The organism is Arthrobacter sp. JSM 101049, assembly GCF_041679245.1.
GTDB lineage: Bacteria > Actinomycetota > Actinomycetes > Actinomycetales > Micrococcaceae > Arthrobacter_H.
The window spans coordinates 503,864-558,818 of record NZ_JBGFFC010000003.1 but is presented as its reverse complement, the minus strand read 5'-3'; the positions used below and the strand labels follow the sequence as shown (position 1 = coordinate 558,818).

Sequence of the window (54,955 nt, the reverse complement as noted above, 5' to 3'; positions counted from 1 at the left end):
GAGAGACCCTCGCGGACTGTCCGGGCCCGTTGCTCGCCGATGCCCTCCACGGCCATCAGGTCATCGATGTTCGCGGCCATCAGATGCTGCAACCCGCCGAAACTGGCCACCAGCCGGTCGGCCACGGCCCGCGGAACGGCCTTGATCCCGGCCAGCAGCCGGAACCCCTTGGGGTGGACGACCGCCTCGAGCGAATCGATGCCCGGGGTGAATCCGAGGACCGTGGAGATCCTGCCCAGGTCGATCATGTCCGTGGAGCTGAAGGAGCGCAGCTGCGCCAGGGCCGCCTCGATCTGCTCGGGGGCGGTCCCGGCCAGCGAATAGTCCTTGAGCAGCACCTCGCTCCCCGGGCCCAGGCCCGCGCTCAACTCGTCGAACTGCAGGGCCAGCAGGCGTCCGTCGACCCCGAGTTCGAGCACGTACTGGTCGATTTCCTCCGAGATGCGCCGCACCATCTCCTGGCGCTGCAGCACGACGGCGACGTCACGCACCGTGACGACCGCCTCGATTTCGAGCGCGGAGAGCGTGCCGGTGACCTGGTCCAGCCGGTTGCGGTACCTCTCGAGGGTCGCCAGGGCCTGGTTGGCGCGGGCGAGTACCGGTTCCGACCCCTCCAGCACGTGGCGGATGCCCTGCACGTAGATCGCGATGATCTGCATGGACTGCGACACCGAGATCACGGGGAACCCGGTTTGGATGGCCACGCGTTCGGCCGTTCGGTGCCGCGTCCCGGATTCCTGCGTGTCGATCGCATGGTCGGGGACCAGCTGCACCGCGGCCTTGAGGATGTTGGAGGCATCGCGGTCGCAGACGATGGCCCCGTCCATCTTGGCCAGCTCGCGCAGCCGCGTGGGGGAGAAGGTGATGTCGATGTCGAAGCCCCCGGAGGAAATCGATTCGACGGTCCGGTCGCTTCCGAGCACGATCAGGGCCCCGGTGCGGCCGCGCAGGATCCGTTCCAGGCCGTCGCGCAGCTGGGTTCCCGGGGCAATGCGGGCCAGGGTCGTGCGCAGCGCTTCTTCGGGGGTCTTGGCCATTGGGGTTCCTTCCGCGGGGTCACCCCCATCGTATGCGCGCCGGCCCGCCCCCACCGGCCGGCTGTGTCGACGCGGGTGGCCCGCACGGCTACCCGAAGGCTGCCTGCAAGGCCTCCTGCAGTGTGCCGACCTCCCGCACCTTGAAGCCGCCGGGGATGGCACCGGGGCCGTTGGGAGAAGCCGGGACCACGGCATAGCGGAAGCCGAGCCGCTCCGCCTCGGTGATGCGCCGGCCGATGTCCGGGACGGGCCGGACCTCCCCGGCCAGGCCCACTTCGCCGAAGGCGATGAATTGGGCCGGCAGGGGGCGATCGAGTTTTGCCCCGGCAATGGCCAACGCGGTGGCCAGGTCGGTGGCCGGTTCACCGAGCCGGACCCCGCCCACCGTTGCCACGTAGGAGTCCAGGTTGGACAGGTCCATCCCGGCCCGGCTCTGCAGCACGGCCAGGATCATGGCGGTGCGGGCCGAGTCGAGTCCGCTGGTGGCGCGGCGGGGCTGGGCATTGTTCGTCTTGGCCAGGAGCGACTGCACCTCGGCCACCAGGGGGCGGCGCCCCTCGAGCGTCACGGTGACGCAGGTGCCCGAGACCGGTTCCTTGGTCCGGGTCACGAACAGCCCGCTGGGATCCGCCAGGCCCTCGATGCCCGATTCGGTCAGGTCGAAGCAGCCGACCTCGTCCGTCGGGCCATACCGGTTCTTCACGGCCCGCAGCAGACGCAGGCGTGAATGGCGCTCGCCGTCGAATTGGCACACGACGTCGACCAGGTGCTCCAGCAGGCGGGGGCCGGCGATGGAGCCCTCCTTGGTCACGTGCCCGACCAGGATCGTGGTCATGTCCCGCTTCTTCGCCGCGTTGATCAGCGATGCCGCGACCTCGCGGACCTGCGTCACGCCGCCGGCCGCCCCCTCGACATCGGCCGAGGACAGGGTCTGGACGGAATCGATGACCAGCAGCTCGGGGTCCAGCTGTTCGATCTGGCCCAGGGCGATGCCCAGGTCTGTCTCGGCCGTCAGGTACAGGGTGTCGGAAAGGGCATCGATGCGCTCGGCTCGCATCTTCACCTGGGCCGCGGATTCCTCGCCGGTGATGTAGAGGACCCGGCGCTGGTTGCGCGAGGTGCGGGCGGCGACGTCGAGCAGCAGTGTGGACTTGCCCACACCGGGCTCCCCGGCCAGGAGGATCACTGCGCCGGGCACCAATCCGCCGCCCAGCACGCGGTCCAGTTCGCCGATGTGGGTCGGCTTGTACAAGGCCGCGGACGAGTCGACGTCGGCGATCTTCTGGGCCGGGCGGGCCACCGTGGCCGCCGCCGTCGTGCGGGCCGTGACCTGGCCGATCTCCTCAACGCTTCCCCAGGCCTGGCATTCACCGCAACGCCCCACCCATTTCACGGTGGTCCAGCCGCACTCAGCGCAACGGTAGGCGGGGGTGTTGCGGTTGCGGGTCGCGCTCTTGGTGGCCATGGGTCACGATGCTATCGCCTGCAGCCGACAGGAAACCGCGCTCAGAGCCGGGGCAGGAAGGAGACCGCGTCCGCGTGCTCCAGACCGGTTCCCTCCAACAGGTCGACCACCAGCGGGCGGAGCAACAGCACCAGCCCCTCGCCCTGCAGGCCCGTGGCGCCAAAGGAGGCCGGGGTGAGGCGCCCCGCCGCGGCAATCAGGTCCTCGCGCGCCGCTCGTTCGGCGCGGTCGCGTTGGGATTGTTGGGGCTCCATGACCGACCGGGCCAGGGCGTCGACGGCATCGGCGAGCTCGTCGAGGTAGACCGAGAGCTGCTCGGCCGCTTCTTCGCGCAGGGCCGCGTGGGTGATGACCGAGGCCATCCGCCGGGTGAAGACGCGCGCGTTGCGCACGGCCAGGTCCACCTGGCCCGCCACCCTTCGCAGCCGCTCCAGTTCACCGCGGTGCCTGCGGAAGTGGGGGGAGAAGGTCGCGATTTCATGGGCCCCGGTGAGGGAGGCGGGGATCTTGTCCATCAACCCCTGGGTTCCCCGCGCCCGGATGAGTGCGTGCCAGGCGCGGGTGGAGTCCGATTCCCGCAGGGCCACGGAGCTCTCACGCAGCACCGTCGACAGCTCGCGGATCAGCTGGCGCAGTTCCCCGGCCGGTGCGCGTCGCGGATCACGTGGGGCCAGGGCGGTGATGAGCAGGGCGCAGAGCCCGCCGACGATCGCATCTGCGCTGCGGGTGAAGGGGCCGCCGTCGGGGGCGGGCAAGAGGACCACCAGCAGGGACTGGACGCCGAATTGGGTGGTGAAGATGGATCCGCTGTCCAGGAACCTGGCCAGAACCAGTGAAATGAAGACGACGGCGGCCGCCTGCCAGATGCCGGTTCCCAGCAGGGTGAGCAGCAGGTCGCCCACGGCGATGCCGAGGGTGCACCCGATGGCGACCTCCAGGACCCGGCGCATCCTGGTCGCTCCGCCGAAGCCGAGGGCCACTACGGCAGAGGTCGCCGCGAACAGGGGGCCCTGGTGGCCCAGGAGCTGCTCCGCGATCCAGTAGGCGCCGACCGCGCAAATGGTGATCTGGACGATCTGCACGATCGACACGCGCACCCTCGCGGTGCCCGAGACCGTTCGGTGGCGCGTCAGGGACAGCACCTTGCCGAACGGATTCGCCTTTCCCATTCGTACAGTCTGGCATGAAAGGAGGTACGCGCCCGTATCCGGTGTGGCGTACCCCACATCCTCATCGGGTATGACGGAAAACCCTTGTCAAACGTCTGTTTCCCCGCAATGGCGGGCAACGTCCCGTCGGCGTTCACCTCGCGTTAACCCTCCCCGGCACCGTTCTTTACCTGCATTGCCTAGCGTCAGGGGTACGGCGGCAGGCCAGCGATGGCACCCCGGTTGGCCGGCAATGGCCGACCGGTCGGGGCCGCCGGTCCAACGGGACATGAAGGTCCCACCGCCACAGAGTAGAAGAAGGAACAAACCACGTGAAGGTTACCCACATCGGCCGATCAGCGGCCGTCCTCTCCGTTGCCGCCCTGGCCCTCACTGCCTGTGGTTCCGACAACCCGACCGGCGACGCAGCCGGGGCGACCTCCGGATCCTCCGCGGCGGGCACGCTGACCGGCATCGGGGCCTCCTCGCAGAAGGCGGCCATGGACGCGTGGAAGGCGGGCTTCGAGGCGGCCAACGCCGACGCCAAGGTCCAGTACTCGCCCGACGGCTCCGGGGCGGGGCGCAAGGCCTTCCTGGCCGGCGGCGCGCAATTCGCCGGGTCCGACGCCTACCTGTCGGACGAGGAGATCGAATCCTCGAAGCAGGTGTGCGGCCCGGACGGGGCCTTCGATATCCCCGCCTATATCTCCCCGATCGCGGTGGCCTACAACCTCGAGGGCGTCGACGGTCTCAAGCTGGATGCCGAGACCATCGCGAAAGTCTTCAAGCTGGAGATCACCACGTGGAACGACCCGGCGATCGCCGCGCAGAACGAGGGCGTGGACCTGCCCGACACCAGGATCACCGTGGTGCACCGCAACGACGAGTCCGGCACCACCGAGAACTTCACCCAGTACCTGGCGGCCGCCGCCAAGGACACCTGGACCTACGAGGAATCCGGGGACTGGCCCGCGGACCTGCAGTCGGAAAACGCCAAGGGAACCTCCGGCGTCGTCTCCACGACCACGTCGACCCCCGGCGCCATCACCTACGCCGACGCCTCCGCTGTCGGCGACCTCGGGACCGTCTCGGTCAAGGTCGGGGATGAGTACACCACGCTCTCGGCCGAAGCCGCGGCCAAGGCAGTGGAAACCGCCGAGCCGGTCCCCGGCCGCTCCGACCATGACATGGCCCTCGAACTCCAGCGCGACACCACTGAATCGGGTGCCTACCCGATCATCCTGGTCAGCTACCACCTCTACTGCAGCACCTACAAGGACCAGGAAACCGTGGACCTGGTCAAGGCCTGGGGCAACTACGTCGTCGGTGCAGAAGGCCAGCAGGCCGCCGCCGATTCCGCCGGAAGCGCCCCCCTGTCCGAGACCATGAGGAAGCAGGCCAAGCAGGCCATCGACTCGATCACGGTCGCCTCCTAGCAACCCACCGGGGCCGGCAGCCCACCAGGATTGCCGGCCCCTGAATCCCCACCGCCCGGACACCAGGAATTCCCCTCCGACAGGGTCGCCGGGCCACCCCAGACCGAAGGGTCACCATGACAACCAACACGCTGACACGGGCCGGCGGCTCGGGCCGGACAGGAGACAAGGTCTTCTCCGGGGCCTCGAGGAGCGCCGGAATCCTCATCCTGCTCACCCTCTTCGCCGTCGCCCTGTTCCTCCTCATCCAGGCGATTCCCGCCTTCACCGCGGACCCGGCCGAGGTCTCCGGCGGCGAGGGCTTTGTCTCCTACATCTGGCCAATCGTCGTCGGCACCGTCATCGCCGCGGCGATCGCCATCTTGCTCGCCACCCCCGTGGGACTGGGCGTCGCCCTGTTCATCTCGCACTATGCGCCCCGTCGGTTGGCCGCTCCCCTGGGCTACGTGATCGACCTGCTCGCAGCCATCCCCTCGGTCATCTACGGGATCTGGGGCTACCTCGTCCTCGCCCCGGTGCTGGTGCCCGGCTACGAATGGCTCCACGCGAACTTCGGCTTCCTCCCCGTCTTCGGCGGTCCGGTGTCCCAGACCGGCAAGACCATGCTCACTGCGGGCATCGTGCTCGCCGTGATGGTGCTGCCGATCATCACCTCCCTGTCCCGCGAGATCTTCCTGCAGACCCCCGGGCTCCACGAGGAGGCCGCGCTGGCCCTGGGGGCCACCCGCTGGGAAATGATCTGCATGAGCGTGCTGCCCTTCGCCCGGGCCGGAATCATCTCGGCGGTGATGCTCGGCCTCGGACGCGCCCTGGGCGAGACGATGGCGGTGGCACTGGTCCTGTCGACCGGTTCCCTCATCCCGTCGCTGATCTCCTCCGGCAACCAGACGATCGCCGCCGAGATCGCGCTGAACTTCCCCGAGGCCTTCGGCCTCCGGATGTCCGAACTCATCGCGGCCGGCCTGGTGCTCTTCGTGATCACCCTGGCCGTGAACATGGTGGCCCGATGGATCATCAGCCGCCACCAGGAATTCTCGGGAGCCAACTGATGACCACCACGACCACCACCCGGACCACCGGCCTCCTGCCGACCCCGCCGCCCACCCGGCGCAACCGGCTCTCCAAGGGACGCCTGCCCCGGTGGGCGATTCCCGCCGTCGGACTGGCGGCGCTCGTCCTCGGGGCCGCCGCCTCCACCCTCGGCGGGTTCTCCATCGCCTCGTTCCTGGTCTACGCCGCGCTGCTCTTCGTCGCCGGGGCGACCGCGACCACCACTGTCGTGGAGGGCCGGCGGCAGGGCACCAACTCGTTCTTCAAGTACCTGGTCGTCGGGGCCTTCCTGCTGGCCCTCATCCCGCTGGTGTCGGTGCTCTACACGGTGCTCGAACGCGGGCTGCCCGGGATGACCTCGCACTTCCTGTTCCACTCGATGAACGGGATGACCGGTGCGGTGGACAACGAGACCGTTGCCGCCGGGGCCCCGGTCCTGGGCGGGGCCTACCACGCCGTGGTCGGGACCCTGCTCATCACGCTCTGCTCGACGATCATCTCGGTGCCGATCGGGATGCTCGCGGCGATCTACCTGGTCGAATACGGCCAGGGCAAGGCGCTTAGCCGCGGCATCACGTTCTTCGTCGACGTGATGACCGGCATCCCCTCGATCGTCGCCGGCCTCTTCGCCGCGGCGCTGTTCGGGCTGCTGTTCGGACCATCCACCCGCATGGGCATCGTCGCCGCCGTCGCCCTGTCGGTGCTGATGATCCCCACGGTCGTCCGGTCCACCGAGGAAATGCTCAAGATCGTCCCCAACGAGCTGCGCGAGGCCTCCTACGCCCTCGGCGTGCGCAAGTGGCGCACGATCACCAAGGTCGTCATCCCCACGGCGATCTCCGGCATCGCCTCCGGCGTCACGCTGGCCATCGCCCGCGTCATCGGCGAAACGGCGCCCATCCTGGTCACCGCCGGGCTGGCCAACAGCATCAACTTCAACGTCTTCAGCAACTGGATGGCCACGCTGCCGACGTTCATCTACTACCAGATCCTCAATCCCACGTCGCCGACGAACATCGACCCCAGCGCCCAGCGCGCCTGGGCAGCGGCCCTGCTGCTGATCATCATGGTCATGCTCCTGAACCTCGGCGCCCGCCTGATTGCGCGCATCTTCGCCCCCAAGACCGGCCGCTAGGCCCCCCGAACCCCTAAGGAACACATCGTGTCTAAACGCATCGACGTCTCCGACCTGAACGTCTACTACTCCAAGTTCCGTGCCGTGGAGGACGTGAACATCCAGATCGAGGCCAAGTCCGTCACCGCCTTCATCGGCCCCTCCGGCTGCGGCAAGTCGACCTTCCTGCGCACCCTGAACCGGATGCACGAGGTCATCCCCGGCGCCACCGTCGAGGGCAAGGTCCTTCTCGACGGCGACAACCTGTACGACGCCGGGGTCGACCCGGTGACCGTGCGCAGCCAGATCGGCATGGTCTTCCAGCGCCCCAACCCGTTCCCCACGATGTCGATCCGCGACAACGTGCTCGCGGGGGTGAAGCTGAACTCCCGCCGGATCTCCCGGGCCGACGCCGATGACCTGGTGGAGTCCTCGCTGCGCGGGGCGAACCTGTGGAACGAGGTCAAGGACCGCCTCGACAAGCCCGGCTCCGGCCTCTCCGGCGGGCAGCAGCAGCGCCTCTGCATCGCCCGCACCATCGCGGTTAAGCCCGACGTGATCCTCATGGACGAGCCCTGCTCGGCCCTGGACCCGATCTCCACGCTGGCGATCGAGGACCTCATCAACGAGATGAAGAACGACTACACGGTCGTGATCGTCACGCACAACATGCAGCAGGCCGCCCGCGTCTCCGACAAGACGGCGTTCTTCAACATCGCGGGCACCGGGAAGCCGGGCAAGCTCATCGAGTACGACGAGACCGCCACGATCTTCAACAACCCGTCCGTCAAGGCCACCGAGGACTACGTCTCCGGCCGGTTCGGATAACCAGACGGTTCCCGCCGCGGGTCAGCGCACGGCGGGAACGGACCCGGAGGGGGAATCTCCGGGGGATCCCCAGCGGATCACAGCGGATGCGGGGCGCCGGATGGTGCCCCGCATCCGTGTTCCCGCACCGGGGACGACGGCGGTGCCCCCGGAGGTGCCACGGACCAGGACCTGCCCGTCATTCCAGGAGCGGATGCACGGCCAGGAACAGGACCCCGGCCGCCACGATGCAGACCAGGGGCGTGGCCAGCCAGTACACGGCCACGCCGGCCACGCGCCCCCACACCACCGACTCATAGCGCTGGTTGGCCCCCGAGCCGACGATCGAACTGGTCACCGCCTGCGTCGTGGACAGCGGCATCTGCAGGGCGATGGCCCCCACATACAGCATGCCCGCCGAGACCGCCTGGGCCGCCATGCCGCGCAACGGGTCGATCGGCACCAGCCGGTAGGCGATCGTGTGGCTGATCCGCCAGCCGCCGCACAGCACGCCGGCGCCGAGACACCCGGCCGCGACGGCCTGCGCCCAGAAGGGGATCCCGTGCGCCGTCGTGGCCTGCCCGGCCACCAGCGCCAGGGTGAGCATTGCGGCGGTGCGCTGCCCGTCCTGCAGCCCGTGTCCCAACGCGACCGCGCCGGCGGTGATGGACTGGCCCAGCCGCCCCACCGTGTTCACGTCGGCGGATGTGGCATGGCGCAGCCGCCACGTGAGCGGGATGACCGCCAGGTAGGACAGCACGAACGCGACGACCGGGGTCAGCACCAGGGGGATGGCGACCCCGCCCAGCAGCATCCGGGCCACTCCGTGGACCCCGTCGCCGCCCAGCAGGGCAAAGGCCCCGCTGGCCCCGGCGAACCCGGAGATCACGGCGTGGGTCGAGGACATGGGCACCGCCCGGTACCAGCAGAACAGGCCCCACCCGCCGGCGGCCAGGACCGCGGTGAACAGGATCGCCAGGCCCGCCGCCCCGTCGGGGACCCGCAGTTCGACGGCGGAAACCAGGAAACTGCCGAAGGCTGTGCTCAACAAGGTGCCCACCACCGCGAAGAAGGCGGCCAGCAGAACGGCGATCGAGGGGCTCAGGGCCCGGGTGCGCACGGCGGCGGCCACCGAGTTGGAGGCATCCCGGAAGCCGTTGAGGAACGCGAAGGCGCAGATGGCGGCGAAGACGCACCACAGGAACACGATCACCGGGCCGGCCCGCTCAGGATTCCTTGACCAGGACGCGTCCCAGGTGGTCGGCGACCGCGCGCAGCGCCTCCACTGCGGCGCGCAGCTGCTCGGCGACGGCCTGGTGGCGCAGTATCGAGGAAGCCTTGGACAGTTCGGCGATCTCGCCGAGCCAGGCACGATGCGTGCGCCGCGCGCGCCGGCCCAACCGGATCATCTGGATCCAGACGTCCTCCAGGTCGTCGGGCCGCTGGAGCTTGCCCAACGCCTCGGTGGTCATCTCGGACTGCCGCCCGAGCATCTCCAGCTGCTCGGCGGCACGACGCGAGATGCCGGCCACCGACGTCGTGACCATGAGGTCCCCCGCGCCGGCGAGTTCGCCGACAGCGTCGTTGAGCAGCCGGGAGAAGGTGTACAGGTCCTCGCGGGGCAACGGGTTCACGTAGCTGGTGCGCAGGTGGGCCAGCAGCGCATGGTGCAGGTCGGTGGCCTGTTGCTCGAACCGCTCGAGCTCGCGGATGAGCCCGTCCTGGTCATCGGCGGGGGCGCCGAGCAGCTCGGAAAGGGTCTCGACGCATTGCCGCACCGTGGTGCCCAGCTGCTGGAGCAGCTCGAGGCCGCGCGTCTCCGCAGGAAACAGTCTGAATTTCACGAAGCAAAACCACCGGCGTCTGGGGGAAGGGGAGCTGACTTCGTCCCAGTGTACGCACGCCGGGTAAACGCCTTGCCGCGGGTGGTTGATGGTGCCGAACCGGGAGCGCCTCTCGGCGGAAGGCCGCTCGAAGCGGCTGCAAGTTGGAGCCCGGGGCTACCGCGGTCCGACACCGTCTCCAGTGTTCTCCGCGCTCCGCGGCGCTGTCAACAGCACGGCCCCGACAGTGGGCGATGCCACAGCCTCAGGCCAGCTCGCCGCGGCGCCAGGCCCGGGCGGAAGCCTCCAGGTCCTCGGCGGTGCGCACCAGCAGCCCCGCATTGCGCGTCATCCGGCTGGCGCGGTCGCCGTTGGAGACGTCGGAGGCATCGGCGTGCTCGGCCTGGCCCAGCGCGATGACGCGGCAGAACGCGGCGGTCCGCTCCAGGGCCACGTCGAATTCGCCGTCGAAGGCGCCGGTGAGGATCGAATCGGTCATCGCCAGCACCTCGGCGGCCCCCGGGGGTTCGGCGACGCCGGCCACCACGCGAGGGACGTCGGCGGTCTGCCGTCCGGCAGCGAAGTAGGCCGAGAAGCGTTCGGGTTCGCGCTGGGTCGCGGTGCGCAACGCATACAGGCGCCACAGGGCACCAGGCAGCGACCGTGGTGGGCTTTCGGCCCACAGCTCGGCGAGCACCTCCAGCCCCTCCTTGTCGGCCAGCTTGATGAGCCGGCGGGTGACCTCGGGATCGGAGTTGGCACGGCCGTGGTTGACCAGCGCCTCGGCAGCGAGGTGGGCGGCCTCGGAGACCCGCGCCGGATCGGCGCCGCCGGCGAACGGTTCGAAGTCCGCCGGGGTGAAGGGCTTGGGCCGGTGGTGCGGGCGCTTGCCGGCACCGGATGCTGGTGTCTGGCCGTCGTTCATGCCCCGAGGATACTCCCGCATCCTCCGGGCCGGCCACGCTGTAACCGGCCCGGACCGGGCATCGCGTTGCGTTAGGATGTGTAACGGCCGCTTCGGCCGCACGGGCCTTTAGCTCAGATGGTAGAGCATCGGACTTTTAATCCGCTGGTCACGGGTTCGATCCCCGTAGGGCCCACCCGCACCCGCCCCGTGCCGCAGTAACGGCACGGGGCGTTCCCGCACCCGGACCCCTCCCGCGCGGGCCATCCCCGAATGTTCCAGCCGGTGGAAATTTCAATACGGCAACAATGCCGCAACCCTCGTCACGGCCGGACGGCGACTGCGCGGATCCCCGCGATCCGCGCCACGACAGGGCACAACGGGGATGACGTTCTACGTCCGGCGCCGCCGTCGTGCCGGGGAACGGTGTCGAATCGTCCCCAGGTACCGGAACCACTGTTCCGGCAGGGGGCAGGACGCCCTACGCTGGATGGGTGCGCGCAATCGTGAGGGGCCTTGGAGCCGGTCTGCTGGCCGTCAGCCTGACGGCTGCCTCCGTCGCGCCCGCGCTCGCCGACGGGCCGGAGCTTACGGACTACCTCAACCCGGGCCAGCCGCATTTCCGGGTCCAGCTGGACGCCGCTGCGGCGCAGGCCCGGGAGGCTGGGGCGCTGCGGGCGGCGACCTTCAACGTCTCGCTCAGCCGCGGCTACGCCGGGGAGCTGGCCCAGGACCTCTCGCTGCCCGGCGACGAGCACGCCGCCGCCGCCGCGGAGGTCATCCAGCGCACCAACCCGGACGTGGTCCTGCTCAGCGATTTCGACTACGACGAGGACCACGCGGCCGCCAAGTCGTTCCGCGCCAACTACCTCGAACAGGGCCAGGGCGGGCAGCGGCCGGTCGACTACCCGTACCTGTATACGGCCCCGACCAACAACGGCATCGCCACCGGTGCCGACCTGGACGGCAATGGAACCGTCGGGGACGCCGCGGACAGCTTCGGCTTCGGCGACTTCCCCGGCCAGCACGGCATGGTGCTGTACTCCAAGTACCCGATCGGGCAGCAGGACGTGCGCACGTTCCAGCGGATGCTCTGGAAATCGATGCCCGACAACCGCATGCCCCACCAGCGGTATTCGCCACTGGTGCGCAACGTCCTGCGGCTGAACAGCTCCACCACCTGGGACGTCCCGGTCCAGGTGGACGGCTCCACGGTGCACGTGATAGCCGCTGACGCCGGCGCCCCCGTGGACGAGGGCGGCTCACCCCAGCAGGGGCGCAACGCGGACCAGATCCGCCTGGTCTCCGACTACGTCGGCGGCGGTGCCGACGCGGCCTACATCACCGACGACGCCGGGCACTCCGGCGGCCTGGCCGCCGATGCCCCGTTCGTGGTCCTCGGCGACCTCGACGCCGACCCCAGCCATGGGGATGCGGCCACCGGCGCCGTGCGCGAACTGCTCGAGAACCCGGCCCTGGTCGATCCGCGGCCGGCCTCCGACGGGGCCGCCGAAACCGGCATCACGCGCCCGGGCCAGCCGGACGACGACGAGGCCGCGGCCCCGCGGCTGCGGACCTCCACCAGCGACGCCGGCGCCCTGCGGACCGACTACGTGCTGCCGGCGGCGGCCCTGCCGGTGGACGGGGCCGGGGTGTTCTGGCCCGCGGCCCGCCAGGACGGACGCGAGCTGGTGTTCGGCGATCCCGCCCCCAGCGGCAACCACCGCCTCGTCTGGGTCGACATCGACCTGCCCGACGCGCAGTAGCCGGCGACGCCCGATCGCGGGCACCCCCGCCCCCGTGCCCGCGCCGAACGTGGCCGGTCCCACACCCCGGGTCCACCGAACGGTTGATCACCCCGGCCGCCTTTTCCGGAATCGTTGATGGCAGGCAATCAGCCTGACCCGTCAACGAAAGGCCCCGCAGTGCTCCGCCTGCTCTACACCTCCTTCACCTTCGCGATCGTCGGCGTCTTCTCCGGCCTGTTCTACCGGGAGCTGACCAAGGCCAACGACTTCACCGACCGCTCGGCCAGCCAGCTGCCGCTGGTCCACACGCACTTCCTGGTGCTCGGCTTCATGGTGCTGCTGCTCGTGATGGTCCTCGAGCGCGTCCTGCACCTCGGCGCGGCCGCACCGAAGCTGAGCGGCTGGTTCTACTGGGTCTGGACCGTCGGTGTGGCCCTGACCGGCGGCATGATGCTCGTCAAGGGCTCGCTGACCGTCCTAGGCGCCGACGCCTCCTCCGCAGCACTTGCCGGGATCGCCGGCCTGGGGCACATCCTGCTTACCGCCGGGATCGTCCTGCTGTTCCTGGCCCTGCGCAAGGCCGTTGTTGCCGGGACCGCCGTGCAGCCCGCACCGGCCGCGGCCTGAGTGGTTCCCGCGCCGGGCCGACGCCGCGTAGGCTCGAACGCATGAAGGAAAAGATCACGTCGGCAGTCCTGGGCCCGGACGGCAAGCCCGTCGCGGGCGTCCAAGGCGCCATCATCAAGGCGATCGGCGTCCAGCGGCCCCTGGTGCTGTCCTACCTGCGCCTCCTGCGCCGCAAGCATCCCGCGGCCACCGGCGCCGAGCTGGCCCGGCTGGTCGAACGCGACTACCTGGTCGCCGTCACCGGGGGCGGGGCCGCCGTGGGTGCCTCCGCCGTCGTCCCGGGGATCGGCACCGCGGCATCGCTGGGCCTCTCCGCGGCGGCCACGGTCGGCTTCCTGGAGGCCAGCGCACTCTATGCCCAGTCGCTGGCCGAACTACACGGCATCACCACCGAGGACCCGGAGAAGGCCCGCGTGCTGGTGATGGCCATCCTGATGGGCGACGAGGGCAGTTCGATGATCTCCGCGCTGACCCATCAGGCCGCCGGCCGCGGCGCCGGTCCCATCACGGGCTGGGGTGCCGTCTTCGGTTCCGGCAAGCCCTCGGGCGCCTGGGGTGCCATCGGCGCGCAGGTGCAGAAGCGCTTCCTGCGCAAGATCCTCGCCACCCAGGGGGCCTCGATCCTCGGCCGCGCGATCCCGTTCGGCGTGGGCGCCGCGGTCGGCGGCGTCGGCAACCGCTTCCTGGGCAAGAGGGTCATCGAGGCCGCCGGTCTGGCGTTCGGCCCTGTCCCGGCCACCATCCCGGGCGAGCTGGCGGCCTCCCTGCAGGGCCGGCCGGCCGCCGGCACCCCCGCATCCGAGGGGGAGGGGCACGACGGCGCATCCCGGGACCGTGCCCAGACGGAAGTCGAGCGCGGGATCGAGCAGGAACGGGCCCGCCGTGCGGGTGGCTCAGCCCAGTAGCGCCTGTGCGACGGCGAAGATCGCCACCCCGGCCAGGGATCCGACGACCGTGCCGTTGATGCGGATGAACTGCAGGTCCCGGCCCACCTGCAACTCGATCTTCCGGCTGGTCTCCGGCCCGTCCCAGCGGGCGACGGTATCGCCGATCAGCGCGGTGACCTGGTCCCGGTAGGTGTGCACCAGGTAGCCTGCGGCCCCGGCGATCCACGCGTCCAGCTTGGCCGCCAATGCCGTATCGGTGCGCAGCCGGGACCCGAGGTCCATCACGGCCCGCACGAAGCTGGCCCGCAGTTCCGAGGCGGGGTTCTCCACCGCGTCGAGCAGGGCCGTCTTGATCGACTCCCAGCCGGCGGCCATCGCCTCGTGCAGCTGGGGATCGTCCAGCACCGCGTGCTTGAGCCGCTCAACCCGGTCGATGGTCTCCGGGCTGTGCTGCATGTCGTGGGCGAAATCGGCGAGCCACCCGTCGATGCTGCGGCGTACCCGGTGGTCCGGGTCGGCCCGCACGGCAGCCAGGAACCCCGCCAGCTCGCGGTGCAGCCGTTCGCCCACCAGCGAATCCACGACCGCCGGTAGCCACGCGGGTGAACGATCGGCGACCAGCCGGACGACGGTCTCCCGGTTCGTCGCCACCCACTCGGCGGCCCGGTCGGCCACCAGGTCCACCAGGGGGCGCTGGTGCCCGTCGCGCAGGACCAGTTCGAGCATCCGGCCCAGTGTGGAGGACCACTCGGGGGCCAACATGTGCTTGCGGGCCAGCGACTCCAGCAGCTGCAGCACATCCTCGTCGTCGACCACCTCGAGGACGGCACGGATGGCGGTGGCACCCTCGAGGGCGATCCGCTCGGCATTCGCCGGGCGGGAGAGCCAGGCACCCACCGGAGCGGCCATGGCCATCGACCCCAGCTTCGCCCCGACGACCTCGTCGGAGAGGAAGTTCTCCTGGACGAACCCGCCCAGGCTTTCGCCGATCTGGTCCTTCTTGCGCGGGATGATCGCGGTATGCGGGATGGGCAATCCCATCGGATGCCGGAACAGCGCCGTCACGGCGAACCAATCGGCCAGGGCACCGACCATGCCGCCCTCGGCGGCCGCACGCACGTACTGCAGCCAACCATAGGTCTCCTGCAGGGCAAAGGACACGGCGAAGACGACGGCCATGCCGATGAGCAGCCCCGTCGCGATCGACTTCATGCGGCGCAGCGCGGTGGCCCGCTCGGCATCTGACATCAGGGCCATGGTGCTCCAATCGGTGGGACCTCGGGGGCTGTTCCACGATAGTGCACCCCTGGCGCCCGGGCGCGTGCCGGGCATCGCGTAGCGTGGGCATCATGCAGAACGTCTATGCCCATCGTGGATCCAGCGGCGTCTACGCTGAGAACACGCGGGCCGCCTACCTCCAGGCGATCGCCGACGGCGCCGACGGCATCGAATGCGATGTCCACCTCAGCCGGGACCGGCAGGTCGTCTGCCACCACGACCAGACCGTCGACCGGACCTCGAATGCCTCGGGACGCATTTCCTCGTACACCCTCGCGGAACTGCGCGGGCTGGACTTCTCCGGATGGGCCGGGCGCCAGGTCCCCACGGCCTACGGCGGCCCACGAGAGCAGTTCGCCGCCCTGTCCGAACTCGTCCAGATCGCCACCGCGGCCGGCCGCCCCCTGGGGCTGGCCATCGAGATCAAGCACCCCAGCGAGTTCGGCCGCGGGCTGGAGGACGCGGTGCTGCACACGCTCGAAGGCCTCGGCTGGGACGCGCAGACGTCCGCCATCGGCGACGTGGCCGTCAGCTTCATGTGCTTTGACGCCGGATCCATCCGGTACCTGGCGGACCGGGTCCCCGCCGCGTCCCTGTGCCAGCTCATCACCGGCGAGAACCCGGCGAAGATCCGCGGTCTCCAGGACGCTGGGGACCGGCTGGGGGCCGCCGTCGCCGCCGTCGTCCACAATTCCGCCCGCGACGGCGTCCCGCTCCTCGATTCCGGCGCCGTGGGCCTGGCCGGGCCCGGCGTGGCCTGGGCGCGGGCACACGAGCAGGTGGTCCGCCACTGGCTGGACGCGGGACTCCGCCTGCGCGTCTGGACCGTCGACGACGACGCCGACATCGACTTCCTGGCGGGCCTCGGGGTCCAGGAAATGACCAGCAACCACCCGGCCCATACCCGGGCCGTCCTGGCACGTCGGGGGGACCGGCCATGACCGCGGAGCGCCGGCCGGTCCACGCCGCCGGCATCGACCGGCTCACCGACGCCGCGGGGATCGGCGAACTGGTGCTTCCCGCACCCTCCTGCGGCCCCGACCAGGTCCTCCTCCGAGTGGACGCCGTGGCCGTGAACCACGTCGACACCTTCGTGCGCTCGGGCGTCTATGCGACGGACCTGGACTTCCCCGTCGCCGTGGGCCGCGACGCAGTGGGCACAGTCGAGGCCACCGGGACCGGCGTCCGGGGCGTCGGCGTGGGGCAGCGGGCCTGGACGAACAGCCTGGGCTTCGACGGCCGTCCCGGGGCCACCGCGGAACTGGTGGCCGTGGACGCCGAACGCCTCTATCCACTGCCCGACGGCGTGGACCCCCTCATCGCGGCAGCCGCGCTGCACCCGTGTGCGACGGCCGCGCTCGCCGTCGGCCGGCACGGACAGCTCGAGGCCGGGCAGACGGTGTATGTCGCCGGCGGGGCAGGCCAGGTCGGCTCGGCTGCGATCGTCGTGGCCAAGGCCCGCGGTGCCCGGGTGCTGGCCTCCGCCTCTGCCGCCGACGCCGACTACTGCCGTGGCCTGGGGGCCGACGTCGTACTGGACTACCACGACGCGGACCTGGCCGGGAGGCTGCGCGAAGCCGCGCCCCGGGGCCTCAACGTGCAGGTCGATACCTCGGGGCACAACGACCTCGAGATGGCTGTCGACCTGGCGGCCCGCCGCGGACGGATCGTGGTCATGGCAGGACCGGCTTCCACCCCCGTGCTGCCGGCCGGCCAGCTGTACATGCGCGATGCCAGCGTGCATGGATTCGCGATCAGCAACGCCACGGTCGGCGAACTGGCCGAGGCCGCCCAGACGGTCAACACCCTGCTTGCCGACCGCGCTTGGGAACCGCGGAACCTCGTCAGGGGTGCCTTCCGGGACGCCGGGTGGGCCCATGCCCAGCTGGAAGCCGGACAGGTCCACGGGACACGGATCGTGCTGTTGCCGCAACACGGCGATGCGACCGCTGGCCGCTGACTAGACTCGATTCATGCGCTTCAGCCAGTCCCCGGCCGTGAAGACCGGCCTCTCGATCGCGGTGGCGACCGGGCTGTACGGCATCTCCTTCGGCGCCCTCGCCGTCACGTCCGGCCTGTCCTTCTGGCAGGCGGTCGCCCTGAGCGCGTTGATGTTCACCGGCGGGTCGCAATTCGCCTTCATCGGGGTCATCGCCGGTGGGGGTGCCGGATCCGCCGCCTTCGGTGCGGCCACGCTGCTGGGCGTGCGGAACATGGTCTACGGGATGCAGATGAATGCCCTGGCCCGTCCCCGGGGCTGGCGCAAGGCGGCCGCGGCCCACGTGACCATCGATGAATCCACGGCCACCGCCGTCGTGCAGGAGGACCTTGTCGAGCTGCGGCGCGGCTTCTGGACCGCAGGCCTCGGGGTCTTCATCCTGTGGAACGTGTTCACGGTCGTGGGGGCCCTCATGGGCGACGCGCTCGGCGACCCGAAGGCGTGGGGCCTGGACGGCGCGGCGGTGGCCGCGTTCCTGGCACTGCTCTGGCCCCGCCTGAAGGCGCGCGAACCGGTGGCCATGGCCGTGGTCTGCGCGCTGGCGACGGTGCTGGTGGTGCCGCTGGTCCCGCCCGGGGTGCCGATCCTCGTCGCGGCGCTCGTCGCGGCCCTATGGGGCTGGATCGGACACCGGCCGGCGGAGGCCGCGGCATGAGTCTGTGGTGGTGGGTGCTGGCTGGCTGCGTGGTGGCCTACCTGACGAAGTTGTCCGGCTACCTGGTCCCCGCTCGCATCCTGGACAAACCGCGCATGGGACGCGTCGCCGGTGCCCTGACCGTCGGATTGCTGGGTTCCCTGGCCGCCGTCAACACGTTTGCCAGCGGCCAGCAGCTGGTCCTCGACGCGCGCGTGGGGGCGCTCGTGGCCGCCGGCATTGCGTTGCTGCTCCGGGCCCCGTTCCTGGTGGTGGTGATCGTTGGTGCGGTGGCCGCGGCGCTGCTGCGGTGGGCGGGGATGCCCTAAACGGCCACCCGCAACGGTTCAGTCCGGTTGGTTGCGGCGCTGCCGGGCCAGGTTGCGCAGCACGATGAACACGGTGATGAACCCCGCCTCGAGCAGGCAGAGCACGATGACCGGGATCCAGGCGGACTGGCCGATGAAAATGATGGCTCCCATCAGCAGCAGCAGCGTGGCCATGGCCAGGACGAACCACGCGAAGCCCAGGACCGTTCGCGCGCTGCGCATGCCGGTGCGGAAGCCGAAGCCCTCGGGGACCGCTCCGGCACCATGGAACTCGGCGGAGCCGTTGGCGTAGTGTCCCTCGGCAGGGGCGCTGTCCGGGTCGGGAAGGTCCGCGCCCGGGGGCGAGGATCCCGGACGCCGGGCATCGTCGTCGTTCTCATCGCCTTCGTCCGGTGACCGGGGATGGTCGAGCCAGGACGGCATGGCAATCACCTCCTGTGACGGAACCGCACCGGACCCACCCTGTGGGCCATGGCACCATCCTGCCTCACATCGGGCCTCCGGATCAGTCCTGGTGCACGAAACCGGTGCACGATCCCGGTGCACGAAACGGATGCGGGAACCGACCCGGGAAACCACCCCGTCCGCGGGGATGGCGCCTACCGGTCGGAGCGGGACAGTTCCTCGGTGGCGCGCGCGATTTCGGATTCCTCATCGGTCGGGACGACCAGGACCGGGATGGCCGAATCCGGCGCGGAGATGACCCGGGGTTCCTTGCTGCGCTCGACGTTGGACATCTCGTCGAGCGTGACGCCCAACGCGCCGAGGCCGTCGACCACGCGCTTGCGGAACGGCCAGGAGTTCTCCCCGATGCCGGCGGTGAACACGATGGCCTGCGCCCCGCCGACAGCGACGTGGTACCCGCCGATGTATTTTTGCAGCCGGTAGGAGGCGACCCCCAAAGCCAGCTCGGCGCCGTCGTGCCCCTCCGCCGCGGCCTCGACCACCGTGCGCATGTCGTTGTCGCCGGAGAGTCCCTTGAGCCCGGAGTCCTTGTTGAGGATGCGGTCCATCTCCTCGGCGGTGTATTCGCCGCGGATGACCAGCTGGGTGACGATCGAGGCGTCGAGGTCCCCGGAGCGGGTGCCCATGACCAGGCCCTCGAGCGGGGTGTAGCCCATGGAGGTGTCGACGCTGACGCCGTCGCGGATCGCCGTGACCGACGCGCCGTTGCCCAGATGGGCGATCACCGCGCGGAAGCGGCGGCGCTCGATGCCGAGCAGTTCGGCGGCCCGCCCGGCGACGTGGTCGTGGCTGGTGCCGTGGAACCCGTAGCGGCGCACGCCGTGCCGCTTGTAGAGGTCGTCGGGGACGGCGTAGCGCCAGGCGTATTCGGGCATGGTGCGGTGGAACGCGGTGTCGAACACGGCCACCTGGGGGAGCTTGGGCCATTTGTCCAGCAGGGCGCGGATGCCCAGGGCGGCGGCAGGGTTGTGCAGGGGCGCCAGCGGGGCGAGGCGTTCGATCTCGCGGACGATCTCGTGGGTGATGAGCACCGGGGCGGTGAAGCGCTCGCCGCCGTGGACGACGCGGTGGCCGACCGCCTCGATCTCGCGGTCGCCCAGGACACGGTGCAGGTGCTCCTCCACGGTTTCCAGAGCGGCGGCGTGGTCGGGGACCTCGGTCTCGCCGATCCGTTCGACCAGGCCGGAGAGCAGGACCTCGTCGGTGGTGGTTTCGCGGACCTGGTACTTCAGCGAGGACGACCCCGAGTTGATGACGAGCACGAGCATGCGGACGACTCCTTGTCTTCCTGGGTTAGTCTTCCTGGGCCTGGATGGCGGTGATGGCCACGGTGTTGACGATGTCGTCCACCGTGCAGCCGCGGGAAAGGTCGTTGACCGGCTTGTTCAGCCCCTGCAGCACCGGCCCGACGGCGACCGCGCCGGCGGATTGCTGGACGGCCTTGTAGGTGTTGTTGCCGGTGTTCAGGTCCGGGAAGATGAACACCGTCGCCTGTCCGGCCACCGAGGATCCGGGCAGCTTGGAGGCGCCGATGGACGCGTCGACGGCGGCGTCGTACTGGATGGGCCCGTCCACGGCCAGGTCGGGGTCGCGCCTGCGCACCAGTTCGGTGGCGGCGCGGACGTCGTCGACGGCACCGCCGGATCCGGAGGTGCCGGTCGAGTAGGAGAGCATCGCCACGCGCGGTTCGACGCCGAACTGCCGGGCGGTCTGTGCGGAGGCGACGGCGATGTCGGCGAGCTGGGCCGAGTCCGGTTCCGGGTTGACCGCGCAGTCGCCGTAGACCAGCACGCGGTCCTCCAGGAGCATCAGGAAGACCGAGGAGACGACGGCGACCCCGGGCCGGGTCTTGATGAATTCCAGCGAGGGGCGGATGGTGTTCGCGGTGGTGTGGGCGGCGCCGGAGACCATGCCGTCCACGTGGCCCAGGTGGACCATCATGGTGGCGAAGTAGGAGCGGTCGAGCATGCGTTCGCGGGCGGCCTCGACGGTGACGCCCTTGTGGGCGCGTAGCCGCGCGTACTCGGCGGCGAAGCCGTCCAGCAGGTCGCTGCGGGCCGGGTCGGTGACGGGGATGCCGTTCAGGTCGATGCCGTGGGCGGCGGCCAGCTCGCGGACCTCGTGGGTGTTGCCGAGGATGACCAGGTCGCAGATGCCCCGGCGGTTGATGATCTCGGCGGCCCGCAGGATGCGCAGGTCCTCGCCCTCGGGCAGCACGATGCGCTGGCGGGAGGACCGGGCCCGTTCGATGAGCTGGTGCAGGAAGCGCAGCGGGGTCATGGTCTCCGGGGCCGGCAGCGAGAGGCGGGCGAGCAGCTCGTCCTCGTCGACGTCGCGGTACCAGGCGCCGAGGGCGGCTGCGGTCTTGCGGGGCTGGGCCGCGGTCAGGGTGCCGGAGACTTCCCAGACGCGGTGCGCGGTTGAATAGGTGTCCTCGGGGACGGTGAAGACGGGGAAGGGGGCGGCCGCGAGCAGCGGCAGGATGGAATCCTCGACGGGCCGCGGGCCGGTGAGCAGCAGGCCGGCGGTGGCGGGGAACCCCGGGGTGCGGGAGGTGGCGACGGCGGTGGCCATGACATCGGAGCGGTCGGCCGGGGCGATGACCAGCGAGTCGTCGCGGTAGCGTTCGAGCAGGTAGCCCACGTTCATGGCCGCGACGAGGACATGGCGGACGTCGCGGTCCAGTTCCGGGGCGCCGGCCACCAGCCGGGCGCCGAGTGCGGCACTGACCTCCCCGACGGTGGGCCTGACGATCTCGTCGATCTCGGGCAGGACGTAGACCTTGCGGTGCTGCAGCCCGGGGCGGACCGACTCGCGGATCGGCCCGGCCAGTTCCGGGTCGGCCCGGTTGACGATCATGGAGAGCAGTGAGACGTTTTCCTCGTAGAAGCCCTTGCGGGCCACATCGACGGCGTCGACCGCCTCGTTGACGGTGTGGCCGGCGGCGTTGACCACGCCTACGACGTGGCATCCGAGGTGGTTGGCCAGCTGGGCGTTGAGCCCGAACTCCAGGGCTGCATCGTGGTCGGTCAGGTCGGTTCCCTCGACGATGACGACGTCGACGTCCCGGGCGATCCGGCTGTAGGCCTCCAGCGAGCGGGAGTGGATCTCGTCGATCTTCCCGGCCACGATGAGCTCGCGGGCCTGCGCCCGGGTCATGGCCACGCCGGCATGGGCGTCGTCCAGGTTGAAGAGGTCGCGGATCAGGGCGACCGCCGGATCGGTGTCCACGTCGGGGCCATCGGTGATGGGTCGGAAGAACCCGATCCGGTCGGCGTGCCGGTGCAGCAGATCCGCCAGGCCCAGGGTGACCAGCGACTTCCCGCTCGCCGGGGTGGACGCACTGACGTAGATGCCGCGGGCCATGGGTCTCCTTCGAAGCCGGTCGCTGTGCCTCGTCCATCGTGCCACGCCGGGCCGCTCGCCGCCCACGACCGGGGTCACACCCCCAGGTCCCCGGTCCCCGGGCTCAGGCCGCGGTGAGGACGGGGGCCGAGAGCCGGCCATCGCGCATGGTGGCGACCGCATCGGTCAGCGGGACGAATTCGGTGTCGTGGGTGACCATGATCGTGGCGACCTGGAATTCGTCGGTGACCTCGCGCAGGAGCCGCACGATGGAGTCGGAGCGGTCGTGGTCCAGCGCCGCCGTCGGCTCGTCGACCAGGAGTGCCTTGGGGTCGCCCATCAAGGCACGGGCGATGTTCACGCGCTGGCGTTGGCCGCCCGAGAGCTGGTGTGGCCGCTTCCCGGCGTCGGGCCCGAGGCCGACCATGTCGAGCAGTTCGCTGGCCTTGGCCCGGGCTGCCTTCAACGACTTGCCCCGCAGATGGTCGACGATCAGCAGCTGTTCGGTCGCGGTGAGCGAGGCCAGCAGGTTCGGCTGTTGGAAGATGATGCCGATCTTTTCCCGCCGCAACGTGGTCAGCTCCTTGTCGGCCAGCCCGGTCGCGTCGACCCCGTCGACGATGACCAGTCCGTGGGTGGGCCGGACTAGGGTGGCGGCGGTGGCGAGCAGACTCGACTTGCCCGATCCCGAGGGGCCGACCAGGGAGACCATCTCCCCGGCCTGGACGGTTAGGTCCACGCCGTCCAGGGCCTTGACGATGCCGTCGCCGTCCGGGTACTCGAGGGTGACGTTGACGAGGCTCAGTGCGTTCGTTGTGCTGGTGGGGTCGATGGAGGTCATCGTGGTGTTTCCTTTGCGGGGCAAATCGGGGAGGGGAGGGGGAGGGAAGGAGAAGCCAGACCCGGCGGGGGCCGCCGGGGCATGGCGGCGTTAGTTCCCGCCGAGGGCGATCAGGGCGTCGACCTTGGTGGTGCGGCGGACGGCCAACGCGGATCCGGCGAGGCCCAGGGCAACGATGCCGAGGATGGGCAGCAGGGTGGTTTGGATGTTCACGAGGAACGGCGCGGCCTGGGCGGCGAAGAACCCGCCGGCGATGCCCACGGCGCCCCCGATCCCCGCCCCAACCAGCAGGACGATCGCGGCCTGCGTGATGGCATCGCGCAGGATGTAGCGTCCCGATCCGCCCAGGGCCTTGAGCACCGCGATGTCGCGGGTGCGCTGGACGGTCCAGACGGTCAGGAAAGCCACGATGACCAGTGCCGAGATCCCGTAGAGGAAGGCCTGCATCATCAGCAGGGAGCCGTTCTCGCTCTGGTAGGAGGCCAGGGCCTGGAACGCGCCGGTGCGCGAGGTGCTGACCGTATCGGCTGCCTCGTTCGCAGCGGCCTCGTCGACGGCGGCATCCTGGTCGTAGGTGATGGCGGCGACGGTCCCGACCTGGTCGGGATCGGTCAGGTGGGCGATCGCGGACCAAGTGGGCAGCGCGGTCCAGACGACGCTGGTGTGCGAGTACCACTGGTCGTCGACCACGTCGCCGACGGTGAGTTCGCTGCCGCCGAGGGTCACCGTGTCGCCGGTGGAGACCTCGAGGTCCTCGGCTGCGGTCCTGCTGAGCACCACGGTGTCCTTGCTGACCGGGGCCGGGGCTAGTTGGCCGGTGGGGGCGACGCCGAAGACGGCGACGTTGGTGGTGCCGCCGGCGGTGTCGGCATTCCCGGCCTGCAGCCGTGTCTGGCTGATGCCCAGCGCCTCGGCGCGGGCGACGCCGTCGCGTTGTGCCCAGGACCGGACCTGCCCGGCGGTGATCGAGCTTTCCGTGAAGGAGGCCTTGGGGTCGCCGTTGCCGGTGGCTCCGAAGGCGATCGCGTCCACCGGGTCGGTGGTGGCTCCGTCGTGGACCGCGCCGAGCTGGGAGATGGACGACGTCGATTGATTGCCCAGTCCGGCGGTCAGGCCGGAGAGCATCACCAGCAGCAGGGTGATCAGGGCGACGACGCCGCCCATCAGGGCAAACCTGCCCTTGGCGAATCGGATGTCACGGATGGCGAGGAACACGTCTACTTCTTTCGCGGGGAACCAGGGAGCCGTTTGGCTCCTATATCCACGATCCCGTGGGACGCGTTCCGTTCCATCAACCGATCGGTTGATCCTCCGTGTGGGGGCCGTCACGCCGGTGTGGCGGCACAGGCCCGCCCTAGTTGGGCGCGGTTTCCAGCTCGATCTTGCGGCGGCCTTCCGCGCCGACGAAACGGTAGGCGATGAGGAGCAGCACGATCCAGACGACGCCGACGACCAGGGCGGTGCGGCCGGATTCGCTGAAGCCGAGGATGACCACGATGAAGGCCATGAAGGCAAGCCCGAGGTAGCTCAGGACCGGCCAGGCCGGCAGGACGTAGTTGCCCGGTGACTGCCCGGTGGCGCGCAGTTCCAGGCGCATACGGTGGTGGGCCAGCAGGATGGTTCCCCAGGTGAACACCGTGGCGAACGTGGCAATGGACGCGACGATGAGGAAGAGCTCGTCGGGGATCCAGAAGTAGAGGCCGAGTCCGACCAGCAGGCAGGCGGCGACCAGCCCGACCGGCCAGACGGGGATCCCGTTGCGCGAGACCCGGGCGAAGGAGGCCGGGGCCTGGCCCTGCTCGGCCAGCCCGTACATGGTGCGGGTGGCGGCGTAGAAGATCGAGTTCATCGCCGACAGTGCGGCAGTGAGCACCACCGCGTTGATGATGTGTTCGGCGGCGGGGATGCCCAGCCCGGCGAAGACCTGCACGAAGGGGCTGCCCTCCGAGCCGATCTCGCTCCAGGGGAACATGCACAGCATGACGCCCAGGGAGAGCACGTAGAAGACCAGGATGCGCATCGGCACGGTGTTCACGGCCTTCGGGATGGCCGTGGCCGGGTCGCTGGTTTCCCCGGCCGTCATGCCCAGGGTCTCGATGCCGCCGAAGGAGAACACCACGATCCCCAGGCTCATGACGATGCCCCACACGCCGAACGGCGCGAAGCCGCCGTGGTCGACGAGGTTGTGCAGTCCGGGATGGTAGCCGCCGACGGTGACGCCGAAAACGATCAGGTACAGGCCTCCGGCGATCATCGCGATGATGGTCACGATCTTGATCAGCGTGAACCAGAACTCGAGTTCGCCGAAGACGCTGACCCGGAGCAGGTTCAGGCCGCCGATGAGCAGCATCGCCGCGAGCATCCAGATCCACCCCGGGGCGTTGGGGTACCACATGCCCATGTACTGGCCGACGGCGGTCATGTCGGCGATGGCGACGATGACCATCTCGAAGGCGAATGTCCAGCCGGCCAGGAACCCGACGCGCGGGCTGATGTAGCGGTTGGCGTATTGGGCGAAGGACCCGGCGACGGGGTGCCGGACCGCCAGTTCGCCGAGGGCGCGCATCACGGTGAAGACCACGCAGCCGGCGACGATGTAGGCCAGCAGCACCGCGGGGCCGGCCGCCTGGATGGTCTCGGCCGATCCGTAGAACAGGCCGGTGCCGATGGCGGAGCCGAGGGCGATGAAGCGGATGTGCCGCAGCGAGAGCTTGCGGTTCAGCGTGCTGGCGGCTTCCGCCGGGGCTTTCGTGGTCGTCTGGTGCATGGTCCTGCCTGGGTCGCGGCTATGGGGGAGGCTCGCGGTGTGGGCGGGCCGCATCTACTGTGGCACATGGTGTGCGATCCAACACAATTGCGGTGGTGACAACCGGCGGCCCGGGTGGCACGCTGAAGGCATGATCGTTGCCTTCTCCGTTTCCACCAACATGCCCAACACCGACGGCTCCGTGCACGACGCGGTGGCCGCGGCCGTCAAGGTCGTCCGGGACTCCGGGCTGCCGAACAGCACCTCGTCGATGTTCACCGAGATCGAGGGCGAGTGGGACGAGGTGATGGACGTGGTCAAGCGGGCCACCGAGGCGGTGGCGGCCTACGGGAACCGCGTCTCGCTCGTCCTCAAGGCCGACATCCGCCCCGGACGCACCGGCGAGCTCACCGGCAAGGTCGACCGCCTGCAGAAGGCGCTGGAACGGATGGGGGACTAGCCCATGGGCGCCGAACCAGCCGACGTCGACGACTACCTGCGCGAGACCGTCGTCGGGGAACCCGCGACGCTGGCGGCCGGCCGCGAGGCGGCCCACGCAGCCGGGTTGCCGCAGATCGAGGTCAGTGCCGGGCAGGGCAAGCTGCTGGGGCTGTTGGCGCGCATCTCCGGGGCCCGGCGGGTGCTGGAGATCGGCACGCTGGGCGGCTACAGCACCAGCTGGCTCGCCGACGGCGTCGGCCCGGACGGGCACGTGACCACCTGCGAGTTCGAACCCCGCCATGCCGGGGTAGCCCGCCGGAACCTGGATGCCGCCGGGGTGGGGGACCGGGTGGAGATCCGCCTGGGAGCGGCCCGGGACACCCTGGCCGAGCTGCGGCGCGAGGAGGTGGAGCCCTTCGACCTGGTCTTCATCGACGCCGACAAGGAGAACAACCCGCAGTACGTGCTCGAATCCCTCGAGCTCACCCGGTCGGGGTCGATTATCATCGTGGACAATGTCGTGCGCCACGGCGCGATCCTGGAGCCCGCCGATGCGTCGACCGAGGACGGCCGGGCCACGATCGGGACCCGCGAGGTCCTGGACATCCTCGGCGGCGACCCGCGGCTGGAAGCCACGGCACTGCAGACCACCGGGGCCAAGGGCTGGGACGGGTTCGCGCTCGCCGTCGTGCGCTGACCGGCCACCGCCGCCCCAGTACGCTGGTGGGGTGAGCACCACCAACTACACAATCCGCCAGGCCGCCACCGGGGACATCCCCGCCACGCTGGCCATGAAACTCGCCGCCTGGCGCGAAACCTATGCGGGCCAGCGGCCGGAGTCGTTCTTCGAGCTCGAGGAGTCCCGCCGCGAGGCCCAAATCGACTGGTGGACCCGTGGCCTCGCCGCCGGAGCCGAACTCTGGATCGCCACCGACGACGAGGGGCGCATCGTCGGCTGCGCGGGCGGCGCCCCGGTGCTGGACGAGGACGCGGACACCGGCGCGGTGGCCGAACTGCAGATGCTCTACATCCTCGCCGAGGCGTACGGAACCGGGCTGGGGGCGCGGCTGCTGCAGGCGTCCATCGGGAACCTGTCCGCCGTGCTCTGGGTCCTCGAGCACAACCCGCGCGCGCAGGCCTTCTACCGCAAGCACGGTTTCGAGCTCGACGGTGCGCGCGAGCAGCTGTCCGATGTCTGGGGCGGCCTCTACGAGGTCCGCATGGTCCGGCCGGGCCTGCATGGCTAAATCCCGTTCCCGCAAGTCCCCCTCCGGCGCACGGACCGGCGGCACCCCCGCTCCGGGCAAGTCCGCGGCAGGGAAGGCCACGTCAAGGAAGGCCCCGTCGGGCGCGGCCGCCGGACCGGTGGCCGGCGACTACCCGATCGACACCGGCACCGCCACCCTCGAACGCGACCCCTACGACGACGACGGCTGGATCCTCAAGGTCAACGGGGTGCCCTCCTCACATGTGGATCTGGCCGACCCGTTGCGCCTGGACTTCGAGTACATGCGCTGGATCGCCGCGCTGGCCACCTCGCGCTTCCCTCCACCGCACGACGGCGGCACCTCCCGGCTGCGGGTCCTGCACCTGGGTGGAGGGGCCTGTTCGATGGCCCGCTGGGCCGCGGCCACCTACCCGGATTCCCGCCAGGTCGTCGTCGAACTCGACGGCCGGCTGGCCGAACTGGTCAGGTGCTGGTTCGACCTGCCCCGGGCGCCGCTGCTGCGCCTGCGCACCGGCGAGGCCGGGCAGGTCCTCCGCTCGCTGACCGACGACACCCGCGACCTGCTCATCCGCGATGTGTTCGCCGGGGACAAGACCCCCTCCGACCTGACCACCGTCAACTTCACCCGCGAAGCCGCCCGCGTGCTGGCCGACGACGGCCTGTACGTCGTGAACTGCGGGGACACCCCGAAGCTGGAGACCGCCCGGCGGGAAGCGGCCACCATCGGCGCCGTCTTCGCCCATACGGCGATCGTCGCCGATCCGGCCATGCTCAAGGGGCGCCGCTACGGGAACATGGTCATCGCGGGGTCCAACGCGCCGATCCCCGCCAGCCCCGCCATGCTGCGCGAACTGCTTGGCGGGGCGGTGCCGGCCCAGCACTGGGACGCGGCCCGGGTCCGTGCCTTCGCCGGAACCGTAGCGGTGATCGACGCAGAACCCCCAGGCCCTCAGGATGCCTGAAAGCTGCCCGTGCGCACGTATTCCCGGTAGAGCTCCAGCACTCGGGATGCGGGCCGGCTCATCGGCCGGGGAGGATCGTCCACGGGACGGAAGGCCAGCTCGGCGACTTCCGACTCCTCGGCCCGCAGGGTACCGGTCGCCCCGCGCCAGACGAAGCACAGCGCAAAGGCGTGCACCCGATCCCCATTGGGGTATTCGAGCTCGTGGTAGGCCGGATCGGACAGCGAGGCGAACGGGATGAGCGCGTGCGGCTCGGCCTGCAAGCCGGTCTCCTCGGACAGCTCGGCGACCGCAACCGCGCGGAAATCCTGGCCGGGTTCGGCCGCGCCGCCGGGGAACTCCCAGACGCCGGTACCGGCACGGCGCTGGAAGAGGGCATCGCCGTCGTCGTCCAGGGCCACGACCTGCGCCCCGGGCACCAGCAGCAGGCGCGAGCCCACGTCCTGGCGCAGCTGCCACAGGTACGACCCCTCGTGTCCCATGGGCCCAGCGTAGCCCGCGGCACCGCCGCCGCGGGCTAGAATCCGGCGGCCTGCTCGATGATGCCGATGCCGAAGAAGAGCACGAACGCCGCGGCGACGGCCCACATCAGCGGGTGGATCTCCTTCGCCCGACCTTGGATCGTGCGGACGAAGACGTAGGCGACGAAGCCTGCGCCGATGCCGTTGGCGATCGAGTAGGTGAACGGCATGAGGATGAACGTCAGGAAGGCCGGCAGGGCCACGCCCCAGTCCGCCCAGTCGATCTTGGTGACCTGGGTGATCATCATGAAGCCGACCACCACCAGTGCGGGGGCGACGGCCTCGAACGGGACCAGGTGGATCAGGGGGGTGAGGAACATGGCGGCGATCAGGAGCAGCCCGGTGACGATCGAGGCCAGGCCGGTGCGGGCGCCCTCGCCGATGCCGGCGCCGGACTCGACGAAGATCTGGCTCGAGGAGGAGGAGGTGCCCCCGCCGGCGACAGCGCCGAGGGAATCGACCAGCAGTACCCGGTCGACGTCGTAGATGTTCCCGGCCGCATCGACGGTGCCTGCCTCGTTCGCCAGCCCGACCATGGTGCCCATGGCGTCGAAGAAGATCGACAGGAGGATCACGAAGGCCAGCAGCAGGGCCGAGGCCGTGCCCAGGTGCTGGAACGGGCCGACCACGTTGGCCTGCCCGATCAGGGACAGGTCCGGCGCGGCCCAGTCGGGCATCGAGGGGACCACCAGGGACCAGCCCTGCGGGTGCGCGCCGGCACCGTCGAAGGACGGGCCGATGTGGAAGAGGGCCTCGAGGATGTTGGCCAGCACCGAGGCCGCGACGATGCCGATGAGGATGGCGCCCTTGACCTTGCGGATCACCAGGCCCATGGTCAGCAGCAGCCCCACCACGAAGACCAGCGTCGGCCAGCCGACCAGCGCGCCGTCGAACCCGAGCCCGACTGGGACGGTGGTGCCGGCGGCATCGGGGATGCGGCGCACGAACCCGGCGTTGACCAGCCCGATCAGCGCGATGAACATGCCGATGCCCACCACGATCGCCGTCTTCAGGCTCGGGGGAACGGCGTTGAACACCGCGGTCCGGAAGCCGGTGAGCACCAGCACCAGCATGGTCACACCGGAGATGACCACCAGCCCCATGACGTCGGGCCAGGTCAGCCCGGGGTTCGTTGCCACCGTCACGGCGACGAACGCGTTCACGCCCAGCCCGGTGGCCATGGCGAAGGGCTGCTTGGCCCAGGCGCCCATGAGGATCGTCAGGACGCCGGCGACCAGCGCGGTGGCGGCAGCGACGCGGGCGGGGCCCAGTTCGGCCCCGGTGGCGTCGGCACCGGAGAGGATCAGCGGGTTCAGCACCACGATGTAGCTCATCGCGAAGAAGGTGGCTAGGCCGCCCCGGATCTCCCGTGAGTAGGTCGAACCCCGTTCGGTGATCCTGAAGTAGCGGTCGAGGGTGCCGAGCCCGTTTTTAGCCATGGGCAGAATCCTAGTGGCTGCCGGCGGGTCCAATCGAGCTGGAAGTAGGTAGTGTGAGGAAGGAGACCACCCCGGGGAAGCAGCTCGCGGAACCGGGTGGGATCGAGCCGGAAGACACCACCACCCGACTGCCAAGGAGTGACCGAGATGAGCGAAGCGAATGTTCCCCAGGAGCCCGTCGCACCGGCGGAGGGCATCGTCGTCGGCGTCGACGGCTCGGACCCGGCGCTGTGCGCGTTGGATTGGGCCGCCCACGAGGCACGACGGCGGGGTGTGCCCCTGAACATCGTCACCTCCTACACGATTCCCGTCTTCGCCGCCTCCAGCATGGACGCCGGCTACGCGACCCTGGATGACCAGGTCATCCGCGACGGTGCGCAGGAGGTCCTCGACGCCGCCCGGGACCGCATCGGGGACATCGGCGTGGACGTGCGACTGCGCATCGAATCCGGGGACCCGGCCGGGGTGTTGATGGAACTCAGCGAACAGGCCGACCTGGTGGTCGTGGGCACTCGGGGCCGGGGAGGCTTCGTGGGCCGGCTGCTCGGCTCGGTCAGCAGCGCCCTGCCCGCCCACGCCAAGTGCCCCACCGTCGTCGTGCCGCTGTGCGTGTCGAAGCGGGCCGCCGGCGATCCGGCGATCCGCGATGTGGTCGTCGTCGGAGTCGATGGCTCGGACCGCGCCCGCCGAGCCGTCCTGGTCGCCGCCGAACAGGCCTCGGCCCGCGGGATCCCGCTGCGGGTGGTTTGCGCGCTGCCACCGGTGAGCGGGTCGCTGGCCTGGATGCCGGCGACGGTCGACCAGGAGGCGTTGACCATCGACGTGCGCCGGCAGCTCTCCGTCGGAAAACGCTGGCTGGCCAGCCACTTCCCGGACCTGGTCATCGAGACCGACGTCATCGAAGGCGCCCCCATCGAGGTCCTGATCGAGGAATCCGCCAGGGCGACCCTGATGGTCACCGGTTCGCGGGGGCGTGGCGGCTTTGCCGGCATGCTGTTGGGATCCACGTCGCAGGGCGTCCTGCATCATTCGAAGGGACCGGTGCTGGTGGTGCCGGATTCCCCGGATCCCCGGCTGGACGACCGGGCCAGCTTCGACCACGACGACGGAGCCTGACCCGGCGCACGACGCAGTATCGGCCCAGGTACGGAAAGGCCCCCTTCCAGTGTGTGAACCGGAAGGGGGCCTTTCAGCGTCGTGCAGGGGCAGGCTCAGTAGCGCACGGCGTAGGACACCAGGTTGTTGACCCAGCCCAGGGACGTCGTGGAGATGCCGGCGTCGGGGTTGCGGGCGTGGACGACCTGGCCGTTCCCCAGGTAGATGGCCACGTGGTAGATGCCGCTGCCGCTGGCGGAGAACACCAGGTCGCCGCGCTTGAGCTGGCTTAGCGGGACCTTGGTACCGCCCGCGTACTGCTGTGACGAGGTGCGCGGCAGTGAGATGCCGCTCTGGGCGAAGGCCGCGCGGGTGAAGCTGGAGCAGTCGTACGCGTCCGGCCCGTTGGCACCGTAGACGTAGTAGTTGCTGTTGTCGGCCGCGGTCTTCAGGGCCCAGGCGATGGCCGATTCCTTGGAGGATCCAGCCGCCGCCTGGGCGGCTGCCTCCTCTTTGGCCCGTTGCTCGGCCGCTGCCTTTTCCAATGCCTCCTGCGCCGCGCGGGCTTCGGCTTCCTGCCGTTTCTTCTCCCGCTCTGCTGCCTTCTCCCGCTCTGCTGCCTTCTGGGCTGCTTCCTCAGCGCGCGCTTTGTCCCGAGCGTCCGCCTTGGCCTGGGCCGCGGCTTCCTTTTCAGCCTTCTTCGCGGCCTGTGCAGCCGCCTTGGCCTTCCGGTCGGCCTCCTGCTGCGCCGCCTCAGAGTTGTCGGAGGCCGACGTCTCGATGGGCTTCGGGGTCGAGGCGGCCACAACCTGGGGTTCGCGGTCCACGGCCGGCTTCGACGGGGAGTTGGAAGCGACGCTGGCTGGGCGCTCCTTCTTCGCTTTCGGTTTGCTGGTCGGTGCCAGCGAGGACGAAGTCGGGACTACGTCCGGAACGGCTTCCGGTGCCGGGGCCAGCGCGCGAGCCTGTGCAGCCGGGCGCTCCACGGCGGGGTCGGCAGGCGTGGCCGCGAGCTCAGCCTGCAGCTGCTCCTGGCGCTGCTGCGCTTCCAGCTCCGCAACGCGCTTGGCCTCCTTGGCCCGATCCGAGTCGCGCAGGTAGGCGAGCTGGCCGATGAGCTCGCTGCGGAGCTTCTTCTGGTCCTCGATGCGCGATTCGTAGGCGGCACGCGTCTGCTCTGCTGCCTTCAGTGCGGCCCGGTTCGCATCGGCGGCATCGGCAGCGGCCGCTTCGGCCTCGGCTGCATAGTTCTGCCAGTCGGCCCAGAGGGAGGCGGCCTGCTGGGCGCTGGACAGGGTAGCCGACCGGTTGGCGGCCAGGGTCTGCATCGTGGCTGCCTTGTACAGCACATCGCTGTCCTCGGAGTCGTTCAACATCGAGGTGACGCCGGGGTTGATGCCCCCGTTGCGGTAGAGGTCGCCGGCGAGCTGGCCGACCTGCTTCTTCACGGCGTCGTAGTAGCGGGTGGCCTTGGCCGCTTCGGTGCGGGCCGTCGAGGCGACCTCGTTGCGCTCGGCGAGGACCTGGTTGGTCGTCAGGTAGGCGTCCTGGTCGTTCAGGGCCGACGCCTCGGCCGCGGCGAGGTCACGATTCGACTCCAGGATCAGGTCCTCGAGCGATGCGGCCATCGCCTTGAGCTGGGCGGGATCGTCCTTGGCCGCCGTGATCTCGGCGCGGGTCGGCAACGTCGGGGTGCTTCGTGCTGCGGGAACGGATGCAGCGAAAACGGTGCCGAAGGCGGAGGTGCCGACCGTCGTGTTGGACGGTTCCGGGGCGGCAGTTGCCGCAGTCCCGGTGACGAGAGTCCCGCCGATCAAGGCGAGCGTGCACGTCGCGACACCTAGAAATTGCCTCTTGGCCATACCTTGAGCCCCCTGCTGCGAATGATGGACCGAGCCGGATCACGAAATGCCGACGTTGGCGGCGTGTCGGGTCACGGTTCAGTTACTGCTTCATACGACAATAGGCGACTTAATGTAACAGTGGCAACACGAGTCACTTCAACATCTTAAATAACATCGCTGTCATTCGGGTGTATTCTCACGGGTGTTGCGGGATGGAAGTGCAGGTCCGGGCCCTTATTCCGTCCGCTCGCAGGTTCTGCGTCGACGATGGGCCGCGGGGACCCGATGGTTGCGGGACGGTGACGTTCAGCCCCATCCGAGGCGGTGCAAGGTCTCGTCGTCGATACCGAAGTGGTGGGCGATTTCGTGGACGACCGTGATCTGGACCTCCGCGATGACCTCCTCGCGTGACGAGCAGGCGGCCAGCGTGTCCTCCTGGAAGATGATGATGCGGTCCGGCATGGACCCCGCAGCCCAGCCATCGTCACGCTCGGGCAGGGGCACGCCGTCGTACAGTCCCAGCAGGGAGGTGTGCGGATCCTCGTCGGGCAGCGGCTCATAGCGGTCCTCGATGAAGACGGCGACGTTGTCCATCATGGCCAGGAGGCGATCGGGGACGTTGTCGAGCGCATCGGAAACGGCGGCCTCGAACTCGTCCGGGGTCATGGAGAAGCTCATATGTGGACTCTATCCGCGCTGAGTGCAGCCGACTGTGCCAGCGGTTTTGCACAGGGAAAAAGGTGCCCTATAGTTGATGAGGTCGCTGCGGGACACTTGTGTTCGGCAGCCGTCCGGCCCCCATCGTCTAGCGGCCTAGGACACCGCCCTTTCACGGCGGCGGCACGGGTTCGAATCCCGTTGGGGGTACTGCAGGTCCTGATTTCGCCGGTGCGAAAATCTCTGGTAAAGTTTAGGACTTGTGAAGCGAGGGTAAAACCTTGTGAACTAGGCCCTGTAGCGCAGCTGGTTAGCGCGCCGCCCTGTCACGGCGGAGGTCGCGGGTTCAAGTCCCGTCAGGGTCGCTTTGGTTTTCCGGTACACGGGAGATCACGGTGATCATCGCCTAGATGATGCCAGGCTCTGTAGCTCAGTTGGTAGAGCGTTCGACTGAAAATCGAAAGGTCACCGGATCGACGCCGGTCGGAGCCACCAGCTAGAACCCCTCGGGAATCCCGGGGGGTTTTCTGCATCTGTGGCGCTGCTGGCGGGAGCGGTAGGGTGGTGAGACGTCCGCGCGCTCCGAACGAAAGGCCGTCATGGACCAACCCGAGCACCTTCCCGCGCAGCCGGTGTCGACCCCGGCCACGGGAACCACGTCGATCACCGACAGCGCCGTGGCCAAGGTTGCCGCCGTGGCCGCCCGCTCAGTCCCGGGCGTGCACTTCCTGGGCTTGGGATCCAGCCGTGCCCTGGGGGCGTTGCGCGGAGCGGTCGGTGCCGGTGAGGGTTCGCCCGGCGTCTCCGCCGAGGTCGGCCAACGCGAGGTCGCCGTCGACATCGTCCTCACTGCGGCCTATGGGCGTCCCCTGCAGCAGATCGCCGAGGAGGTCCGCGCCGCCGTCTACCTCGCGGTCGAGAGGATCACCGGGCTGCACGTGATCGAGGTCAATGTCGAAATCGGCGACGTCCACCTCCCCGAGGCAGCCGGCGCCGCACCGCACGCGGCGGCTGGCCAGCAGCCGCCCCAGCCGCCCGACCGGACCCCCCGGCCACACCCCGCCGCTCCGAATGGCGGGGCCACCTCCGACACCGTGGAGCAACCATGAACCCCACCCTGCTTGGACTGGCCGTCGCCGCCGTGCTCGGCTGGGCCGCGCTGTCCTTTGGCTTCGGCGGCTTCGTGCTGATGGCCATCTTCCTGGCCGTCGGTGCGCTCGTCGGCCGCTTCATCGACGGTCGCCTGGACCTTCGCAGCGTGCGCGATGCCCTGACCGGCCGGCGTTCCTCGTCGTGAACGCCCCGACGACCGGCCGCGCCTTGGCCGGGCACACCCGTGTGAGCACCCAGGCCCTGTCGAGCTCCGCCCGGATCATTGCCGCAGAGGTCTTCGAGGTCCTGCCCAGTGAGATCCGTGTCGTGCTGAACGACGAATACGGGGCCCTGGCCCTGGGGTTGAACCTGCCGTTGCCGATCTCGCCACTGGTCTACGGACGGGAGGCATCCGTCGATCCCGACGGTTCCGTCCTCGCCCGCGCCCGCGAAGCGCGGACCGCCGTCCGCGAACGCTTCGTGGAATTGACCGGATCGCACGTCAGCCGCATCGACGTGCGGGTCACGGGCGTGGTGCTGCGCCGAAGGAGGATGGCATGAACGACGACGAACGCCGCAGGCTCCAGTCCCACGAGCTGCACAGCGCCCGGTCGACGGCCGCTGTCATCGCCGCCCTGCTGGTGACCGCCGTCTGCCTGTACTTCATGTTCGAGGCGGCCATGAAGTCACTCGGCCAGGACGTCTGGATCCGCTCTCCCGGCCAATGGGGCACCTGGCTGACCGGGCTTCCCGACTCGGCGGATCCGCTGGTCCTGGCTGCCGGGTCGCTGGTCGTCCTGGCATTGGGCCTGTTCTTCCTGCTGCATGGGATCCTGCCCGGGCGGCGGGCCCGGCACGCGATCCCCCACGAACGGGCGATCGTCGTCGTCGACGACGGGGTCCTGGCCTCCACCCTGGCGCGTCGTGCCCGGATGCAGGCCGGGGTGACCCCCGAGCAGGTAGTGGTCATCGTCAGCCGCAGCCACGTCAGCGTGCAGCTGCGGCCGACCTCGGGCATCGGCATCGACGCTGCCGCCGTCCATGCGGCCGTCGAGGACGAGATCCGGACGAACCGCATCGAACCGGCGCCAGACGTGAAGGTCCAGGTCGCCGAGACGGGGGTGGTCGGGCAGTGAACCGGACACCACGAACCGCCAATCGCATCATCCTGACCTTGTTGGGCCTGCTCATGACCGCTCTGGGCGTGCATGGCCTGCTGCTCGCCGCGATCCCGTCCTATGCCGACGGATGGCGGGGATTTGCCGACCAGGTGGGCGCAGCGTTCACACGCTTGCTCGACGACACCACGCTGGAAGGCCAGCGGGATTCGTGGCTGTGGATCGTGGTCTCCGTGGTGATGATCGTCCTGGTGCTGTTGATGGTCTGGTGGATGGCAGTCCAGGGGCAGGGCAAGACGGGCGTCTTCGCCCGCGAATTCCGCGAGGAGGGCACCCGCGGGATCATCGAGCTCTCCTCGGCCGTGCCCGAACAGACCCTCAAGGCGGCCTTGGCGGGCAGGCCCGACCTGGTGACCGTATCGGTCACCTCGTGGTCCGTGCCCCGCCACGACGCCGGGTTGCGCGTCAAGGTGCAGCCCCGGCTCGGGGCCGCCCCCTATCGCATCGCGGAGGACATCGCCTCGCTCGTCGTGGACATGGACGCCATACTCGGGGCCGGCGGACCGGTGGTCATCCACCTCGCCACCGGGGCCCGGACACGCATGTCACGGGCCGAACGCGTGCGCTGAGACAGGCGTCCGGCCCGGGTTGCTAGCTGGTCGGCACCAGCCAGAGGGCCGCATTGGGGGACAGCCGGCCGTTTCCGGTGACGGCGTCGGCGCTGCTGGCCACGGCGACCTCAAGGCCCGCCGGGATCTCGACGGGCTCGGTGCCCAGATTCGCCAGCACTTGCAGGTCGCCGTTGGCGTAGGAGAGCACGCCGCTGGCCGGTGCGTTGTCCGGCGTCCACTCCAACCGGCCGCGTCCGAGTTCCCGCTCGGCACGCACGGAGAGCAGCATGCGGTAGAGCTCGAAGGCCGACCCGGCCACGCCCACCTGCTGGTCGGCCGCATACCGCTGGTAGCTGTCCGGCTGGGGCAACCACGGTTCGGCGCCGGCGGCCGGTGGGGCATCGCCGTCGTCCACTGCACGGGAGAAGCCGAAGCCTGGCCGCTCGGCGGCCCAGGGCATCGGGATGCGGCAGCCGTCGCGGCCGCGCTCGACGCCCTGGGTGCGGAAGAAGCTGGGATCCTGGCGGACGGCGTCGGGCAAGGTCGTGTGCTCGGGAAGGGTCAGCTCGTCGCCCTGGTAGACGTAGGCCGAGCCCGGCAGGGCCAGCATGACCAGAGCGGCGGCCCGGCCGCGGGCGGCGCCAAGTGCCTCGTCAGGTTGTTCGTCCTGCGCGCCGATGCCCTTGGGGAAGGTGGTCGGGTCGGCGAGGCCGAAGCGGGAGCAGTGACGGACGGTGTCGTGGTTGGACAGCACCCAGGTGGGGGTCGCGGTGACGGCCGCCGCTTCCGCAAGGGTCTCGGTGACGTTGTCCGCGATGTTCGGTGCGCTCCAGCCCGCCAGTAGGAACCCGAAGTTGAAGGCCTGCTGCATCTCGCCCTCGCGCACGTAGCGGAAGATGCGCTCCACCGGCTCGACCCAGGCCTCGGCGACCATCATCCGGTCGCCGTCGTATTCGGCCAGCACGGCGTTCCACTCCTCGTAGATCGCGTGCACGCCCTCCTGGTCGAAGTACGGCGGGGTTTCCTTGACCGCCGGCTCCTCGGTGCCCTGGACCATGCTGACCTTCTCGGACCAGTCGGGCAGCCCTTCGGCCTTGACCATGCCGTGGGCGACATCGACGCGGAAGCCGTCGACGCCGCGGTCGAGCCAGAAGCGCAGGACGTCGCGCATCTCGGCGTGGACCTCGTCGTTGTTCCAGTTCAGATCGGGCTGCTTCACGTCGAAGAGGTGCAGGTACCACTGTCCCGGGGCGCCGTCGGCGTCCACGCTGCGGGTCCAGGCAGGGCCGCCGAAGAGCGACTGCCAGTTGTTCGGCTCCTGGTCCCCGTTCGGGCCCTTGCCGTCGCGGAAAATATAACGGTCGCGTTCGGGCGAGCCGGGTGCCGCGGCGAGGGCCTGCTGGAACCAGACGTGCTCATCGGAGGTGTGGTTGGGCACGAGGTCCACGATGATGCGGATGCCCTCGGCGTGGGCCCGGGCGAGCATGTCGTCGAAGTCCCCGAGGGTGCCGAACAGGGGATCGACCTGGCGGTAGTCGGCGACGTCGTACCCGGCGTCGGCCTGCGGGGACTTGTAGAAGGGAGAGAGCCAGACGGCGTCGACGCCAAGGTTCTTCAGGTAGCCGATCTTCGAGGCCACGCCGCGCAGGTCACCCATGCCGTCGGCATCGGCATCCGCGAACGAGCGGGGGTACACCTGGTAGATGACCGCGTCCTGCCACCAGGGAACGTGCTGGGCGTGCTTGGGCATGGATTCCTCCAAGATGTGGGGCCGAGGGCCGGCCGGTGCTGCGTGGAAATCTTGTGCCTCCCAGCCTAAGGCAACGGGCACGGCCCGGCGCCGGTGCGCCGGGCCCGAAGGCGCGGGTCCTTTACAGCACGACGGCTTGGCGGCCGAAGATGGTGGCCTGGATGCGGTCCTCAAGCTGGGTGAAGACGAACGTCGACTCGGTCGGCGCGAAGGTCGCCGCATCCCCCTCGTTGAAGAGGCGCTGATGGCCCACGCGCCCGCCGTTGAAGTAGGCGACGTCGTCCGGCTCGGAGTCGATGCCGGTGGAGGTCAACGTCCAGGAAAACCACGGTTCGTCCCAAAAGGCCTTCATGGCCGCGTTGCTGCCTTCCGGGGGCATCCGGTCGCCCAACCAGCCCCGGGCCAGGTCGTCGACGGGCAGCGGGTTCGGCAGCAACGCCAGGTTCCAGGCCGGCTGCAGGCCAACCCACCGCGCCATGAGCGTGGACAACTGGGGCAGGGGCACCAACTGGAGGTTGAAGTGTTCGTTCGACGGGCGGTCGGCCGGCTGCCCGTCGAGGACGCGGTGGTAGCCGGGCTCGGCGACGATGAGCGCCGTCGGTCCGTGCGCCCAGGCCTGGAACCAGGACTCCCCGCCGGAATCGAGTCCGGTGATGCGGTATGAGGCCTGCGGATCCGTGAGGTGTGCGCCGACGGCCTCGCCGAGTTCGGTCAACCGGGTTCCGCGGACGAATTCGAGGGCCTCGAGTTCACGTAGCTGCTCGGCATAGGAGGACTTGTTCAGCACCCCGAGCTTCAGGCCGTCCGACAGCTCGGTGAGCACCTCGATGGTGCGGCCGTGGACCCAGACGCCGTCGAACTCAAAGGGCTGCGCCTTGACGATGCCGTCGATCTTCTCGACGTCGTGGCCGAATGCCGTAGAGGCGACCGGGTCCAGGGCACCAGAGGGGAGGGGGGCCGGCCCGGCGTCTACTTCCGGGCCGACTGCCGCAGCGGTGAGCTGAACGGCGCCGGCGAGGCGGTTGAGCAGGGGGCCGAAGAACTGCCATTGCTGGACCGTCGCCGTGGCGGTGACCTGGATGGCCAGTCCGCGCTCAATGCGGAGGAATTCCGTGGCGAACAGGCTCAGTCCGTTGCTGGGGGAGAGATGGGTGTACATCACGGCCCGGCCGGACAACGCCTCGGAGGCATCGAGCTGGGATCCCGCCTCGGCATCGGGCGACGCGGTCCACGGGCGGATGTCCACGACTTGTGGTGCCGTCGTCGCCTCGGCGATCCCCTCGACAGTGCGCTCCATGAACTCGGCGATGCTTCCGCGGTAGGGGTTGATCGTGACGACTACGGTCGGCCCGAACGATTCGGTCGGTGCCGGCGCGAAGGCCAACAGCTCGTACTCCGGTCGTGCGGGGCCCACTTCCCACCCGTCGGGCAGGTCAAGGGCGATGCTTCCGGTGCGTCCAGTGGCTGTGGTCATGTCCTGGGTCCCTCCTGCGGATCGGCCGTGTCGGGCTCGGAATCGGTGTGGTGGTGGCCCACCTCCCGGGCCTTGGCCTGGCAGCGTTCGATGTCGGCCAATTGCTTGTCCTGTTTTTTGGACGCCCTGGCGGCGCGCACTGCTGCGATCTCCGGTTCGGTCCACGGGTTGGTTTCGCGGGTGCCGCCGCGTTTGGCCCAGGCGCGGTACCAGCGCGGGCTCAGCCACAGTGGCCACCAAATGAAGGACAGGATGACGAATGCCCAGGGGACGAAGAAAAAGTTCCAGACAGTTTCGCGGGCTCGCTCCCAGCCCATGACCTCGGCCGGAATGGAGAGCAGGGCGATCGCCACTGCGACGGATCCGGCGGCGAACATGAACGGCCAGGTGTTCCGCGCCGAGATCTGGAAGGGAATGGCCGGTGCCAGCACCCAGCTGCGCCACGAGCCGTTCAGGCCCTTGCGTGCGATCGACGTCGGGATCCACCACAGCAGGAGGGCGACGACGACACCACCCCAGAAGGTGGGTTCGTACAGCAGGTACCAGTTGGTGTCTTCAATCATCCAGGCGCTCCTCCGGTCGCTCGCGTGCCATCGAGCCTACTAGCCCCACCCGAAGAGCTTCTCACCGATGCCCTTGCCGATGTCCTTCAGGCCTTCGCCCACGGCCTTTCCTGCGTCGCCGATGGCTTCGCCGGCGTCCCCGAATGCCTTGCTGGCGCCGCCCTGGCGCCAATCATTCATGAATTCGCCGACGCCCTTGCCGATCTTGCCGCCCACCCATTCGCCGGCCAAACCGCCGACGAAGCCGCCAACAGCCGCTCCCACACCGGGGATCGGGATCAGGGCCTGGCCGGCTGCGGCCCCGAGGGCACGGCCGGCTACGCCGCCGGCGATCTTGCCGGCGGTCTCCGCGGTGCCCTCAATGGCCGTGGATTTGGCGGCTTCATTGCGGATCTCGTCCGGGTCGGCGCCCGGGTTGTTGCGCAACTCCTCGTTGTAGTTGCTGGTGTAGGAGTCGTAGTAGGTCATCCCCGTGTCCAGGAGTCCCAGCCCACGGCCGCCCCACTTGGTGATGGGGCTCTTGTTGATCTTATCGAGCACGCCGTCGAACTTGTCGACTCCCTTGAAGAACTTGTCGAAGCGGGCCCGGGGTCCCTCGCCCGTGAGGTGCATCTTGAATTTTGTCTTGCCGTGCTTGTTGCTTTCCCAGAAGAGCTGCTTGTTGCCCTTGCCCCAGCGGCCCTGGTTGCGGCCGAAGACGTTGGAGAGCTTGTTGCGCACCGCCGCGGGGAGCATGAGCATGAACCCGGGTTTGAGGACGCTGTCGGTCCAGGTGTTGGCCCCGGTGGTGAAGTCGACGAACTTGCCGTCGGCCCACTTGGCGAATTCGTCCGCATGACGGGTCATGAACTCGGAGGCGGTGAAGGGGCCGAGCTTTCCGTCGACCAGGAACTTCTTGAGGTTGGGCGCGCCATCGAACGCGAACTGGGACAGCGACCGCTCGTTCATCGACCAGACCAGTTTGAGACGGCCGCCCTTGGTCACGTCGAGCTTGGCGGCCCGGTCCACGTTTGTGTTGACCATGTTGTAGGTGTTCTTGAACCCCTTGATCACCTTGACCGTGGCCTTGCCGGTGGAGGGCGTTGCCGCAGCGGGGCTGGATGCATCGATGGCCGATGCGCAGGTGTCGATGTAGCTCTGGTAGCTCTCCTTGGCCGTCTGCAGGAGCCCGATGATGCGGGAACGTTCGGCACTGGTGCGCGTTGCCGGAAGGGTCGTGCCCTCTTCTCCTGCCTCTTCCTTCTGGGCGTCCGAGTAGGTCGAGTGCGGCAGGGCATTGAAGTTTTCGACCTCGGTCTTGAGGTTCGAATGCGTCGATTTGAAGCCGTCGAGGCTCTCGGCGAAGGTGTCGGTGGCGGCCTTGATGCTGTTGATCCCGGAGACGACGGCTTCGGCCAGGGGGCGGATTTCCGTGGCGAATCCGTTGTTGACGGTGTCGTCGTTCGGGTAGGTCGCGGCCGCCGCCAGCTTGTTCCAATGCGTGATCGTATCCGAGTAGCCGGTGTCGATCTTGTCGCCCTTGCTCTTGAACGTCGTCCCGGCGGCGCGGATCTCCTCGGACTGGGGGAGTTTCGCCGGCAGGTAGTTGATGAAGACGATGGACGATATATAGGTCCCCTCGGGTGTTGTCACCACTCATACCTTCCGTCGCTGCTGTTGGCTCCGCCATAGGTGTTCGCCGCCGACGTCGAGGAGGTCGAGGATTTCGGATCGTAGTCGGGGGTGTCGTCGACCGTGTCGATGATCTTGGCGATGTCCCTGACGTGCTGCTTGTTCGCGGAGTCTTCCATGTCGCCATCGGCGGCCACGAACTCGGAGATGATCGAGTCGGCGGCGTTGAGGAGGTTGTTCCCGTGGTCCACGAGGGTCACGGTCCACGGCTTCAGGAAGTCCGAGAAGACCTGCTTCAGGGCTGTGTTGAGCGCGTCCTCCTCGAGGGCATTGGCCAATGCCTCACCCGCCACTTCGATGCGGCCTTCCTGGCCGTCGAGGTCGTCGAATTCATTCCGCGCACTGGTCACCGCCGACCGGGCATCTGTGACCTGGATGTTGTACTTCGTGGACATATCTACCTCCTCGATAAACCATCCTAGGCGGCCTGGCGCGCCTGTCGATGGGGAGAACTCCCCATGCCACGGCACTGCTCACGGCTTGGGGGTTCAGTTGGCGCGGGCCAGCTGCCGGACCTTGAGCCATCGGGAGGTCAACCGCCGGTAGGCGGCAGCTGCTCCGAGCATGTCCTGTTCGGCCAGCGATTCGATGCCGAGTTTCAGATCCTGTGCCGATTCGTCGGGCCAAACTTTTTCGGCGACCAGCCCGTAGTCCAGCTCGATCATCGAATCCTCGTGGAAGAGGCTCAGCCACTCGCCGAGCGAGGTGAGTTCGTCCAGGATGTCCAGCTCCGGGGCGTGGATCGCAAGGGACGCCGCAGCGAACCTGGCGCGTTCGAGGGCCTGGATGGCCGGTGCGCTCAGGCGGACCGTGAGCAGGGCGTTGCCGTCCTCCTCGATCTCGCAATGGTCGTCCTCGTTCACCAGCACGAACCAGCCCAGCGGAATGCCCCAGGTGGCGCTGCGTGTGTGCAATGAAGCGACGTCCTCGGCGAAGCTTTCGTGCCTGATGCGTCCCGCATTTGCTCCGCGGGCGGCTTCGGGGACCAGGAGTTCCAGCAAGGCCGGGCGCATGGTCGCATCGAGTTGTTCGGCGGCAAGCGTTGCGCGGGTCGGCAGCTGGTCGGGGCAGTAGTACGGTGTCGTCAGGCCGTCGGCCCCGGGGTAGTGGAGTTCGCGATAGCGCTCCGCCTGGTCGTGCGGGAACGGGTCGGTGATCCCCCGGGTGGTGCGTTCCAGCGACTCGATGGCCGCGCGTTCCTCGAAGGCGGTGCGGTTAACGCCGCGCTGGGCGGCGATGGCCAGTTGCGCGTCGTCGTCGTAGGCGCGCAGCGGTTCGAAGACGCGCAGGTACGACGTCGGCGGCAACCGGCGGCGTGCACTCGTCCCCGCTGGCGTCATCTAGACAAGCTCCACGACCACTGGAGCGTGGTCGGAGGCGCCCTTGCCCTTGCGCTCCTCGCGGTCGATCCAGGCATCGGAGACGCGTGCGGCCACGGCCGGGGAAGCGAGGGTGAAGTCGATGCGCATGCCCTCCTTCTTCGGGAAGCGCAGCTGGGTGTAGTCCCAGTAGGTGTAGACGCCGGGGCCGGGCGTGTGGGGGCGTACGACGTCGGCGAACCCGGCATCGACGAAGGCATTGAAGGCTGCGCGCTCCGGTGCGGAGACATGGGTCATCTGGTTCGCGGTGAAGAAGTCGATGTCCCAGACATCCTCGTCGCGCGGGGCAATGTTCCAGTCGCCCATCAGCGCGATCTGGGCTGTTGGATCCTGGGCCAGCCATCCTGCGGCGTTTTCCTGGAGCCGGCGCAGCCATTCGAGCTTGTAGGGCATGTGCTCGTCCTGCAGGGCCCGCCCGTTCGGCACGTAGAGGCTCCAGATGCGGACCCCGTTGCACGTGGCTCCGATGGCGCGGGCCTCCTGCTTGGGGTCCTTGCCGCCCTTGCCGAACGCCGGCTGTGCCGCAAACGTGCGCTCGACGTCTTCCAGCCCGACGCGGGAGGCGATGGCGACGCCGTTCCACTGGCTGTAGCCGAAATGCGCGACTTCGTAGTCGTTGTTCTCGAAGAGTTCCCAGGGGAAGTTCTCGTCCTTGCACTTGGTCTCCTGGATGGCCAGGACGTCGACGTCGGTGCGCCGCAGCCAGTCTTCGACACGGTCGGCGCGGGCGCGGAGGGAGTTCACGTTCCAGGTAGCAATCTTCACGTGTCCAACCTATCAACCCGTGGTTGGCGCCGGGCGGCCTCTTGACAGCTCGTTGCCCCGGTGGTTTGGTTAGCTACATGAGTAATGAACCAACGAGGATGTGGTGTTCTCATGGATGAGTCGAAGCCGATCTTCATCCAAGTGGCGGAGCAGATCGAGGGCCGAATCCTCGACGGCACCTACCCGGAGGAGTCCCAGGTGCCCTCGACCAACGAGTTCTCGGCGTTCATGCGCATCAATCCGGCAACTGCCGGGAAGGGGCTGAACCGGCTGGCTGATGCCGGGATCCTCTACAAGAGAAGGGGCATCGGCATGTTCGTATCGGCCGGCGCACGCGCCGAGCTGACGGCCCAGCGCCGCGAGGCTTTCGGGGACCAGTACGTTGCCCCGCTGGTGCATGAGGCGGCCCGCCTCGGCATCGACTCCGATGAACTGATCGCGATGATCGGCCAACGTGCCGTCGTTGCCGGACAAGCTTGAGGCAGGACACGATGAACCTTGCAATCGAAACACGGTCACTGACCAAGAAATATGGGGCCACCACGGTGCTCGACGACGTCACCCTCGGCATCCAGAAGAACACCATTTGCGGCCTGCTCGGTCGCAATGGCGCCGGCAAGACGACGCTGATGTCGATCCTCGCCGGCCAGGAACTCAAGAGCTCGGGTGAGGCCAGGGTGCTCGGAGGCGAGCCGTTCGAGAACGCCGCGGTTCTGGCCAGTCTCAGCTTCGCCCGCGAAAACCAGAAGTATCCCGAGGACTTCAAGGTCACCCACGTCTTGCGGGCCGCGCCCTGGTTCTATGCGGGATGGGACGCCGACTTCGCCCGCAGGCTGGTCGGTGAATTCCGGCTGCCGCTCAAGACCCCCGTCAAGAAGCTCTCCCGGGGACAGCTTTCGGCGGTGGCCATCGTGGTCGGGCTGGCCTCGCGGGCACCGGTGACGTTCTTCGACGAGCCCTATCTGGGGTTGGACGCCACCGCCCGCGGCATCTTTTACGACTTGTTGCTCGAGGACTACATGGAGTACCCGCGGACCATCCTCATGTCGACCCATCTGATCGACGAGGCCGCCAATCTCCTGGAACACGTGGTGGTGCTCCAGGACGGGCGGAAGGTATTGGACTCCTCCGTCGAAGAGGCCACCGGCTCGGCCTTCACGCTTTCCGGGACGGCCACGGCAGTCGAAACCGTCGGCCGCGGCCGCCAGATCCTCCGCACCCAGGCCCTTGGCGGGCTGCGCTCGGTCACCGTTGCCGGCGCGCCGGATGAGGTCCTGCGCACCGAGGCGCACGCCGCCGGCCTGGAGGTTGGCCCCGTTTCCCTCCAGGAACTGGTCGCCGCCTACGGATTGCTCGAAAGCGGCGAATCGTCGTTGGCGGCCACCCGAACCCATCAGCAGGCCCAGCACGAGGCCGAGGAGGCCATCCGATGACTACGACCCACCTTTCCCCGACAGTGCCCGACGATCGTCCCGCCCATCGGCCAGCCGGTCCGCTGACGAAGATCGTCCGCCTGCACTTCGCCGACCCCCTGCGGTTGTTGGTGGTCCCCATCTCCATCCTTGCCACGACCACCGCCGTCTGCGTCGTCATCATGCTCCTGATCCTGTCGTTCTCCTCCGGTGATCCAGCGGTGATCAGCGAGGGGTTCCGCTACAACCAGGCGCCCCTGTGGTGCTTCGGCGGCTACTTCGTCAGCGTCGGCGTCATGGCCTACGCCCGGACCATGCCCTTCGCGATGGGGATGGGGGCCACCCGCCGCCAGTACTGGACCGGAACGGCCATTGCCCTGCTGCTCGAGGCGCTCTACATCGGGGTGGCCATGACCGTCTTCCTGGCCCTCGAGAAGGCCACGGGCCACTGGTTCACGGGAACGCACATGTTCGATGTGTACGTCATGGGCAATGGCAGCTACCGGGACATCTTCCTCATGGGCTTCGGCATCAGCATGCTCATGCTCTTCGTGGGGACCATGTTCGCCTCGGTGTTTGTGCGGTGGAATACGCGGGGGGTCCTGCTGGTGGTCGTCGGAATCGTGGCCACGTTGCTCCTGCTGGCCTGGGGGTCCCTGACGCTCGGGATCGATGTCCTGGGGTTCTTTGCCACCGATATCGTTGCCAAGATCGCGCTGCTCATGGTGGTCCTCGGCGCCATCAGCTCCGCGGGGAGCTGGCTGGTGCTCCGGCGGGCTCCCGTCGGCCGGTAGCGGGCGTGGCCGCTGGGGCCGGCCCGGTTGCCGAGCCAGCCCCAGCCGGGCTGCTGCTGGTGGGGGTGTTCCTGCTGGTGTGGGTGGTCGCGGCGCTGGTGCACCGGCAATGCTCCTCCCTAGAAATTCCTAGGATGTCCGAGTAGCTTGGATTCCGGGTGACCTGGACCACGGCCGACGGCCGGGCCCGGGTCAGCGAGCGACCACCCCGGAAGGACATTCCCATGAGCGACGCCCCCACCGAACCCGAGGTCCTGTTCGAGGTCCGTGGGACGCTGGGCATCATCACCCTGAACCGTCCCCGCGCAGTGAACGCACTCACCCATTCCATGGTCGAGGCCATGCTCGCCCAGCTCCTGGAGTGGGAAGCGGACGACGGCGTCAGTTGCGTGCTGCTCACCGGTGCCGGGGAACGCGGGTTGTGCGCCGGCGGGGACATCGTGGCGATCTACCGGGATATCCCCGAGGGCGGCTCGGCGACGGCGGCCTTCTGGCGGACCGAGTACCGGCTCAATGCGCTCATCTCCAACTACCCGAAGCCTTACGTCGCCTTCATGGACGGACTGGTGCTGGGCGGAGGCGTCGGCATCGCGGCCCACGGCAGCCACCGCATCGTCACCGAGCGCACCCGTACCGGCATGCCGGAGACAACCATCGGCTTCGTGCCCGACGTCGGCGGGCTCTACCTCCTGTCCCGGGCGCCCGGCGGAGCGGGCGCCCACGCCGCGTTGACCAGCGCCCACCTGGACGCCGCGGACGCCCTGCACCTCGGGCTGGCGGACACCTTCGTCCCCTCCACGTCGCTGGCCGGCCTGGCCGCCGCCTTGGAAACCGCGGCCAGCGCGCAGGATGTCGACGCCGCCATCGCACAGGTCGCCCAGCCTGCGCCCGCGTCGTCCCTGGCCGGGCAGTGCGCGTGGATGGGCAAGGACTACGCCGGGGATTCCATCGAGCGGATCCTCGGACGGCTGCGCACCCGTGGCGGGCCGGCCGCCGAGGCCGCGGAGACCATCGCCGCCAAGTCACCCACCGCCCTGAAAACGACGCTTGCGGCGCTCCGCCGGGCCGCCGGGCTCCCGTCGCTGGAAGCCGCGCTCGACCAGGACTACCGGGTCGGTTTGCGCATGCTCGCCTCCCACGACTTCCTCGAGGGCATCCGCGCCCAGGTCATCGACAAGGACCGCCAGCCACGGTGGAGCCCGGCCACACTGGACCAGGTCGGCCCGGACATGGTCCGCGACTACTTCGAGCCGCTCGGCCCGGATGAACACGGCGGGGAACTCGGCCTCGCCGATGACGTGAAGGAGCGTGCCTGATGGCCACCGGAACCGGAACCATTGCCTTCCTCGGGCTGGGCCACATGGGCCTGCCCATGGCGAAGAACCTCGTCGCCGCCGGTCATGCGGTGAAGGCGTTCGACGTCGTCCCCGCCGCCCTCGAGGCGGCTGCCACAGCGGGGATCCCCACAGTGGACTCGGCCAACGAGGCCGTGGCCGATGCCTCAGTGGTGCTGACCATGTTCCCCGGTGGGCAGCAGCTGCTCGATGCGTACCGCGGCGTCGACGGACCGGGCCTGCTCGCCGTCGTACGCCCGGACACCTTGTTCCTGGACTGCTCCACGATCAATGTCGACGACGCCCGGGAAGCGGCACGCCTGGCCGTGGAGGCCGGACATCGCAGCGTCGACGCCCCGGTGTCCGGCGGCGTCGTCGGGGCCGAAGCCGGGACGCTGACGTTCATGATCGGGGCGCTGCCCGAGGACCTCGAATCGGTCCGCCCGCTGCTGGAGATCATGGGCGGCAAGCTCGTCCACTGCGGGGACCACGGCGCCGGGCAGGCGGCCAAGGTGTGCAACAACATGATCCTGGGTGTGAGCATGATCGCCGCGTCCGAGGCCTTCGTCCTGGGCGAGAAGCTGGGACTGACCCATCAGGCGCTCTACGACGTGGTCTCCACCGCCTCCGGGCAGTGTTGGGCGGTGACCACCAACTGCCCTGTGCCGGGCCCTGTGCCGACCAGCCCCGCGAACCGCGATTACCAGCCCGGTTTTGCCGGAGCGCTGATGGCCAAGGACCTGGGGCTGGCCCTGAAGGCGATCGAGAGCACCGGGGTCGCCGCGGAGCTGGGCCCGATGGCCGCGGCGATGTACGAACGCTTCCGCGACGAAGGAGGTGCCGGCCGCGACTTCTCCGGGATCATCACCGACATCCGCGACCGCTCCAACGGCGCCCACTGACCGGCGGTCCGCGACGCGGCGGTGCCCTCAGCCCGCCGTGCCGCCGGCGAAGTCCCCTGCCTGTTCGCGGAACCTGCCCAGGATCCGGATCAGGGCCGTGATGTCCTCCGGGGGGAACCCGGGAGCCGAGAAGACCGCGGAGTTCAGTTCCGCCGTCGTGCGCTCGGCGACGTCGCGGCCACGCCCGGTGAGCGAGACCAGGGTGGTCCGGCCGTCGGTCGGATGCGGGCTGCGCTGGACATAGCCGGCCCGCTGCAGGCGGTCCACGGCGTTGGTGACCGAGGTCGGGTGGACCTGCAGCAGGGCGCTGACCTTGACCATGGGCAGCGAGCCGGTGCGCGAGAAGCCCAGCAGGGCGAGCAGTTCGTACCGGGCGAAGGTCAGTCCGAAGGGCTTGACGACCGCCTCGCAGCGCTGGAGCAGGATCTGCTGGGCACGCATGACCGCGGTGATGGCGGCCATCGGTGCGGCCTCCGCGGTCCAGCCCTGGTCCTCCCAGTTGCGCTGCGCCGCGGCGATCGGGTCGAAGGGCAGCGGTGCGCTCATCCCCGGCCTTTGAGGTTCGGGAAGTCGGTGTCGGCGTACTCCGTGCCCAGCGCCCCGGCCGGGGCGGTGCCGCCATGCCGGGCCTCCTCGTTGCGGCGCAACTCGACCCGCCGGATCTTGCCGGAGATCGTCTTGGGCAGCTCGGCGAACTCGAGCCGGCGGATGCGCTTGAACGCGGGCAGGTGCTCGCGGCAGTACCCCAGGATCTCCTCCGCCGTCGAGGCGTCGGGGGCATGTCCGGCGGCCAGCACGACGTACGCCTTGGGCACGTTCAGCTTCAGGTCGTCGGGGGAGGGCACGACGGCGGCCTCGGCCACCGCGGGATGCTCGATGAGCACCGATTCGAGCTCGAACGGGCTCAGCCGGTAGTCGCTGGACTTGAACACGTCGTCGTCGCGGCCCACGTAGGTGATGATGCCGCGGTCGTCGCGTTCGGCGACGTCGCCGGTGTGGTAGTAGCCGCCGCGGAAAGCCGTCGCCGTCTTCTCCGGGTCGCCGTAATAGGACTTCATCAGGCCCAACGGGCGCGGATCCAGCCGCAGGCAGATCTCCCCGAGGTCGGCCTCCTCGCCGGTCGCCGGGTCCAGCAGGACGACGTCGTAGCCCGGCAGCGGGGTGCCCATGGCGCCGATCTTCACCGGCTGGCCCGGGGTGTTGGCGATCTGCACGGTGGTCTCGGTCTGCCCGAAGCCATCGCGGATCTGCTGGCCCCAGGCCCGGTACACCTGGTCGATGACCTCGGCGTTGAGCGGCTCGCCGGCGGAGACGACCTTGGTCGGCGGGGTCTTCAGCCGGGTCAGGTCCGCCTGGATGAGCAGCCGCCACACGGTCGGGGGCGCGCAGAAGCTGGTGACCTTCTCCGCCTCCATCGCATCCATCAGCGCGGCCGGGTCGAACCGGTCGTAGTTGTAGATGAAGACCGTGGCCTCGGCGATCCACGGGGTGAACACGTTGGACCAGGCATGCTTCGCCCAGCCGGGGGAGGCCACATTCAGGTGCACGTCGCCTGGGCCGAGGCCGATCCAGTACATGGTCGAGAGGTGCCCGACCGGGTAGGACGTGTGGGTGTGCTCGACGAGCTTGGCCTTCGAGGTGGTCCCGGAGGTGAAGTACAGCAGCAGGGTCTCGTCCCCGCGGGTCGGCCCGTCCGGGGTGAACTCGGTGGGAGAGGTGGCGGAATCGGCGTAGGAGAGCACCGGCGTCGTGCCCTGGGAGAGCGCGGGCGGGGCCTCGCCGACGGCGACCAGGCGGTAGTCGCCGGGGACGTCGGCGAACTTGGCCAGGTCTGCAGTGCCGGCGATTGCCCAGGAGGCGCCGCCGCGCTCGACGCGGTCGGCCAGGTCCGCCGGGCCCATCTGCGTGGTGGTGGGGATCATGACGATGCCCAGTTTCATGGCGGCGAGCATGATCTCCCACAACTCGACCTGGTTGCCGAGCATGAGGATTGCCTTGTCGCCGCGGGCAAAGCCGGCCCCGCGCATCCAGTTGGCGACCTGGTTGGAGCGCGCGGACAGCTCGGCCCAGGTGCGGCGCGTGGAGGAGCCGTCCTTTTCGACGATGACCAGTGCCGGGGTGTTGCCGCGCTCGGCGGTGGCGGCGACCGCGTCGAACCAGTCCAGCCCGAAGTTGAACTCCGCGAAGTCGGGCCAGCGGAACTCCTTGCGCGCGCGGGGGTAGTCCCCGCTCAGGGACACGAGGTGGTCACGGGCTGCGCGGAAGTCGTCGGTGACTGACATGTCGCACCTTTCAATCGGGGTACCAGGCCGAACCGGCGGGGCGTTTCCCCAAAATATACGTGGACATCCTAGCGTTTGGAAGAGGGCCACGTGGCGTCATGTTCAGGTGGACGGCGTGCGCCACCAGTCCTCGAGGATCGACACCGGGGTGGTGCGCTTGTGGCGGGTGCGCAGGTAGCGGGACTCGATGGCCTCCGCCACGGCGTCGGGGACGACACGGCCCTCGAGGTAGTCGTCGATGTCGTCGTAGCCCAGGCCGAGTTCGTCCTCGTCGGTGCGCAGCGGCGTCTCGTCGAGCAGGTCGGCGGTCGGCGCCTTGGCCCACAACCGCTCCGGGGCGCCCAGCTGGCGCAGCAGGTCGCGGTTCTGCCGCTTGTCGAGCCCGTACAAGGGCAGCACGTCGGCACCGCCGTCGCCGAACTTGGTGAAGAACCCGGTGACCGACTCGGCGGCATGGTCGGTGCCGATGACCAGGTGGTTCCGCTCGCCGGCCAGGGCATATTGGGCCGTCATGCGCAGGCGCGCCTTGACGTTGCCCTTGTTGAAGTCGCTGATCTGCCGGCCGGTGGACCGGGCGAATTCGGTCGCGAGGGCATCGACCGCCGGCTTGATGTCGTAGGTCCAGACCGTCCGCGGGGCGACGAACTCCATGGCGGCTGCGGCATCATCCTCGTCCGACTGCGTGCCATAGGGCAGGCGCACCCCGACGAAATCGACCTCGAGGCCCTCGGCGGCGGCCTCCTCGACGGCCAGCTGCGCCAGGCGGCCGGCCAGCGTCGAATCCAGCCCGCCGGAGATGCCCAGGACGAACCCGCCGGTGCCCGTGGCGGCCAGGTAATCGCGCAGGAACGCCACACGGCGTTCCACCTCCCGGGCGGGGTCGATGGTCGGCTTGACGCCCAAGTCGTTGATGATTCGTGCCTGCATTTCACGCATGGCTTCAGCCTATCTGCCCCTCGCGGGGCACGCGAGGAAATGGCCGCCAGGCCGCGCCGCGGCCGGAAATGGGGAATAGTAGGGACGGTAACCGGAACCACCCTGCGTGAGGAAGCGGTCATGGAACCCATCCGCCCGGAGCATCCCGCTCCGGACCGAGTGCTCATCCACCTCAGCGACACCCATCTGCGCGGCGGCGACGAACTGCTGGCCGGGACGCTGGACAGCAGTTCGAGACTGCGGTCGACCATCGCGCGCCTCGAGGACTCCGGGGAACGCCCGGACGCCCTGGTCGTCACCGGTGACCTGGCCGACAAGGGCGAGCCCGAGGCGTATGCGGTCCTGCGCTCGATCCTCGAGCCGGCGGCGGCCCGGTTGGGGGCCAGGATCATCTGGGCGGCCGGCAACCACGATGACCGCTCGGCCTTGCGGACCGGCCTGCTGGATGAGGAGGCGGGCACCGCGCCGTTGGACCGCACGACGTGGATCGGCGGGTTGCGGATCATCGCCCTGGACACCACGGTCCCGGGCCACCACCATGGCAACATCGGCGCGGACCAGCTGGACTGGCTGCGCGCGGAGCTGGCGACGCCGGCCCCGGACGGGACGATCCTGGCGATGCACCACCCGCCGGTGGCGAGCGTGCAGCCCCTGGCGATCCTGGTCGAGCTCCGTGGACAGGCGCCCCTGGCGGACGTCCTGCGCGGTACCGATGTGCGCACCATCCTGGCCGGGCACTTGCACTACTCGACGTTCAGCACGTTTGCCGGGATCCCGGTCTCCGTTGTCTCGGCCACCTGCTATACGCAGGACCTGGCCGCCGGGGCCGACGCCCAGCTGGGCATCCGCGCCACGCGGGGGCGCGATGACGCCCAGGCGTACAACCTGGTGCACGTGCTGCCCGGAACCGTCGTGCACTCGGTGGTGCCGGTGGCCGGTGGCGAAAGCGTCGGCGAGGTCGTGGGCCCGGCCCGGGTGGCTGCCATCCTGCGTGAACACGGCATCGACCCGGGCCTGGTGGGCCGGCCTAGCAGCCGGGCTTCGCAAGCTCCCACGGGGCGGCAATCGGGAAGTAGCCCTGCAGGAAGCCGGTGACGACCTCCTGGCGCTCGCGCGCCGGGACCTCAGGGAAGCTGCCGTCGTTGAGGCAGAAGAAATCCTGGTTGCGCTTCTTGAGCAGCTTGCGCAGCGCGTCGAGCCCCGAGTACATGGTGGTGTCCACGTACGTGACCTTGGCATTTTCCTTGGTCACCGCGCGGCCGGTCAACAACGCGTAGTAGTGGTAGAGCGAGTTCGTCACCGAGATGTTGTCCTTGGCACGGAACCGGCTGGCCGCCGTGGCCGCGAACTCCTCGGGGAAGACCTCCTCCAGTTCGCGCAGCACGCTGCGGCGCAGCGGGGCGGCTGTGTGCTCGAGGTGGCGTGTGGTGATCCGGCCGAAGCGGTCGTTGAGCAGCCGGCGGTTCACGCGCGCCGAATTCTCGAAGCCCGACCGGTCCAGGTGGTTGTCGCCCAGCCCGATGCGGGTGCCGGCCTCGATGAACTTGGTGACCCCGCCGGGGGAGAAGAACATGTCGGGGCCCAGGGGCCGCCCGAAGAACATGTCGTCGTTCGAATACAGGAAGTGTTCGGAGAGCCCGTCGATGTGCTGCAGCTGCGACTCGACGGCCTGCGAGTTGAACGTGGGCAGCACGGAGCGATCGCGGAAGTGGTCTTCTGCGCGCACGATGCTGATGCGCGGGTGGTCCGGGTCGAGCCAAGCGGGCACGGGTGAGTCCGTGGCGATGAAGATGTGGCGCACCCAGGGCGCGAACATGTAGACGCTGCGCAGGGCGTACTTCAGTTCGTCGATCTGCCGGTACCGGGCCTCGGCGTCGTCGCCCTCCCCGACGACGACCCCCTCCATGAACGACGCGCGGAAGCGCTGGTGCTCGGGATCGTTGCCGTCGACCCAGGAGAAGACCAGGTCGATGGGGAAGGAGATGTCCATCGCATGGTCGGCGAACATGTTCTCGATGGTCGGCCAGTCCCGTCCGAACCGGTGCACGGTCCCGCGCACGGCCTCGTCCGCGGGCACGGTGGCCCGCGTCAGGGAGTTCTCCATGGGCAGGTGCAGCAGTCCGGTGCCCTTCCACTGCCACAGTTCGATCTGCACGCCCGTGGACGCACCGAAGGCCAGGCCGCCGGACGGTTCGACGCGTGGCCGGTAGAGGCGGAACATGCGGGCCTTGGCGTTGGCCGCCAGGGCGCCGTCGGCCACCAGGAGCGCCTTGTCCTTGCGGGTGTCGACGGTCAGCGAATAGAAGGGTTCATCCTGGCAGGCGGCCACGAGGGCCTTGCGCAGGGCCTTGCGGTCCGCCCAGGACACGGCGATGACCGGACGGGCATCGTTTCCGCGCACCAGCAGGTACCCGACGCCGGCCGCGTCGAGGGCGTCGCGGATGAACAGCAGGTCGGTCACCATGGCTTCATGCGGGGTGATCGTCGTGTTCAGCAGCGCGTAGCGGCCCTCGGAACGTACGACGTCCGGGCGTTCCTGGAACCGGGCGATCGCGGCCGGGGAGGTGACTTCCCGGACCGGGGAGGCAGCGCCGTCGTCCTCGGGGGTGCCGTGGAAGACCTCGTCCGGATGCGGGGCGGTGCGCGTCGCCTCCAGCGGGTCGATGGGGTCGTCGGCGCCGTTCACGCGCGTTCCGCGTCGGACCAGCCGAGGTTGGTGGCCATGCGCTGCAGGGTCGTGATGGTCGTCGAGTACTGCTCCGGCGTGACGCCGGCGCTGGAGCGCTCGCGCATCCCCTCGACCAGTTCCGTGAGCCGTTCCAGGCTGGTTTGTCCGCGCTCGGTCAGCACGTAGGACTCGCCCTCCTGGGCGACCCAGCCCGACTCCAGGAGCTCGGCGAGGTGTTCGGCGGGGGAGGCGGGTTCGCCCTCGGGGGAGACCTCGTCGAAAAACGGGGACAGGGCGGACATGAGTTCGTCCGAGGTATGCGGTTGGGTCCCGA

56 protein-coding genes and 4 tRNA genes (2 of these 60 cut by a window edge) are annotated in these 54,955 nt (G+C 69.2%); 31 read left to right on the top strand and 29 right to left on the bottom strand.

Features of this window, described 5'->3' with window-relative positions; genetic code table 11:
* From disA to AB8M85_RS12075, 3 genes are all read right to left on the bottom strand, one after another.
* Positions 1 to 1,037, bottom strand: the 5' portion of a protein-coding gene (gene disA, locus AB8M85_RS12085; RefSeq protein WP_372699064.1) for a DNA integrity scanning diadenylate cyclase DisA. Its footprint begins 40 nt before the window's first position; the window shows 1,037 of its 1,077 coding nt (coding positions 1–1,037); it begins with the start codon at positions 1,035 to 1,037; its stop codon lies off the left edge, out of view.
* A gap of 88 nt (positions 1,038 to 1,125) precedes the next feature.
* Complete coding sequence (gene radA / locus AB8M85_RS12080; protein WP_372699063.1) at positions 1,126 to 2,502, bottom strand: DNA repair protein RadA; 1,377 nt, start codon at positions 2,500 to 2,502, stop codon at positions 1,126 to 1,128.
* Positions 2,503 to 2,543: 41 nt separating this feature from the next.
* Positions 2,544 to 3,671 (bottom strand): aromatic acid exporter family protein, encoded by a 1,128-nt coding sequence (locus tag AB8M85_RS12075; protein ID WP_372699062.1) that lies wholly within the window; start codon positions 3,669 to 3,671, stop codon positions 2,544 to 2,546.
* Between the two features lie 311 nt (positions 3,672 to 3,982).
* On the opposite strand from AB8M85_RS12075, the gene pstS reads away from it, so the two are divergent.
* The 4 genes from pstS to pstB all read left to right on the top strand — a co-directional run bounded on the left by pstS (position 3,983) and on the right by pstB (position 8,078).
* Complete coding sequence (gene pstS / locus AB8M85_RS12070) at positions 3,983 to 5,086, top strand: phosphate ABC transporter substrate-binding protein PstS (protein ID WP_372699061.1); 1,104 nt, start codon at positions 3,983 to 3,985, stop codon at positions 5,084 to 5,086.
* A 116-nt stretch (positions 5,087 to 5,202) separates the two neighbouring features.
* Entirely contained in the window at positions 5,203 to 6,135 is a 933-nt protein-coding gene (gene pstC / locus AB8M85_RS12065) for a phosphate ABC transporter permease subunit PstC (protein WP_372699060.1), read from the top strand.
* A complete protein-coding gene (pstA, locus tag AB8M85_RS12060; RefSeq protein ID WP_372699059.1) occupies positions 6,135 to 7,271 on the top strand; it encodes a phosphate ABC transporter permease PstA in 1,137 nt (378 codons plus the stop codon). Before pstC ends, pstA begins: the two co-directional genes overlap by 1 nt.
* Positions 7,272 to 7,298: 27 nt before the next feature.
* The gene (gene pstB, locus AB8M85_RS12055; protein WP_372699058.1) at positions 7,299 to 8,078 is read left to right on the top strand and encodes a phosphate ABC transporter ATP-binding protein PstB; all 780 of its coding nucleotides are present in this window, start codon (positions 7,299 to 7,301) and stop codon (positions 8,076 to 8,078) included.
* Between the two features lie 178 nt (positions 8,079 to 8,256).
* On the opposite strand, the gene AB8M85_RS12050 is transcribed toward pstB, so the two are convergent.
* The 3 genes from AB8M85_RS12050 to AB8M85_RS12040 all read right to left on the bottom strand — a co-directional run bounded on the left by AB8M85_RS12050 (position 8,257) and on the right by AB8M85_RS12040 (position 10,805).
* On the bottom strand, positions 8,257 to 9,270 hold the full coding sequence (locus AB8M85_RS12050; RefSeq protein WP_372699057.1) for an anion permease: 1,014 nt from the start codon (positions 9,268 to 9,270) through the stop codon (positions 8,257 to 8,259).
* A 13-nt stretch (positions 9,271 to 9,283) separates the two neighbouring features.
* Entirely contained in the window at positions 9,284 to 9,901 is a 618-nt protein-coding gene (locus AB8M85_RS12045) for a hypothetical protein (protein ID WP_372699056.1), read from the bottom strand.
* Positions 9,902 to 10,145: 244 nt separating this feature from the next.
* Entirely contained in the window at positions 10,146 to 10,805 is a 660-nt protein-coding gene (locus AB8M85_RS12040; RefSeq protein ID WP_372699055.1) for a hypothetical protein, read from the bottom strand.
* Positions 10,806 to 10,907: 102 nt separating this feature from the next.
* Between AB8M85_RS12040 and AB8M85_RS12035 the strand changes: the two genes are divergently transcribed.
* The 4 genes from AB8M85_RS12035 to AB8M85_RS12020 all read left to right on the top strand — a co-directional run bounded on the left by AB8M85_RS12035 (position 10,908) and on the right by AB8M85_RS12020 (position 14,064).
* Positions 10,908 to 10,980 (top strand) — tRNA-Lys (locus AB8M85_RS12035).
* Positions 10,981 to 11,278: 298 nt separating this feature from the next.
* On the top strand, positions 11,279 to 12,550 hold the full coding sequence (locus AB8M85_RS12030) for an endonuclease/exonuclease/phosphatase family protein (protein ID WP_372699054.1): 1,272 nt from the start codon (positions 11,279 to 11,281) through the stop codon (positions 12,548 to 12,550).
* A 159-nt stretch (positions 12,551 to 12,709) separates the two neighbouring features.
* Positions 12,710 to 13,159: a DUF2871 domain-containing protein gene (locus AB8M85_RS12025; protein WP_372699053.1), complete on the top strand. Its 450-nt coding sequence runs from the start codon at positions 12,710 to 12,712 to the stop codon at positions 13,157 to 13,159.
* Positions 13,160 to 13,200: 41 nt separating this feature from the next.
* On the top strand, positions 13,201 to 14,064 hold the full coding sequence (locus tag AB8M85_RS12020) for a hypothetical protein (protein ID WP_372699052.1): 864 nt from the start codon (positions 13,201 to 13,203) through the stop codon (positions 14,062 to 14,064).
* Here the strand turns inward: AB8M85_RS12020 and AB8M85_RS12015 are convergent.
* Positions 14,053 to 15,303: a DUF445 domain-containing protein gene (locus AB8M85_RS12015; RefSeq protein WP_372699051.1), complete on the bottom strand. Its 1,251-nt coding sequence runs from the start codon at positions 15,301 to 15,303 to the stop codon at positions 14,053 to 14,055. The two genes, AB8M85_RS12020 and AB8M85_RS12015, sit on opposite strands and share 12 nt — an antisense overlap.
* A gap of 92 nt (positions 15,304 to 15,395) precedes the next feature.
* On the opposite strand from AB8M85_RS12015, the gene AB8M85_RS12010 reads away from it, so the two are divergent.
* Genes AB8M85_RS12010 through AB8M85_RS11995 form a run of 4 tightly spaced genes read left to right on the top strand, consistent with a single transcriptional unit; the run spans position 15,396 to position 18,286 of the window.
* Positions 15,396 to 16,265: a glycerophosphodiester phosphodiesterase gene (locus AB8M85_RS12010; RefSeq protein ID WP_372699050.1), complete on the top strand. Its 870-nt coding sequence runs from the start codon at positions 15,396 to 15,398 to the stop codon at positions 16,263 to 16,265.
* On the top strand, positions 16,262 to 17,284 hold the full coding sequence (locus tag AB8M85_RS12005; protein WP_372699049.1) for an NADPH:quinone reductase: 1,023 nt from the start codon (positions 16,262 to 16,264) through the stop codon (positions 17,282 to 17,284). The genes AB8M85_RS12010 and AB8M85_RS12005 overlap by 4 nt, the downstream gene beginning before the upstream one ends.
* A 13-nt stretch (positions 17,285 to 17,297) precedes the next feature.
* Complete coding sequence (locus tag AB8M85_RS12000) at positions 17,298 to 17,978, top strand: AzlC family ABC transporter permease (RefSeq protein WP_372699048.1); 681 nt, start codon at positions 17,298 to 17,300, stop codon at positions 17,976 to 17,978.
* A complete protein-coding gene (locus AB8M85_RS11995) occupies positions 17,975 to 18,286 on the top strand; it encodes an AzlD domain-containing protein (RefSeq protein ID WP_372699047.1) in 312 nt (103 codons plus the stop codon). The genes AB8M85_RS12000 and AB8M85_RS11995 overlap by 4 nt, the downstream gene beginning before the upstream one ends.
* Positions 18,287 to 18,304: 18 nt before the next feature.
* On the opposite strand, the gene AB8M85_RS11990 is transcribed toward AB8M85_RS11995, so the two are convergent.
* The 6 genes from AB8M85_RS11990 to AB8M85_RS11965 all read right to left on the bottom strand — a co-directional run bounded on the left by AB8M85_RS11990 (position 18,305) and on the right by AB8M85_RS11965 (position 25,704).
* Positions 18,305 to 18,709, bottom strand: a complete 405-nt coding sequence (locus AB8M85_RS11990) for a hypothetical protein (protein WP_372699046.1) — start codon at positions 18,707 to 18,709, stop codon at positions 18,305 to 18,307.
* A gap of 176 nt (positions 18,710 to 18,885) precedes the next feature.
* Complete coding sequence (locus AB8M85_RS11985; RefSeq protein ID WP_372699045.1) at positions 18,886 to 20,019, bottom strand: acetate/propionate family kinase; 1,134 nt, start codon at positions 20,017 to 20,019, stop codon at positions 18,886 to 18,888.
* Between the two features lie 25 nt (positions 20,020 to 20,044).
* Positions 20,045 to 22,117 carry a phosphate acetyltransferase gene (gene pta / locus AB8M85_RS11980; RefSeq protein WP_372699044.1) on the bottom strand — a complete coding sequence of 691 codons (2,073 nt, stop codon included), beginning with the start codon at positions 22,115 to 22,117 and terminating at the stop codon, positions 20,045 to 20,047.
* Positions 22,118 to 22,220: 103 nt separating this feature from the next.
* A complete protein-coding gene (locus tag AB8M85_RS11975; protein ID WP_372699043.1) occupies positions 22,221 to 22,937 on the bottom strand; it encodes an ABC transporter ATP-binding protein in 717 nt (238 codons plus the stop codon).
* A 90-nt stretch (positions 22,938 to 23,027) separates the two neighbouring features.
* A complete protein-coding gene (locus tag AB8M85_RS11970; protein WP_372699042.1) occupies positions 23,028 to 24,152 on the bottom strand; it encodes an ABC transporter permease in 1,125 nt (374 codons plus the stop codon).
* Between the two features lie 139 nt (positions 24,153 to 24,291).
* Positions 24,292 to 25,704: an amino acid permease gene (locus AB8M85_RS11965; RefSeq protein ID WP_372699041.1), complete on the bottom strand. Its 1,413-nt coding sequence runs from the start codon at positions 25,702 to 25,704 to the stop codon at positions 24,292 to 24,294.
* Between the two features lie 130 nt (positions 25,705 to 25,834).
* Here AB8M85_RS11965 and AB8M85_RS11960 point away from each other — a divergent pair, with 130 nt between their 5' ends.
* From AB8M85_RS11960 to AB8M85_RS11945, 4 genes are read left to right on the top strand one after another with little or no spacing between them, the layout of a single operon-like run.
* Positions 25,835 to 26,143, top strand: a complete 309-nt coding sequence (locus AB8M85_RS11960; protein WP_372699040.1) for an MTH1187 family thiamine-binding protein — start codon at positions 25,835 to 25,837, stop codon at positions 26,141 to 26,143.
* A 3-nt stretch (positions 26,144 to 26,146) separates the two neighbouring features.
* The gene (locus tag AB8M85_RS11955; RefSeq protein ID WP_372699039.1) at positions 26,147 to 26,821 is read left to right on the top strand and encodes an O-methyltransferase; all 675 of its coding nucleotides are present in this window, start codon (positions 26,147 to 26,149) and stop codon (positions 26,819 to 26,821) included.
* A gap of 31 nt (positions 26,822 to 26,852) precedes the next feature.
* Positions 26,853 to 27,371: an N-acetyltransferase family protein gene (locus tag AB8M85_RS11950; RefSeq protein WP_372699038.1), complete on the top strand. Its 519-nt coding sequence runs from the start codon at positions 26,853 to 26,855 to the stop codon at positions 27,369 to 27,371.
* On the top strand, positions 27,364 to 28,314 hold the full coding sequence (locus AB8M85_RS11945; RefSeq protein ID WP_372699037.1) for a spermidine synthase: 951 nt from the start codon (positions 27,364 to 27,366) through the stop codon (positions 28,312 to 28,314). Before AB8M85_RS11950 ends, AB8M85_RS11945 begins: the two co-directional genes overlap by 8 nt.
* On the opposite strand, the gene AB8M85_RS11940 is transcribed toward AB8M85_RS11945, so the two are convergent.
* Positions 28,302 to 28,796, bottom strand: coding sequence for an NUDIX domain-containing protein (locus AB8M85_RS11940; protein WP_372699036.1), 495 nt, complete (start codon positions 28,794 to 28,796; stop codon positions 28,302 to 28,304). The genes AB8M85_RS11945 and AB8M85_RS11940 overlap by 13 nt on opposite strands.
* Before the next feature lie 35 nt (positions 28,797 to 28,831).
* Entirely contained in the window at positions 28,832 to 30,274 is a 1,443-nt protein-coding gene (locus AB8M85_RS11935) for an NCS2 family permease (protein WP_372699035.1), read from the bottom strand.
* A 147-nt stretch (positions 30,275 to 30,421) separates the two neighbouring features.
* Between AB8M85_RS11935 and AB8M85_RS11930 the strand changes: the two genes are divergently transcribed.
* Complete coding sequence (locus tag AB8M85_RS11930; RefSeq protein ID WP_372699034.1) at positions 30,422 to 31,390, top strand: universal stress protein; 969 nt, start codon at positions 30,422 to 30,424, stop codon at positions 31,388 to 31,390.
* Positions 31,391 to 31,485: 95 nt separating this feature from the next.
* Here AB8M85_RS11930 and AB8M85_RS11925 read toward each other — a convergent pair whose 3' ends face one another.
* A complete protein-coding gene (locus tag AB8M85_RS11925) occupies positions 31,486 to 33,231 on the bottom strand; it encodes an NlpC/P60 family protein (RefSeq protein WP_372699033.1) in 1,746 nt (581 codons plus the stop codon).
* A gap of 288 nt (positions 33,232 to 33,519) precedes the next feature.
* A complete protein-coding gene (locus tag AB8M85_RS11920) occupies positions 33,520 to 33,891 on the bottom strand; it encodes a metallopeptidase family protein (protein ID WP_372699032.1) in 372 nt (123 codons plus the stop codon).
* Positions 33,892 to 34,007: 116 nt separating this feature from the next.
* Here AB8M85_RS11920 and AB8M85_RS11915 point away from each other — a divergent pair.
* The 8 genes from AB8M85_RS11915 (at position 34,008) to AB8M85_RS11880 (ending at position 36,709) form a co-directional block, all read left to right on the top strand.
* Positions 34,008 to 34,080: transfer RNA gene (locus AB8M85_RS11915), tRNA-Glu, on the top strand.
* A gap of 81 nt (positions 34,081 to 34,161) precedes the next feature.
* Positions 34,162 to 34,235 (top strand) — tRNA-Asp (locus AB8M85_RS11910).
* Positions 34,236 to 34,289: 54 nt separating this feature from the next.
* Positions 34,290 to 34,365: transfer RNA gene (locus AB8M85_RS11905), tRNA-Phe, on the top strand.
* 104 nt (positions 34,366 to 34,469) lie between these two features.
* Entirely contained in the window at positions 34,470 to 34,979 is a 510-nt protein-coding gene (locus AB8M85_RS11900) for an Asp23/Gls24 family envelope stress response protein (RefSeq protein WP_372699031.1), read from the top strand.
* Entirely contained in the window at positions 34,976 to 35,167 is a 192-nt protein-coding gene (locus AB8M85_RS11895) for a hypothetical protein (RefSeq protein ID WP_372699030.1), read from the top strand. The genes AB8M85_RS11900 and AB8M85_RS11895 overlap by 4 nt, the downstream gene beginning before the upstream one ends.
* On the top strand, positions 35,164 to 35,523 hold the full coding sequence (locus tag AB8M85_RS11890; RefSeq protein WP_372699029.1) for a hypothetical protein: 360 nt from the start codon (positions 35,164 to 35,166) through the stop codon (positions 35,521 to 35,523). Before AB8M85_RS11895 ends, AB8M85_RS11890 begins: the two co-directional genes overlap by 4 nt.
* Complete coding sequence (locus AB8M85_RS11885; protein ID WP_372699028.1) at positions 35,520 to 36,098, top strand: DUF6286 domain-containing protein; 579 nt, start codon at positions 35,520 to 35,522, stop codon at positions 36,096 to 36,098. Before AB8M85_RS11890 ends, AB8M85_RS11885 begins: the two co-directional genes overlap by 4 nt.
* Entirely contained in the window at positions 36,095 to 36,709 is a 615-nt protein-coding gene (locus tag AB8M85_RS11880) for a hypothetical protein (protein ID WP_372699027.1), read from the top strand. The genes AB8M85_RS11885 and AB8M85_RS11880 overlap by 4 nt, the downstream gene beginning before the upstream one ends.
* A gap of 22 nt (positions 36,710 to 36,731) precedes the next feature.
* Here AB8M85_RS11880 and AB8M85_RS11875 read toward each other — a convergent pair whose 3' ends face one another.
* From AB8M85_RS11875 to AB8M85_RS11845, 7 genes are all read right to left on the bottom strand, one after another.
* The gene (locus AB8M85_RS11875) at positions 36,732 to 38,441 is read right to left on the bottom strand and encodes a glycoside hydrolase family 13 protein (RefSeq protein WP_372699026.1); all 1,710 of its coding nucleotides are present in this window, start codon (positions 38,439 to 38,441) and stop codon (positions 36,732 to 36,734) included.
* A 121-nt stretch (positions 38,442 to 38,562) separates the two neighbouring features.
* Positions 38,563 to 39,915, bottom strand: a complete 1,353-nt coding sequence (locus AB8M85_RS11870) for a hypothetical protein (protein WP_372699025.1) — start codon at positions 39,913 to 39,915, stop codon at positions 38,563 to 38,565.
* Positions 39,912 to 40,478, bottom strand: coding sequence for a hypothetical protein (locus AB8M85_RS11865; protein ID WP_372699024.1), 567 nt, complete (start codon positions 40,476 to 40,478; stop codon positions 39,912 to 39,914). Before AB8M85_RS11865 ends, AB8M85_RS11870 begins: the two co-directional genes overlap by 4 nt.
* Before the next feature lie 39 nt (positions 40,479 to 40,517).
* The gene (locus tag AB8M85_RS11860) at positions 40,518 to 42,110 is read right to left on the bottom strand and encodes a hypothetical protein (RefSeq protein WP_372699023.1); all 1,593 of its coding nucleotides are present in this window, start codon (positions 42,108 to 42,110) and stop codon (positions 40,518 to 40,520) included.
* A complete protein-coding gene (locus tag AB8M85_RS11855; RefSeq protein WP_372699022.1) occupies positions 42,107 to 42,544 on the bottom strand; it encodes a hypothetical protein in 438 nt (145 codons plus the stop codon). The genes AB8M85_RS11860 and AB8M85_RS11855 overlap by 4 nt, the downstream gene beginning before the upstream one ends.
* 93 nt (positions 42,545 to 42,637) lie before the next feature.
* The gene (locus tag AB8M85_RS11850; RefSeq protein WP_372699021.1) at positions 42,638 to 43,489 is read right to left on the bottom strand and encodes a hypothetical protein; all 852 of its coding nucleotides are present in this window, start codon (positions 43,487 to 43,489) and stop codon (positions 42,638 to 42,640) included.
* The gene (locus AB8M85_RS11845; RefSeq protein ID WP_372699020.1) at positions 43,490 to 44,293 is read right to left on the bottom strand and encodes an exodeoxyribonuclease III; all 804 of its coding nucleotides are present in this window, start codon (positions 44,291 to 44,293) and stop codon (positions 43,490 to 43,492) included.
* A gap of 111 nt (positions 44,294 to 44,404) precedes the next feature.
* On the opposite strand from AB8M85_RS11845, the gene AB8M85_RS11840 reads away from it, so the two are divergent.
* The 5 genes from AB8M85_RS11840 to mmsB all read left to right on the top strand — a co-directional run bounded on the left by AB8M85_RS11840 (position 44,405) and on the right by mmsB (position 48,735).
* Positions 44,405 to 44,773, top strand: a complete 369-nt coding sequence (locus AB8M85_RS11840) for a GntR family transcriptional regulator (RefSeq protein WP_372699019.1) — start codon at positions 44,405 to 44,407, stop codon at positions 44,771 to 44,773.
* Between the two features lie 11 nt (positions 44,774 to 44,784).
* On the top strand, positions 44,785 to 45,726 hold the full coding sequence (locus tag AB8M85_RS11835) for an ATP-binding cassette domain-containing protein (RefSeq protein WP_372699018.1): 942 nt from the start codon (positions 44,785 to 44,787) through the stop codon (positions 45,724 to 45,726).
* Complete coding sequence (locus AB8M85_RS11830; RefSeq protein WP_372699017.1) at positions 45,723 to 46,499, top strand: hypothetical protein; 777 nt, start codon at positions 45,723 to 45,725, stop codon at positions 46,497 to 46,499. Before AB8M85_RS11835 ends, AB8M85_RS11830 begins: the two co-directional genes overlap by 4 nt.
* Positions 46,500 to 46,723: 224 nt before the next feature.
* Positions 46,724 to 47,815 carry an enoyl-CoA hydratase/isomerase family protein gene (locus tag AB8M85_RS11825; RefSeq protein ID WP_372699016.1) on the top strand — a complete coding sequence of 364 codons (1,092 nt, stop codon included), beginning with the start codon at positions 46,724 to 46,726 and terminating at the stop codon, positions 47,813 to 47,815.
* Positions 47,815 to 48,735, top strand: a complete 921-nt coding sequence (gene mmsB, locus AB8M85_RS11820; RefSeq protein WP_372699015.1) for a 3-hydroxyisobutyrate dehydrogenase — start codon at positions 47,815 to 47,817, stop codon at positions 48,733 to 48,735. The genes AB8M85_RS11825 and mmsB overlap by 1 nt, the downstream gene beginning before the upstream one ends.
* Before the next feature lie 27 nt (positions 48,736 to 48,762).
* Here mmsB and AB8M85_RS11815 read toward each other — a convergent pair whose 3' ends face one another.
* From AB8M85_RS11815 to nadE, 3 genes are all read right to left on the bottom strand, one after another.
* Entirely contained in the window at positions 48,763 to 49,281 is a 519-nt protein-coding gene (locus tag AB8M85_RS11815; protein WP_372699014.1) for a MarR family winged helix-turn-helix transcriptional regulator, read from the bottom strand.
* Complete coding sequence (locus AB8M85_RS11810; RefSeq protein ID WP_372699013.1) at positions 49,278 to 51,017, bottom strand: AMP-binding protein; 1,740 nt, start codon at positions 51,015 to 51,017, stop codon at positions 49,278 to 49,280. The genes AB8M85_RS11815 and AB8M85_RS11810 overlap by 4 nt, the downstream gene beginning before the upstream one ends.
* A 102-nt stretch (positions 51,018 to 51,119) precedes the next feature.
* Positions 51,120 to 51,953, bottom strand: coding sequence for an ammonia-dependent NAD(+) synthetase (gene nadE, locus AB8M85_RS11805; RefSeq protein WP_372699012.1), 834 nt, complete (start codon positions 51,951 to 51,953; stop codon positions 51,120 to 51,122).
* Positions 51,954 to 52,073: 120 nt separating this feature from the next.
* On the opposite strand from nadE, the gene AB8M85_RS11800 reads away from it, so the two are divergent.
* Entirely contained in the window at positions 52,074 to 53,048 is a 975-nt protein-coding gene (locus AB8M85_RS11800; RefSeq protein WP_372699011.1) for a phosphodiesterase, read from the top strand.
* On the opposite strand, the gene AB8M85_RS11795 is transcribed toward AB8M85_RS11800, so the two are convergent.
* Positions 52,981 to 54,639: a stealth family protein gene (locus tag AB8M85_RS11795; RefSeq protein ID WP_372699010.1), complete on the bottom strand. Its 1,659-nt coding sequence runs from the start codon at positions 54,637 to 54,639 to the stop codon at positions 52,981 to 52,983. The two genes, AB8M85_RS11800 and AB8M85_RS11795, sit on opposite strands and share 68 nt — an antisense overlap.
* On the bottom strand, positions 54,636 to 54,955 hold the 3' portion of the coding sequence (locus AB8M85_RS11790) for a MarR family winged helix-turn-helix transcriptional regulator (RefSeq protein ID WP_372699009.1). 124 nt of this gene lie beyond the right edge of the window; 320 of the gene's 444 nt are visible here — the last part of the coding sequence; its start codon lies off the right edge, out of view; it ends in the stop codon at positions 54,636 to 54,638. Before AB8M85_RS11790 ends, AB8M85_RS11795 begins: the two co-directional genes overlap by 4 nt.

Bases quoted from the DNA above. Each gene is read 5' to 3' on its own strand.
- radA (WP_372699063.1), bottom strand. From the start codon at position 2,502: ATGGCCACCAAGAGCGCGACCCGCAACCGCAACACCCCCGCCTACCGT.
- AB8M85_RS12075 (WP_372699062.1), bottom strand. From the start codon at position 3,671: ATGGGAAAGGCGAATCCGTTCGGCAAGGTGCTGTCCCTGACGCGCCAC.
- pstC (WP_372699060.1), top strand. From the start codon at position 5,203: ATGACAACCAACACGCTGACACGGGCCGGCGGCTCGGGCCGGACAGGA.
- pstA (WP_372699059.1), top strand. From the start codon at position 6,135: ATGACCACCACGACCACCACCCGGACCACCGGCCTCCTGCCGACCCCG.
- AB8M85_RS12040 (WP_372699055.1), bottom strand. From the start codon at position 10,805: ATGAACGACGGCCAGACACCAGCATCCGGTGCCGGCAAGCGCCCGCAC.
- AB8M85_RS12020 (WP_372699052.1), top strand. From the start codon at position 13,201: ATGAAGGAAAAGATCACGTCGGCAGTCCTGGGCCCGGACGGCAAGCCC.
- AB8M85_RS12015 (WP_372699051.1), bottom strand. From the start codon at position 15,303: ATGGCCCTGATGTCAGATGCCGAGCGGGCCACCGCGCTGCGCCGCATG.
- AB8M85_RS12010 (WP_372699050.1), top strand. From the start codon at position 15,396: ATGCAGAACGTCTATGCCCATCGTGGATCCAGCGGCGTCTACGCTGAG.
- AB8M85_RS12005 (WP_372699049.1), top strand. From the start codon at position 16,262: ATGACCGCGGAGCGCCGGCCGGTCCACGCCGCCGGCATCGACCGGCTC.
- AB8M85_RS12000 (WP_372699048.1), top strand. From the start codon at position 17,298: ATGCGCTTCAGCCAGTCCCCGGCCGTGAAGACCGGCCTCTCGATCGCG.
- AB8M85_RS11995 (WP_372699047.1), top strand. From the start codon at position 17,975: ATGAGTCTGTGGTGGTGGGTGCTGGCTGGCTGCGTGGTGGCCTACCTG.
- AB8M85_RS11990 (WP_372699046.1), bottom strand. From the start codon at position 18,709: ATGCCGTCCTGGCTCGACCATCCCCGGTCACCGGACGAAGGCGATGAG.
- AB8M85_RS11985 (WP_372699045.1), bottom strand. From the start codon at position 20,019: ATGCTCGTGCTCGTCATCAACTCGGGGTCGTCCTCGCTGAAGTACCAG.
- pta (WP_372699044.1), bottom strand. From the start codon at position 22,117: ATGGCCCGCGGCATCTACGTCAGTGCGTCCACCCCGGCGAGCGGGAAG.
- AB8M85_RS11975 (WP_372699043.1), bottom strand. From the start codon at position 22,937: ATGACCTCCATCGACCCCACCAGCACAACGAACGCACTGAGCCTCGTC.
- AB8M85_RS11965 (WP_372699041.1), bottom strand. From the start codon at position 25,704: ATGCACCAGACGACCACGAAAGCCCCGGCGGAAGCCGCCAGCACGCTG.
- AB8M85_RS11960 (WP_372699040.1), top strand. From the start codon at position 25,835: ATGATCGTTGCCTTCTCCGTTTCCACCAACATGCCCAACACCGACGGC.
- AB8M85_RS11955 (WP_372699039.1), top strand. From the start codon at position 26,147: ATGGGCGCCGAACCAGCCGACGTCGACGACTACCTGCGCGAGACCGTC.
- AB8M85_RS11945 (WP_372699037.1), top strand. From the start codon at position 27,364: ATGGCTAAATCCCGTTCCCGCAAGTCCCCCTCCGGCGCACGGACCGGC.
- AB8M85_RS11940 (WP_372699036.1), bottom strand. From the start codon at position 28,796: ATGGGACACGAGGGGTCGTACCTGTGGCAGCTGCGCCAGGACGTGGGC.
- AB8M85_RS11935 (WP_372699035.1), bottom strand. From the start codon at position 30,274: ATGGCTAAAAACGGGCTCGGCACCCTCGACCGCTACTTCAGGATCACC.
- AB8M85_RS11930 (WP_372699034.1), top strand. From the start codon at position 30,422: ATGAGCGAAGCGAATGTTCCCCAGGAGCCCGTCGCACCGGCGGAGGGC.
- AB8M85_RS11925 (WP_372699033.1), bottom strand. From the start codon at position 33,231: ATGGCCAAGAGGCAATTTCTAGGTGTCGCGACGTGCACGCTCGCCTTG.
- AB8M85_RS11920 (WP_372699032.1), bottom strand. From the start codon at position 33,891: ATGAGCTTCTCCATGACCCCGGACGAGTTCGAGGCCGCCGTTTCCGAT.
- AB8M85_RS11900 (WP_372699031.1), top strand. From the start codon at position 34,470: ATGGACCAACCCGAGCACCTTCCCGCGCAGCCGGTGTCGACCCCGGCC.
- AB8M85_RS11895 (WP_372699030.1), top strand. From the start codon at position 34,976: ATGAACCCCACCCTGCTTGGACTGGCCGTCGCCGCCGTGCTCGGCTGG.
- AB8M85_RS11885 (WP_372699028.1), top strand. From the start codon at position 35,520: ATGAACGACGACGAACGCCGCAGGCTCCAGTCCCACGAGCTGCACAGC.
- AB8M85_RS11875 (WP_372699026.1), bottom strand. From the start codon at position 38,441: ATGCCCAAGCACGCCCAGCACGTTCCCTGGTGGCAGGACGCGGTCATC.
- AB8M85_RS11870 (WP_372699025.1), bottom strand. From the start codon at position 39,915: ATGACCACAGCCACTGGACGCACCGGAAGCATCGCCCTTGACCTGCCC.
- AB8M85_RS11865 (WP_372699024.1), bottom strand. From the start codon at position 40,478: ATGATTGAAGACACCAACTGGTACCTGCTGTACGAACCCACCTTCTGG.
- AB8M85_RS11855 (WP_372699022.1), bottom strand. From the start codon at position 42,544: ATGTCCACGAAGTACAACATCCAGGTCACAGATGCCCGGTCGGCGGTG.
- AB8M85_RS11850 (WP_372699021.1), bottom strand. From the start codon at position 43,489: ATGACGCCAGCGGGGACGAGTGCACGCCGCCGGTTGCCGCCGACGTCG.
- AB8M85_RS11840 (WP_372699019.1), top strand. From the start codon at position 44,405: ATGGATGAGTCGAAGCCGATCTTCATCCAAGTGGCGGAGCAGATCGAG.
- AB8M85_RS11835 (WP_372699018.1), top strand. From the start codon at position 44,785: ATGAACCTTGCAATCGAAACACGGTCACTGACCAAGAAATATGGGGCC.
- AB8M85_RS11830 (WP_372699017.1), top strand. From the start codon at position 45,723: ATGACTACGACCCACCTTTCCCCGACAGTGCCCGACGATCGTCCCGCC.
- AB8M85_RS11825 (WP_372699016.1), top strand. From the start codon at position 46,724: ATGAGCGACGCCCCCACCGAACCCGAGGTCCTGTTCGAGGTCCGTGGG.
- mmsB (WP_372699015.1), top strand. From the start codon at position 47,815: ATGGCCACCGGAACCGGAACCATTGCCTTCCTCGGGCTGGGCCACATG.
- AB8M85_RS11815 (WP_372699014.1), bottom strand. From the start codon at position 49,281: ATGAGCGCACCGCTGCCCTTCGACCCGATCGCCGCGGCGCAGCGCAAC.
- AB8M85_RS11810 (WP_372699013.1), bottom strand. From the start codon at position 51,017: ATGTCAGTCACCGACGACTTCCGCGCAGCCCGTGACCACCTCGTGTCC.
- nadE (WP_372699012.1), bottom strand. From the start codon at position 51,953: ATGCGTGAAATGCAGGCACGAATCATCAACGACTTGGGCGTCAAGCCG.
- AB8M85_RS11800 (WP_372699011.1), top strand. From the start codon at position 52,074: ATGGAACCCATCCGCCCGGAGCATCCCGCTCCGGACCGAGTGCTCATC.